The 57,671-nt window shown below is 67.4% G+C and carries 45 protein-coding genes and 1 pseudogene (2 of these 46 running past the window's edge); 22 read left to right on the top strand and 24 right to left on the bottom strand.

Annotated elements, in window-relative coordinates:
* Nucleotides 1-903 carry the 3' portion of a sensor histidine kinase gene (locus KHF85_RS19130; RefSeq protein ID WP_284567879.1) on the top strand. It extends 222 nt beyond the left edge of the window, so 903 of the gene's 1,125 nt are visible here — the last part of the coding sequence; its start codon lies beyond the left edge, outside the window; it ends in the stop codon at nt 901-903.
* Here KHF85_RS19130 and KHF85_RS19125 read toward each other — a convergent pair.
* A complete protein-coding gene (locus tag KHF85_RS19125) occupies nt 879-1,586 on the bottom strand; it encodes a response regulator transcription factor (RefSeq protein WP_284567878.1) in 708 nt (235 codons plus the stop codon). The two genes, KHF85_RS19130 and KHF85_RS19125, sit on opposite strands and share 25 nt — an antisense overlap.
* 119 nt (nt 1,587-1,705) lie before the next feature.
* Here KHF85_RS19125 and KHF85_RS19120 point away from each other — a divergent pair, with 119 nt between their 5' ends.
* The 3 genes and pseudogenes from KHF85_RS19120 to KHF85_RS19110 all read left to right on the top strand — a co-directional run bounded on the left by KHF85_RS19120 (nt 1,706) and on the right by KHF85_RS19110 (nt 6,675).
* Nucleotides 1,706-3,496 carry a glycoside hydrolase family 15 protein gene (locus KHF85_RS19120; RefSeq protein WP_284567877.1) on the top strand — a complete coding sequence of 597 codons (1,791 nt, stop codon included), beginning with the start codon at nt 1,706-1,708 and terminating at the stop codon, nt 3,494-3,496.
* Nucleotides 3,493-5,338: pseudogene (gene zwf / locus KHF85_RS19115) on the top strand (glucose-6-phosphate dehydrogenase). Before KHF85_RS19120 ends, zwf begins: the two are co-directional and overlap by 4 nt.
* 410 nt (nt 5,339-5,748) lie before the next feature.
* Complete coding sequence (locus tag KHF85_RS19110; protein ID WP_284566813.1) at nt 5,749-6,675, top strand: IS110 family RNA-guided transposase; 927 nt, start codon at nt 5,749-5,751, stop codon at nt 6,673-6,675.
* A 138-nt stretch (nt 6,676-6,813) separates the two neighbouring features.
* Here KHF85_RS19110 and KHF85_RS19105 read toward each other — a convergent pair whose 3' ends face one another.
* The 5 genes from KHF85_RS19105 to KHF85_RS19085 form a co-directional block, all read right to left on the bottom strand.
* Complete coding sequence (locus KHF85_RS19105) at nt 6,814-7,971, bottom strand: alpha/beta hydrolase family protein (RefSeq protein WP_284567876.1); 1,158 nt, start codon at nt 7,969-7,971, stop codon at nt 6,814-6,816.
* Nucleotides 7,972-8,346: 375 nt separating this feature from the next.
* The gene (locus tag KHF85_RS19100; RefSeq protein ID WP_284567875.1) at nt 8,347-9,660 is read right to left on the bottom strand and encodes an ABC transporter permease; all 1,314 of its coding nucleotides are present in this window, start codon (nt 9,658-9,660) and stop codon (nt 8,347-8,349) included.
* 46 nt (nt 9,661-9,706) lie between these two features.
* Nucleotides 9,707-10,864 carry an ABC transporter permease gene (locus KHF85_RS19095; RefSeq protein WP_284567874.1) on the bottom strand — a complete coding sequence of 386 codons (1,158 nt, stop codon included), beginning with the start codon at nt 10,862-10,864 and terminating at the stop codon, nt 9,707-9,709.
* Between the two features lie 61 nt (nt 10,865-10,925).
* The gene (locus KHF85_RS19090) at nt 10,926-11,618 is read right to left on the bottom strand and encodes an ABC transporter ATP-binding protein (protein WP_284567873.1); all 693 of its coding nucleotides are present in this window, start codon (nt 11,616-11,618) and stop codon (nt 10,926-10,928) included.
* An 872-nt stretch (nt 11,619-12,490) separates the two neighbouring features.
* Nucleotides 12,491-13,735, bottom strand: coding sequence for an efflux RND transporter periplasmic adaptor subunit (locus tag KHF85_RS19085; RefSeq protein ID WP_284567872.1), 1,245 nt, complete (start codon nt 13,733-13,735; stop codon nt 12,491-12,493).
* A gap of 251 nt (nt 13,736-13,986) precedes the next feature.
* Here KHF85_RS19085 and KHF85_RS19080 point away from each other — a divergent pair, with 251 nt between their 5' ends.
* The 4 genes from KHF85_RS19080 (at nt 13,987) to KHF85_RS19065 (ending at nt 17,677) form a co-directional block, all read left to right on the top strand.
* Nucleotides 13,987-14,889 carry an ABC transporter ATP-binding protein gene (locus KHF85_RS19080; RefSeq protein ID WP_284567871.1) on the top strand — a complete coding sequence of 301 codons (903 nt, stop codon included), beginning with the start codon at nt 13,987-13,989 and terminating at the stop codon, nt 14,887-14,889.
* Nucleotides 14,886-15,692: an ABC transporter permease gene (locus KHF85_RS19075; protein ID WP_284567870.1), complete on the top strand. Its 807-nt coding sequence runs from the start codon at nt 14,886-14,888 to the stop codon at nt 15,690-15,692. The genes KHF85_RS19080 and KHF85_RS19075 overlap by 4 nt, the downstream gene beginning before the upstream one ends.
* A 136-nt stretch (nt 15,693-15,828) precedes the next feature.
* Nucleotides 15,829-17,022 carry a sensor histidine kinase gene (locus tag KHF85_RS19070; RefSeq protein WP_284567869.1) on the top strand — a complete coding sequence of 398 codons (1,194 nt, stop codon included), beginning with the start codon at nt 15,829-15,831 and terminating at the stop codon, nt 17,020-17,022.
* A 52-nt stretch (nt 17,023-17,074) separates the two neighbouring features.
* Nucleotides 17,075-17,677 carry a response regulator transcription factor gene (locus KHF85_RS19065; protein ID WP_053834672.1) on the top strand — a complete coding sequence of 201 codons (603 nt, stop codon included), beginning with the start codon at nt 17,075-17,077 and terminating at the stop codon, nt 17,675-17,677.
* A 228-nt stretch (nt 17,678-17,905) separates the two neighbouring features.
* Here KHF85_RS19065 and KHF85_RS19060 read toward each other — a convergent pair whose 3' ends face one another.
* From KHF85_RS19060 to KHF85_RS19015, 10 genes are all read right to left on the bottom strand, one after another.
* Entirely contained in the window at nt 17,906-18,832 is a 927-nt protein-coding gene (locus tag KHF85_RS19060; protein ID WP_284566813.1) for an IS110 family RNA-guided transposase, read from the bottom strand.
* A 421-nt stretch (nt 18,833-19,253) separates the two neighbouring features.
* Nucleotides 19,254-19,838, bottom strand: coding sequence for a cytochrome b (locus tag KHF85_RS19055; RefSeq protein ID WP_284567868.1), 585 nt, complete (start codon nt 19,836-19,838; stop codon nt 19,254-19,256).
* Nucleotides 19,835-20,944, bottom strand: a complete 1,110-nt coding sequence (locus KHF85_RS19050; RefSeq protein WP_284567867.1) for a catalase family peroxidase — start codon at nt 20,942-20,944, stop codon at nt 19,835-19,837. Before KHF85_RS19050 ends, KHF85_RS19055 begins: the two co-directional genes overlap by 4 nt.
* 1,010 nt (nt 20,945-21,954) lie before the next feature.
* The gene (locus KHF85_RS19045) at nt 21,955-23,325 is read right to left on the bottom strand and encodes a leucyl aminopeptidase family protein (RefSeq protein WP_284567866.1); all 1,371 of its coding nucleotides are present in this window, start codon (nt 23,323-23,325) and stop codon (nt 21,955-21,957) included.
* A gap of 73 nt (nt 23,326-23,398) precedes the next feature.
* Nucleotides 23,399-24,115, bottom strand: coding sequence for an HAD family hydrolase (locus tag KHF85_RS19040; protein ID WP_284567865.1), 717 nt, complete (start codon nt 24,113-24,115; stop codon nt 23,399-23,401).
* A gap of 122 nt (nt 24,116-24,237) precedes the next feature.
* Nucleotides 24,238-25,359 carry an AI-2E family transporter gene (locus KHF85_RS19035; RefSeq protein WP_064538092.1) on the bottom strand — a complete coding sequence of 374 codons (1,122 nt, stop codon included), beginning with the start codon at nt 25,357-25,359 and terminating at the stop codon, nt 24,238-24,240.
* A gap of 147 nt (nt 25,360-25,506) precedes the next feature.
* On the bottom strand, nt 25,507-25,974 hold the full coding sequence (locus tag KHF85_RS19030) for a hypothetical protein (RefSeq protein WP_284567864.1): 468 nt from the start codon (nt 25,972-25,974) through the stop codon (nt 25,507-25,509).
* Entirely contained in the window at nt 25,971-26,459 is a 489-nt protein-coding gene (locus KHF85_RS19025) for a hypothetical protein (protein ID WP_009610004.1), read from the bottom strand. The genes KHF85_RS19030 and KHF85_RS19025 overlap by 4 nt, the downstream gene beginning before the upstream one ends.
* A 5-nt stretch (nt 26,460-26,464) precedes the next feature.
* Nucleotides 26,465-26,833 (bottom strand): hypothetical protein, encoded by a 369-nt coding sequence (locus KHF85_RS19020; RefSeq protein ID WP_003470737.1) that lies wholly within the window; start codon nt 26,831-26,833, stop codon nt 26,465-26,467.
* Between the two features lie 232 nt (nt 26,834-27,065).
* The gene (locus KHF85_RS19015) at nt 27,066-28,502 is read right to left on the bottom strand and encodes a Do family serine endopeptidase (RefSeq protein WP_284567863.1); all 1,437 of its coding nucleotides are present in this window, start codon (nt 28,500-28,502) and stop codon (nt 27,066-27,068) included.
* 474 nt (nt 28,503-28,976) lie between these two features.
* Here KHF85_RS19015 and KHF85_RS19010 point away from each other — a divergent pair, with 474 nt between their 5' ends.
* The 3 genes from KHF85_RS19010 to KHF85_RS19000 all read left to right on the top strand — a co-directional run bounded on the left by KHF85_RS19010 (nt 28,977) and on the right by KHF85_RS19000 (nt 32,932).
* Entirely contained in the window at nt 28,977-31,130 is a 2,154-nt protein-coding gene (locus KHF85_RS19010) for an adenosylcobalamin-dependent ribonucleoside-diphosphate reductase (RefSeq protein ID WP_284567862.1), read from the top strand.
* A 194-nt stretch (nt 31,131-31,324) separates the two neighbouring features.
* Complete coding sequence (locus KHF85_RS19005; protein WP_284567861.1) at nt 31,325-31,999, top strand: hypothetical protein; 675 nt, start codon at nt 31,325-31,327, stop codon at nt 31,997-31,999.
* A gap of 93 nt (nt 32,000-32,092) precedes the next feature.
* On the top strand, nt 32,093-32,932 hold the full coding sequence (locus KHF85_RS19000) for a TSCPD domain-containing protein (protein WP_284567860.1): 840 nt from the start codon (nt 32,093-32,095) through the stop codon (nt 32,930-32,932).
* A 167-nt stretch (nt 32,933-33,099) separates the two neighbouring features.
* On the opposite strand, the gene KHF85_RS18995 is transcribed toward KHF85_RS19000, so the two are convergent.
* A complete protein-coding gene (locus KHF85_RS18995; protein WP_284567859.1) occupies nt 33,100-34,617 on the bottom strand; it encodes an ATP-dependent nuclease in 1,518 nt (505 codons plus the stop codon).
* A gap of 428 nt (nt 34,618-35,045) precedes the next feature.
* On the opposite strand from KHF85_RS18995, the gene KHF85_RS18990 reads away from it, so the two are divergent.
* Entirely contained in the window at nt 35,046-35,432 is a 387-nt protein-coding gene (locus KHF85_RS18990; RefSeq protein WP_284567858.1) for a SymE family type I addiction module toxin, read from the top strand.
* A 299-nt stretch (nt 35,433-35,731) separates the two neighbouring features.
* On the opposite strand, the gene KHF85_RS18985 is transcribed toward KHF85_RS18990, so the two are convergent.
* Entirely contained in the window at nt 35,732-36,073 is a 342-nt protein-coding gene (locus KHF85_RS18985) for a hypothetical protein (protein ID WP_284567857.1), read from the bottom strand.
* 154 nt (nt 36,074-36,227) lie between these two features.
* Here KHF85_RS18985 and KHF85_RS18980 point away from each other — a divergent pair, with 154 nt between their 5' ends.
* Nucleotides 36,228-38,969 (top strand): AAA domain-containing protein, encoded by a 2,742-nt coding sequence (locus tag KHF85_RS18980; protein ID WP_284567856.1) that lies wholly within the window; start codon nt 36,228-36,230, stop codon nt 38,967-38,969.
* A gap of 359 nt (nt 38,970-39,328) precedes the next feature.
* On the top strand, nt 39,329-39,577 hold the full coding sequence (locus KHF85_RS18975; protein WP_284567855.1) for a hypothetical protein: 249 nt from the start codon (nt 39,329-39,331) through the stop codon (nt 39,575-39,577).
* Between the two features lie 93 nt (nt 39,578-39,670).
* Here KHF85_RS18975 and KHF85_RS18970 read toward each other — a convergent pair whose 3' ends face one another.
* Together KHF85_RS18970 and KHF85_RS18965 are read right to left on the bottom strand one after the other, a co-directional pair.
* Nucleotides 39,671-40,312 carry a hypothetical protein gene (locus tag KHF85_RS18970; RefSeq protein ID WP_284567854.1) on the bottom strand — a complete coding sequence of 214 codons (642 nt, stop codon included), beginning with the start codon at nt 40,310-40,312 and terminating at the stop codon, nt 39,671-39,673.
* A gap of 213 nt (nt 40,313-40,525) precedes the next feature.
* Complete coding sequence (locus KHF85_RS18965; RefSeq protein WP_009597007.1) at nt 40,526-41,482, bottom strand: IS30 family transposase; 957 nt, start codon at nt 41,480-41,482, stop codon at nt 40,526-40,528.
* A gap of 207 nt (nt 41,483-41,689) precedes the next feature.
* On the opposite strand from KHF85_RS18965, the gene KHF85_RS18960 reads away from it, so the two are divergent.
* The 3 genes from KHF85_RS18960 (at nt 41,690) to KHF85_RS18950 (ending at nt 43,797) form a co-directional block, all read left to right on the top strand.
* Nucleotides 41,690-42,256, top strand: a complete 567-nt coding sequence (locus KHF85_RS18960) for a CPBP family intramembrane glutamic endopeptidase (protein ID WP_284567853.1) — start codon at nt 41,690-41,692, stop codon at nt 42,254-42,256.
* 155 nt (nt 42,257-42,411) lie between these two features.
* Complete coding sequence (locus KHF85_RS18955) at nt 42,412-42,846, top strand: DUF6393 family protein (protein WP_284567852.1); 435 nt, start codon at nt 42,412-42,414, stop codon at nt 42,844-42,846.
* Between the two features lie 18 nt (nt 42,847-42,864).
* A complete protein-coding gene (locus KHF85_RS18950; RefSeq protein ID WP_284567851.1) occupies nt 42,865-43,797 on the top strand; it encodes an XVIPCD domain-containing protein in 933 nt (310 codons plus the stop codon).
* 159 nt (nt 43,798-43,956) lie between these two features.
* Here KHF85_RS18950 and KHF85_RS18945 read toward each other — a convergent pair whose 3' ends face one another.
* Nucleotides 43,957-44,631, bottom strand: coding sequence for a hypothetical protein (locus KHF85_RS18945; protein ID WP_284567850.1), 675 nt, complete (start codon nt 44,629-44,631; stop codon nt 43,957-43,959).
* Between the two features lie 145 nt (nt 44,632-44,776).
* On the bottom strand, nt 44,777-46,906 hold the full coding sequence (xopAA, locus tag KHF85_RS18940; protein WP_284569603.1) for a type III secretion system effector XopAA: 2,130 nt from the start codon (nt 46,904-46,906) through the stop codon (nt 44,777-44,779).
* A 917-nt stretch (nt 46,907-47,823) separates the two neighbouring features.
* On the opposite strand from xopAA, the gene xopK reads away from it, so the two are divergent.
* Together xopK and KHF85_RS18930 are read left to right on the top strand one after the other, a co-directional pair.
* On the top strand, nt 47,824-50,403 hold the full coding sequence (gene xopK / locus KHF85_RS18935; RefSeq protein WP_284567849.1) for a type III secretion system effector XopK: 2,580 nt from the start codon (nt 47,824-47,826) through the stop codon (nt 50,401-50,403).
* 950 nt (nt 50,404-51,353) lie between these two features.
* The gene (locus KHF85_RS18930) at nt 51,354-53,699 is read left to right on the top strand and encodes a S9 family peptidase (RefSeq protein WP_284567848.1); all 2,346 of its coding nucleotides are present in this window, start codon (nt 51,354-51,356) and stop codon (nt 53,697-53,699) included.
* 64 nt (nt 53,700-53,763) lie between these two features.
* Here the strand turns inward: KHF85_RS18930 and KHF85_RS18925 are convergent, their stop codons facing one another.
* A complete protein-coding gene (locus KHF85_RS18925; RefSeq protein WP_345782170.1) occupies nt 53,764-54,597 on the bottom strand; it encodes a lysophospholipid acyltransferase family protein in 834 nt (277 codons plus the stop codon).
* A 302-nt stretch (nt 54,598-54,899) separates the two neighbouring features.
* Here KHF85_RS18925 and KHF85_RS18920 point away from each other — a divergent pair, with 302 nt between their 5' ends.
* From KHF85_RS18920 to KHF85_RS18910, 3 genes are all read left to right on the top strand, one after another.
* The gene (locus tag KHF85_RS18920) at nt 54,900-55,292 is read left to right on the top strand and encodes a ribonuclease domain-containing protein (RefSeq protein WP_064540731.1); all 393 of its coding nucleotides are present in this window, start codon (nt 54,900-54,902) and stop codon (nt 55,290-55,292) included.
* 227 nt (nt 55,293-55,519) lie between these two features.
* Complete coding sequence (locus KHF85_RS18915; RefSeq protein WP_284567846.1) at nt 55,520-55,723, top strand: hypothetical protein; 204 nt, start codon at nt 55,520-55,522, stop codon at nt 55,721-55,723.
* Entirely contained in the window at nt 55,720-56,670 is a 951-nt protein-coding gene (locus tag KHF85_RS18910) for a TonB-dependent siderophore receptor (protein ID WP_284567845.1), read from the top strand. The genes KHF85_RS18915 and KHF85_RS18910 overlap by 4 nt, the downstream gene beginning before the upstream one ends.
* 296 nt (nt 56,671-56,966) lie before the next feature.
* On the opposite strand, the gene KHF85_RS18905 is transcribed toward KHF85_RS18910, so the two are convergent.
* Nucleotides 56,967-57,671 carry the 3' portion of an HDOD domain-containing protein gene (locus tag KHF85_RS18905; protein WP_064539554.1) on the bottom strand. Its footprint extends 114 nt past the window's final position, so only the last 705 of its 819 coding nucleotides appear in the window; its start codon lies off the right edge, out of view; the stop codon is at nt 56,967-56,969.

Raw genomic sequence — 57,671 nt, 5'->3', positions numbered from 1 at the left:
GCGTTCTACAACCTGCCTTCGGTGCTGTTCAGCTACCTGCTGGTGACGCTGCTGCTGGATCGCACCACCGAAGCGCTACGCGAGAGCCTGCGCGAATCCAATGCGCGCGGCCATCGCCTGCAGCAGGAAATGCTGGCGCGCGAGCGCGCCCAGGCGCAGCTGATCCATGCGCAGAAGCGCGAGATCGTCGAGCGCATGGCCGGCGGCCTGGCGCACGACTTCAACAACGTCCTGGCGGTGATCGTCGGCTTCTCCGCCACGCGCCACGACGACGCCGCCGACGGCGACGCCGCGCGCGTCGCGCAGCTGGAAGACAGCCTGGCGTCGGTGGAGGAATCGGCGCGGCGCGGCATGGCCATCATTCGCCGGCTGCTGCGCTTCAGCCGCCGCGATGGCGAACAGCCCGAGCGTTTCGACGCCGCGGCCGCCATCGAGGCGCTGCAGCCGATGCTGCGGCAACTGCTGGAAGCGCGCATCGTGCTGCGCTGCGCCTTGCCGGCGACACCGGCGCCGATCCACCTGGATCGCAGCCAGTTCGAACTGATGCTGCTCAACCTGGCCAGCAACAGCCGCGACGCCATCGCCGAGCGCGGGCATCTGGATATCGCCGTGCGCAGCGAAGCGGCGTGGACGATCATCGAGATCGCCGACGACGGCCAGGGCATGCCGGCGGACGTGATGGCGCGGGTGTTCGAGCCGTTCTACAGCACCAAGCCCGCCGACAGCGGCACCGGGCTCGGCCTGGCGGTGGTGCACGACCTGGTGGTGCGCGCCGGCGGCCGCATCCAGGTGCACAGCGAACCGGGCGTGGGCACCCGCTTCCGCATCGCCTTGCCGTGCGCGGACGCGGCGGCCGGCGTTGCGGGCGTGGCCGCCGCTCAGCCGGACGGATCGAAGATGTAGCCCTTGCCGTGCACCGCCGCCAGCGGCAGGGCGACGCCGCAGCGGCGCTGCGCCTTGCTGCGCAGCCGATGCACCATCGAGTCGAGGCGGTGCGCGTCGAAGTCGTACACGCGATCGGTCAGCGCCGCGATCAGCGCTTCGCGCGCGACCAGCAGGCCGGCGTGCTCGAGCAGGCGTTGGCACAGGCGGCGCTCGCTCGCGGTCAGCGCGGCGGCTGCACCGGTCGGGGCCAGCAGGCACCAGCCGTCTTCGCTGAGCTGCCAGCGTCCGCGTACCGGTTGCGCTGCCGCGCCGCCCAGGCGCCGGGTCAGGCTGTGCAGGGTTGCCGCCAGCAGGTCGATCTCCACCGGCTTGGCCAGATAGGCATCGGCACCGCCAGTGAGTCCGCGCACCCGGTCCTCGGTCTGGCCCAGGCTGGTCAGCATGACGATGCCGATGCCGGAATACCGTTGGCGCAAGTCGCGGGCCACGGTGAAGCCGTCGGTATCGGGCAGGCCGACGTCGAGCACCACGATGTCGGCGGGATCGGCCCGCAGTTGCGCCTGCAGTTCGGCGCCGCTGCCGCAGCCGTGGGGGTCGAAGCCGAAACGGCGCAGGCCGGGAATCAGGATGCGCTCGCGCAGCATCGGATCGTCTTCCAGGACCAGGACGCGCAGGGCGGCAGCAGCGGGATGGGCATTCATACGCCGGCGCAGTGTAGCCGGCGCCGACGCGTTTGCGCGTACCGGCGCCGGCCGGAGGCACTTACGGGAAGCAAACACCGGCGCTGGCAGACTCGCGGTTTGATCGGACGGCAGACGTGATGGCAGCACGCATCGAGGATTACGCCATGCTCGGCAACTGCCGCAGCGCGGCCCTGGTGGACCGGCACGGTTCGATCGACTGGCTGTGCCTGCCGCGCTTCGATTCCGACGCGCTGTTCGCCGCGCTGCTGGGCACTCCGGAACACGGCCGCTGGTCGATCGCCCCGGTCGGCGCGTTCACCAGTACCCGCCATTACCGCGACGGCAGCCTGGTGCTGGAGACCGAGTTCGAGACCGAGCACGGCGTCGTGGCGCTGCTGGACTTCATGGTCGCCAGCCGCGACGATGACGTGCACAACCATGTGGTGCGCATCGTGCGCGGGCTGCGCGGGCGCGTGCCGCTGCGCATGCAGCTGCAATTGCGCTTCAACTACGGCCGCACCATTCCCTGGGTATCGCAGATCGACGGCGGCCTGCAGGCGATCGCCGGGCCGGACCAGATCGCGCTGCGCAGCCCGCAGCCGATGCATGGCCACGGCTTCGCCACCGAAGCGGACTTCACCCTGGAGGCGGGCGAGAACACCTGGTTCGTGCTCAGCCATGGCGCCTCGCACCTGGAGCTGCCGCCATCGCTGGCGCCGGAACAGGCGCTGGCCCAGACCGAGGCGTTCTGGCATGGCTGGTCGCAGCGCTGCGTGCAGGCCGGCCCCTGGACCGAGGTGGTACGGCGCTCGCTGGTGGTGCTGAAGGGCCTGAGCTACCTGCCCACCGGCGCGATCGTCGCCGCGCCCACCACCTCGCTGCCGGAACGGCTCGGCGGCGAGCGCAACTGGGATTACCGTTTCTGCTGGCTGCGCGATGCGGTGTTCACTCTGACCGCGCTGCACGCCGCCGGCTATTCCGACGAGGCGGCCGCGTTCCACGGCTGGCTGCAGCGCACCGTGGCCGGCTCGCCGGACCAGTTGCAGGCGCTGTACGGCATCGGCGGCGAGCGGCGCATGTCCGAATGGGACGTGGACTGGCTGCCCGGCTACGAAGGCGCGCTGCCGGTGCGCGTGGGCAATGCCGCCGTCGGCCAGTTCCAGCTGGATGTGTACGGCGAGGTGATCGCCGCGTTCCATCGCGGCCACCACGAAGGCATGTCCAGCGCGGCGCATGGCCGCTCGCTGGCGCGGCAACTGCTCGAAGTGCTGGAGCAGCGCTGGCGCGAGCCGGACGAAGGTATCTGGGAGATCCGCGACCAGCGCCGCCATTTCGTGCATTCCAAGGTAATGACGTGGCTGGCGTTCGACTGCGGCGCGCGCGACGGGGTCACCGATGCCGACGCCGCGCAACGCGCGCACTGGCGCGCGCTGGCCGACGAAGTGCACGCGCAGGTGCTGCAACAGGGCGTGCACCGCGACGGCTATTTCGTGCAGAGCTACGGCAGCGAGCGGCTGGACGCGGCGACGCTGCTGATCCCGCTGGTCGGCTTCCTGCCGGCGGACGACCCGCGCGTGGCGGCCACCGCCGATGCGATCGCGCAGCGGTTGAGCATCGACGGCCTGATCGAGCGCTACCGCGCCGACGACGACAGCGGCGACGGCCTGCCTGCCGGCGAGGGCATCTTCATCGCCTGCAGCTTCTGGCTGGTGGAGAACTACGCGCTGCTCGGGCGCATGGCGCAGGCGCGCACGCTGTTCGAACGCCTGCTCGACCTGTGCAACGACGTCGGCCTGCTGGCCGAAGAATACGCTCCGCGCAGCGGCCGCATGCTCGGCAACTTTCCGCAGGGGTACTCGCACGTGGCGCTGATCCACGCCGCGTTGCGCCTGCATGGCTTACTCGGCAAACAGGAAACCCCTTCATGAGCGATGCGACACAAGCGACCCCGCCCTGCCTGATCGTGGTGTTCGGCGCGCGCGGCGACCTGACCCGGCGCCTGGTGCTGCCGGCGCTGTACAACCTGCGCCGCAGCGACGCGCTGCCCGAGCAATTCGCGGTGATCGGCGTGGACCACGGCGACATCAGCGAGAACAGCTGGCGGCGCATGCTCGGCAACGCGCTGCACGGGCTGATGGCCGACCGCGACGCCGAGTTCAAGGCCGACGGCCTGGACGAGGACGTGTGGACCTGGCTGCGCACCCGCCTGCACTACCTGCGCGGCGATTTCGCCGATGCGGCGACCTATCGCGCGCTGGGCGAGGTGATCGAAAAATACGACGCGCAGTACAAGACCTGCGGCAACGTGCTGTTCTACCTGGCCACCGCGGCGCGCTTCTTCGCCCCGGCGATCGAGCATCTGGGCGCGGCCGGGCTGGTCAAGCAAGGCGCCGGCGGCGGCTGGCGCCGGGTGATCGTGGAGAAGCCGTTCGGCCACGACCTGCAGAGCGCCAAGGAGCTCAACGCCATCGTCGGCCGGGTGCTCGACGAGGACCAGGTGTTCCGCATCGACCATTTCCTGGGCAAGGAAACGGTGCAGAACATCCTCGCCTTCCGCTTCGCCAACGGCCTGTTCGAGCCGGTGTGGAACCGCGACCGCATCGACCACGTGCAGATCACCGCCGCCGAGACCATCGGCGTGGAAGGGCGCGGCGGGTTCTACGATCCCACCGGCTGCCTGCGCGACATGGTGCCCAACCACCTGTTCCAGCTGCTGGCGATGATCGCGATGGAGCCGCCGGCGGCGTTCACCCCGGCCTCGATGCTGCGCCGGCGTGCCGAGGTGATCGAGGCGGTGCGGCCGCTGGCCGCGTCCGACGTGGTGCGCGGCCAGTACGCGGCCGGCGCGATCGGGCGCAATGCGGTGCCCGGCTACCGCGAGGAAGACACGGTGCCGGCCGATTCCAACACCGAGACCTATGTGGCGATGAAGCTGCAGGTCGATACCTGGCGCTGGGCCGGCGTGCCGTTCTACCTGCGCACCGGCAAGCGCCTGCGCGAACGCACCACCGAGATCGCGATCCGCTTCAAGCCGGCGCCGCTGGCGCCGCTGCGCAGCGCCGAGATCGGCGGCTACGGTCCCGACTGGCTGGTGCTGCATATCCAGCCCGACGAAGGCATCTCGCTGCAGTTCGACGTCAAGCGCCCGGGCGCGCGGGTCAGCCTGGCGCCGGTGCGCATGGACTTCCGCTACCGCGACTGGTTCCCGAAGGAATACTCGGTCGGCTACGAGCGCCTGCTGCAGGACTGCATGCATGGCGAGGCCGGCCTGTTCCAGGACGCGACGATGGTCGAAGCCGCCTGGCGCATCGTGCAGCCGATTCTGGATGCCTGGCAGGCCTCGGCCGACGAAGTGGCGCAATACCCGGCCGGCAGCGCCGGCCCGGCCGCCGCCGACGCACTGCTCGCGCTCAACGGCGGCCATAGCTGGCGCACCCTGACCGCCGGCCGCCGGCCGCCGGCCGCCGCCGCGGCGCCCAGCGGAAGGCGGCGCCGACGCCAAGGCCGCAGCGCCGGCGAAGCGTTCGGCGGCGGCCAAGCCTGCCGTGTCCAAGGCCAAGCCTGCCGCTTCCAAGGCCAAGGCCGCCGCCGCCGGCAAGTCCAGGCAGGCCGCTTCGCCGAGCAAAGCGGTCGCATCGGCGAAGAAGACAGCGGGCAGGAAGGCGGCCGCACCCAGCAAGGCCGCCACGTCGAGTCCCGCGAAAGCGAGCAAGCCGGTGGCGAAGAAGGCGCCGGCGACCGCGACCAGGCGCGCCGGGGCGAAGCGCTGACCGGCGATGCGCCGAGCGACGCGGGTGGCCTTTTAGGCCATCCGTCGCCATCAGTGCTGGCTGCAGTCGGGACTGAAGTCCCTCTCACAAAAGGCCCTGTAGCTCGACTGCGCTGCGGACGCCCGTGTGGGAGCGACTTCAGTCGCGACGAGCGCAGCGGCGGGCCTTTCCGGCTTCGGAAGGTGTCGCGGCTGAAGCCGCTTGTGTCTGGAGATTGCTCTACAGTTTGAGTGGAGAGCGATGTGCGGCACGCCGACAGGCCGTAGTGTTCAAGCACGTGTAGGAGCCAGGGCGGCCGCACATCGACCTCGTTGCCTAGCCCGAACAGTTGAACGAGCGTTCGCTCGAACTTCACAAGCGTGGGCAGCGACGAGGTGGCTCTCTCCTGTCCCCCAGTCTACCTAACGCTTATGCCTCTTTGGATCGGTATCGATGTGGCCAAGGACACCTTGGCCGTCCACGTGCTTCCCCTGGACCAGTTGCTGTCCTTTCCCAATACCGCCCAGGGCCACCAGCGCCTGTGCGACCACCTTGCCGGGCACTGCGTCGGCAACGCGCTGCTGGAGGCCACCGGCGGCTACGAACGGGCGGTGATGACGGCACTGGCCACGGCAGGGATCCCGGTGACCCGGATCAATCCGCGCCGGGCACGCGCTTTCGCCACGGCCTTGGGCACAACCGCCAAGACCGATCCGCTGGATGCGGCCTTGCTGGCGCGCATGGCTCACCTGGTGCAAGCGCCCGCGCCGGCTCCCGATCCCTTGCGTGAGCAACTGCGCATGCTGGTCCAGCGCCGCGAGCAACTGGTCCAGCAACGTGACGACGAGCGCCGTCGCTTGCATCAGGCGACCCTGGCCATGGTGCGCGCGTGCCTGATCGAGCAGATCGGCGACGTGCGCCGCCGTATCCAGCGGATGAACCAGGCGATCAAGCAGGTGCGGTGCCAGCTCGACGATGCGCTGGCGCACGCCCTGGGCACGGTCCCGGGCATCGGCGAGGTCACCACCGCCAGCCTGATGGCCTATCTGCCCGAACTGGGGACGCTGGATCGTCGCCAGATCGCGGCCCTGGTCGGCCTGGCTCCCTACAACGTGGACAGCGGGCAGCACTGTGGCAAACGCCGCATCCGCGGCGGGCGTGCCACGATCCGACGAGTGCTGTACATGGCCTGTTGGAGCGTTGTGCGCACTCAAGCCTCCTTCAAGGAGCGTTATCAACAGTTACGGGCACGCGGCAAGCCCGCCAAGGTCGCCATCACCGCATGCATGCGCGTGCTGCTTATCCGACTCAACGCCATGGCACGAGATCGCACACCATGGCGTGAGGTTATCGGATGAGAAGACAGTTGCTCCTACAGTGCACCCAACCGGCTATCTGCAGGCCGTTGTAGGAGCGGCTTCAGCCGCGACGGACACCTTCGGTAAGTTCCGCTCGCGGCTGAAGCCGCTCCCACACGGTGGCGTTGTGCGGTGCGCTCAGCTGCGGCTGGCGCTTGCGGCCGGGGTGCCGGTCAGCTGCTGCTCGGCATCCACGCGCGGCGCCAGCGGCGCCGGGCAGTGGCCGTCGTGGCGCTGTGCCGGCAGTTCGGCGAACCAGTCCTCCACGGTCGGCGCCAGCAGGTCCAGCCGCATCGGCAGGCTCAGGTGGTTCTCGCCGGGCATCTCCAGGTAGTGCGCGCGCGGCGCGTCCAGCGCCAGCAGGCGGCCGTGCGCGACCGGGATGTGCTGGTCGGCGCTGCCGTGCAGCAGCAGCAGGCAGGCCGGCGCGGTGCGCGCGGCGGCGGTCACGTCGACCTGGTCCAGGTTCAGCGCCAGGCGCTGGTTGGCGTTGGCGATGACCGCATCCAGGTTCTGCCCGCCGTAGCGCCAGCGCGCCAGGTCCATCGCCGCGCTGGCCACCATGCCCTGCGGACGGCTGGCGAGCATGTGCGGGATCATGTCGCGGATGCCGCGGCCGGCGTTGGCGAAGGATTCCATCGCGACCACGCCATCGACCTCGCCACCCAGCTTCTGCGCGGTGAACAGCGCGGTGGCGGCGCCGTAGGACACGCCGAACAGGTACAGCGGACCCTGCACCTCGCCGCGCGCGCGCAGCGCGCGGATCACCGCGACCACGTCGTCGGACTCGCGGGTGCCGTAGCCGGCCGGGCCGCCGCCGGAGCGGCCGTGGTTGCGCAGGTCGATGCTGATGCTGCGGTAGCCGGCCTGGGCCAGGTCCAGCGACCACGGCAGCAGCGAATCGCCGTCCATCATCCAGCCGTGCAGCAGGATCACCGTGCCGCGCGGGGCGGCGTGGCTTCCGGGCTGCGGCGCGGCCACGTCCATCGCGAAATCGGCGCGCTCGTGGCCGCTGGCGTCGCGGCCGGCGTGCTCGTAGCGGTAGCGCATGCGGTAATCGCCTGGATCGATCGCACGCCAGAAGATGGGGATGCCGGCTGGGGTGAGCACGTGCCCGCTGCGGTTGGGCAGCGTCGCCAGCAGGCCCTGGATGCGTTCCTCGTCCATCAGCGGCGACACGCCGCCCGGCGCGACCAGGCGGTCGCTGAGCGAGGTGGCAGAGCGCGCAACCAGACAGCCGACGGCCAGGCACAGGCTGGTGCAGAGGACGAGCAGCAGGCGGAGGCGCGACGGCATGGCGATAGGCGGTGGGTGAACGGCCGCGCAGGCTAGCGCCTTCGTCGGCGCGGCTCTACCGCAATTGGATGACAAAACGATGACGCGGTGCGGGTGCGCCGCGCGGAGGCGCGGTCGCCGGCCCGGTTTTCCTTGCGGCGCCTTGCGCTGCGGTGCATGCGCGGCGCCCGTGTGCGCCGCGCCGGGCCGATCTGGCGCTCGATTGGTGCTGCGTGGCGCAGCCTGGCGTTCAGGTAAGCGCAGCGCTCGCGGCTTGCGCTCCGCCGGGTGGGACCGGCAGGGCGGTACTTGCGCAAGCCAGCGGCTCTGCCCGACCTCGCGGTCGCCGAGCCGGCCGGGCAGGGATGGCGCCTGCCCGGGCACCGAGCCCAGCCGCTATAGCGCGCGCAGGGCGGTGGTGATCGGCAGCCGCGCCGCGCGCAGCGCCGGGAACAGCCCGCCGACCAGGCCGATGCCCAGCGCCCACTTCAGCCCGCTCCACAGCAGCGCCGGCGAGACCTTGAACTGGAACACCACCTGGCTGAAGTTGCTGCCCAGCGTGGACACGCTGTAGCCGTTGAACACGGTCCAGGCGATCAGACCGCCGAGCAGTCCGCCGAGCAGCGCCAGCAGCATCGTCTCCAGCATCACCGCGGTCACCACCGGCGTGCCGCGGAAGCCGAGCGCGCGCATCGTGGCGATCTCGCGGGCGCGGGTGGCCACCGCCGCGTACATGGTGTTGAGCGCGCCGAACACCGCGCCGACCGCCATGATCGCGCCGATCACGGTGCCGAGGATGCTGATCAGCTTGCTGAGGTTGCCGCCCTGCTTGGCGTAGTAGGCACGGGTGGTCTGCACGTCGAGCTTGAGCCGCGGGTCGGCGGCCATCGCCGCCTTGAACTGGGCATAGCCGTCCTTGCCGGCGGTGCGCACGCTGATCGACTGGTAGGCGCTGCGGTTGTAGGTGGAGGCCAGGGTCTGCCCATCGGCCCACAGCTCCGAGTCGTGCGCGTCGCCGGAGGCGAACACGCCGACCACGGTCCACCGCTCGCGGCCCAGGCTCAGGGTCTTGCCTACGTCCAGCCCGCGGAACTGCGCCTTGGCGTCCTGGCCGACCACCACCTCGCGCAGGCCGGCACCGAAGCGGCGCCCTTCGACGATCCTGAGCTTGTCGTGCACCGCCCAGCCGGCGTCGCCGATGCCGCGGAACTGCACGTTGGTGTCGGTGCCGTCGGCCTTGTTCTGCAGGTTGATCACCTGCGACAGCTCCGCCGAGACCAGCGGCTTGCCGTCGGCGCCCTTGGCCACGCCGGCCAGGCTGGCGATCAGCGGCACCTGGTCGCGGGTGATCACCGAGTTGATCTCGGCGCCGGAACCGCCACGCAGCACGATCGCGGTGCTGTCGTCGCCGGTGCTGTTGAGCGTGGCCTGGAAGCCTTCGCCCATCGCCAACATCGCCACCAGCACGCCGACCACGCCGGCGATGCCGACCACGATCACCGACGAGGCGCCCCAGCGCTGCGGCAGGCTGGCCACGCCGATGCGGGTGGCGGCCAGCGCCAGGCGGCCGCCGCGGGTCAGCAGCAGCCACAGCGCCACGCCCGCGACCAGCGCCAGCACGCCGTACCAGGGCAAGGCGATCCACAGCGCCAGCCCGATGCCGAGCAGCAGCAGCGAGAGCAGATTTCCCAACCAGAGTTTGAGTTTCATCAGGACGTCTTCCGAAAATGCGATAGGGAGCGATGCGGCGGCAGGCTCAGCGCCCGGCCAGCGCGTCCACGATCTTCAGGCGCTGCGCGCGCAATGCCGGCAGCAGCCCGACCACGATGCCGATGGCGACCATCAGCGCCAGCGCCACCCCCCAGGTCTGCGCCGGCACGCCGCGCATCGGTATCATGTTGCCGCTGGCCGCGGCCACGCCGGGGATGATCAGCGCCGCCAGGCCCATGCCGATCAAGCCGCCGAGCACGATCAGCAGCACCGACTCCACCATCACCAGGGTCAGCACGGTGCTGTCGCGGAAGCCGATCGTCTTCAGCACCGCCAGTTCCGGGATGCGCTCGCGCACTGCCTGGGCCATGGTGTTGCCGGTGAGCAGCAGCAGGGTGAAGAACACCGCGGCCATGATCGCGGTGACGATCAGGCCGACGTCGGCGAACTGTTTGGCGAAGGCCTGCGAGAACGTGGACTCGGTCTGGCTCTTGGTCTCATGGTCGGAGTTGAGCGACAGCGCATCGATCGCCTGCGCCACCCGCGAGGCCTGCTCGGCGCTGCCCAGCTGCACGGTGTACCAGCTGACCTGGTTCTTGATGTAGTCGTTGGACTCGTCGAAGTACTTCCAGTTCATCATCAACTGGTTCTCGGCCTGCGCGTTCCTGGCGTCCTTGACCTTGAAGATGGTGGTCAGGGTCAGCGGCCAGTCGTTGCTGCCGCCGCGCGGGAAGATGGTGGCCTGCAACGGAATGGTGTCGCCGATCTTCCAGCCATGCTTCTTGGCCAACGCTGCGCCCACGGCCGCGGCGGTGCGGGTTTCGCGGAACGCCTTGAGCTGCGCCGGCGGCACGTCGTATTCGCTGTACACGTCGAAGAAATTCGGCGCCACCGAGAAGTTGGGGAAGAAGTTCTTCCGGTCGCGGTAGATGCCGCCGAACCACATGGCATAGGTGACCTTCTTCACGCCCGGCACCGATTCGATCTGCGACTGCAGACTGACCGGCAGCGACTGGGCGATCGACAGCCGCGAGGCCACGATGAGGCGATTGGCACCCTCGACGCTGCCGCCGGAGTTGAACACCACGCGCACCGAGTCGAGCATGCCGAACAGCAGGAACGCGGCGACCACCGACAGTAGGGTCAGCAGGCTGCGGGTCTTGCTGCGGAACAGCTGCGCCCAGATCAACGAAAAATATTTCATGTTCGATCCTCCAGGGGACGGGATGCCGGGGCGCGGATGTCGCGCGGCGGCAGCGGCCGGTTCAATGCGCCACGAGCGGCGCGTCGGCCAGCTCGCCCTTGTCCAGGTGCACGGTGTGGCTGGCGTACTCGGCGGCCTTGGGGTCGTGGGTGACCATGATGATGGTCTTGCCGTGTTCGCGGTTGAGTTGCTGCAGCAACTGCAATATCTCCTCGGCGGCGGCGCGGTCCAGGTCGCCGGTGGGTTCGTCGCAGATCAGGAAGGTGGGGTCGGAGACGATGGCGCGGGCGATCGCCACGCGCTGCTGCTGGCCGCCGGACAGTTCGTTGGGACGGTGGCTGCGGCGGTCGGCCAGGTTGACCAGGGTCAGCGCGATCTCGGCGTTGCGCTTGCGCTGGGCGGCGTTGAGGTTGGTCAGCAGCAGCGGCAGTTCCACGTTCTTCTGTGCGGTGAGCATGGGCATGAGGTTGTAGAACTGGAACACGAAGCCGACGTGCTGGCTGCGCCAGGTGGACAGTTGCCCGCCGCTCATGCGGTCGATGCGTTCGCCTTCGATCTCGATCTCGCCGCCGCTGGGGGTATCCAGGCCGCCGATCAGGTTGAGCAGGGTGGTCTTGCCGGAGCCGGAGGGCCCCATCAGGGCGACGAAGTCGCCGCGTGCGATGTCCAGGTCGATGCCGTGCAGGACTTGTACGTTCTCGGGTCCGCGCTGGTAGGTTTTGGTGACGTTGCGCAGTTTGACGAGGGTGGACATGGTGGTGTTCCTGGCAGTGGACGGGTCGTGGATGTGCCGATTGCGGTGAGGCGGTTCGCGAATGCTTGTGTCGCTTGCAGTTGCAGTGCTGTTGCTGTTGCAGTGCTGTTGCTGTTGCTGTTGCTGTTGCTGTGCTTCTGCTCTTTAGTTTTTGCTCTGCCGGGTCCCTTACGCAGCGGCGAATAGGGCGGGAAAAACCCCGAAGGGGCGGCGCACAGGGATGTGCGCCGTTCGCGGCAGGTGCAGGGCTCGCCGGAAAAAGGCGAAGCACTGCTTCGCCCCGGCGGGCGGGCTGGCGCCGCGAGGCGACTGCCCCGGACTTGGCCGCGTAGCGGACAAGCCCCTTCCGCGAATCCCGTCCTATTCACGGACCCGGAGCGCGTAGCGCGGAGGGCGCGGAGTAGGGTGTGTTTCTTTTGGTTACTTTTCTTTGCACAAGCAAAGAAAAGTAACTCGCCGTAGGCGAAAGCTCTTGCTGTTCAGTGGTGGAGCCCTTGTAGGAGCGGCTTCAGCCGCGACACTTTCCTGACAGAACCAGTCGCGGCTGAAGCCGCTCCTACAAAAGCAAACGCTCAAGCAAAAAAGCAACAGCGGAGCAACAGCAAAGCAGTAACAACAGCAGAGCAACAGCTACAGCAATATCAAGAGCTGTGTGGCGGTTGGAGCGTGTGCAGCCAATGGCAGGCTTGATCCAGCACGAACAAAACCAAGCGATGCGGTGAAACGACTGTTGGAGCGGCACTCGCTACAGCAAGAACTGGACGGAAACAACGTGAACTCCCGCGTCTTTAGGGCAATGGAGCAAGGCGGTGACGACACGGACGGCATGCAGTGGTTCGCGCCAACGCGCGGTAACTCACATGCGGCCGCCGTTACTGCTCGGTCGCTTCCGCCAGTTTCACCTTGACCCCGTCGCGCAACGTCTCCGGCGGGTCCAGCACCACCGTGTCGCCCGCCGCCAGGCCCGATAGCACCTGGCGGTCGTCGCCCAGGGCGATGCCGGTCTTCAGCGTGCGCTGCTCGACGGTGTTGTCTTCCTTCAAGGCGAACGCCACGTCCTGCCCACCGCGCTTGACGATCGCCGCGCCCGGCGCGCGCACGCCCTGCGGCTTGTCTTGCGCCTGCGCCTGCGGCGCTTCCAGGAAGCTCACGCGAACGCCCATTTCCGGCACGATCCGCGGGTCCTTCTGCTTCAGCGCCACGCGTACCTTCACCGTGGCCTTGCCGCGGTCGGCCGAGGGGATGATCGCGATCACTTCGGCCGGGATCTTCCACTCCGGGTAGGCGTTGAGCACGGCTTCCACCGGCATGCCCGGCTTGACGCGTCCGATGAAGGCCTCGCCCACCTCGACCTCGATCTCCAGCGAGTCCATGTCCACCACCGTGCCGATGCCGGTGCGGGTGAAACCGCCGCCGGCCGACAGCGGCGACACGATCTCGCCCGGCTGCGCCGCCTTGGCGGTGACCACGCCAGCGAACGGCGCGCGCACGATGGTGTTGTCCACGTTGAGGTCGGAGATCGACAGCTGGTCGCCGGCCACCACCACGTTGCGCTGCGCGCTCTGCAGCTGCGCGCGCAAGGCGTCGCGCTGCGATAGCGCCTGGTCGTACTGCGAGCGCGACACCAGCTGCTGCGCGACCAGCGTCTGCAGCCGCTGCGCATCGGCCTCGGCCTGGCGCAGCTGCGCCTGCATGTTGGTCACCTGGCTGCGTGCCGCGTCCAGCTGCGAGGCCGACAGCTGCCGCTGCGCGCCGGCGTCGATCGGGTCCAGCGTCGCCATCACCTGGTTCTGCTCCACGCGCATGCCTTCCTCGATCAGCACTTCGCGCACCTTGCCGGTGATCTTCGCCGATACCGTGGCCATGCGCCGTGCCACCACGTAGCCGCTGGCGTCCAGCACCGAGGCGCTGCTGCTGCCGGCGGCGATCGCCGCCACCGGCGCGGTGGTCACTTCGATGGCCTTGCCGCGGCCGAACAGGACCCAGCCGCCGCCGCCCAGCGCGAGCAGCAGCACCAGCACCACGGCGATCCACAGCCCGCGCCGCGACGGCGGTTCGCTCGGCGGCGCCTTGCGGTCGATACGGAGTTCTTTGAGCAGTTCGGCGGAGGTACTCATCTTGTCCCTGGATGAATCGGTAAGCGCAGTGTGGATCGGCGAGGCGCGCGCTTCTCAGTTGTCGGAAGTCACTATTCTGCGTTGTGCTGCGGCAGCTGCGGCGCCATTCCCCATGGCGTGGAGCGCAGCATGCGGCAATCGCGCGGCCATCGCCAGTGACAGCTGTCACTGGCTGCGGCTGACGGGCCGCACTGGGATGCGCCGACGGCGCGGCGCAGCATGGCACCTCCCGCCACAACCGGTCCATGCCGATGCCCGCTCCCGACACTCTTCCGCTGGCGCAGCTGCGCGGCGTGCACAAGCGTTACGGCGCGGTGGTCGCGCTGGATGGCGTGGACCTGCAACTGCAGCGCGGCCAGTTGCTGGCGCTGCTCGGTGCCAATGGCGCCGGCAAGAGCACGGCGGTGGCGCTCATGCTGGGGCTGCAGGTGGCCGACGCCGGCAGCGCGCAGCTGTGCGGACAGGACCCGCGTGCGCTCGGCGCGCGGCGCCAGGCCGGGGTGATGCTGCAGTCCGCCGGCCTGCCGGACACGCTGCGCGTGGGCGAATTGCTCGATCAGGTGCGCGGCTACTACCGGCGGCCGCGCAGCGTCGCCGATTGCGTGGCGCTGGCCGGACTCGATGGCCTGCTGGCGCGCCGCTACGGCGGCTTGTCCGGCGGCCAGCAGCGGCGTGTGCAGTTCGCGATGGCGATCTGCGGGCGGCCGCAAGTGCTGTTCCTTGACGAACCCAGCACCGGTCTGGACATCGAGGCGCGGCAGGGCGTGTGGCGCGCGATCCAGGAACTGGTCGCGGACGGCTGCGCGGTGCTGCTGACCACGCATTATCTGGAGGAAGCCGAGGCGCTGGCCGACCGGGTCGCGGTGCTGCAACGCGGCACGCTGATCGCCGAGGGCAGCGTGGCGCAGCTGCGCGCGCGCTTCGAGCAGCGCACGATCCGCTGCCGCAGCGTGCTGGCTGCGGCGCAGGTGGCGAGCTGGCCGCAGGTGCGGCGCGCGGACAGGCGCGACGGCGTGCTGGAGATCGTCGCCGAACCGGCCGAGCCGGTGGTGGCGCAATTGCTCGCCGCCGATCCGCGGCTGGACGAACTGGAAGTCAGGCGCGCCGGTCTCGCCGACGCATTCCTCGCCATCACCCGTGCGGAGGCCGCATGAACACCCTGGACCCGCGTCGCCTCGATCCCGCCGCCACGCTCGCGCACGACCACGCCGCGCTGCTCCTGCGCGACCATGCCGCGCTGCTCCTGCGCGAAATCCGCTACGAACTGCTGCGCTGGCTGCGCACCCCGTCCTTCGCGCTGCCGACCCTGCTGTTCCCGCCGATGTTCTACCTGCTGTTCGGCGTGGTGCTCAACCGCGGCAACCCGGCCGCCGCGGTGTACCTGATGGCCAGCTACGGCGTGTTCGGGGTGATGGCGCCGGCACTGTTCGGCTTCGGCGTGGGCCTGGCGCTGGACCGCGAGCGTGGCCTGCTCACGCTCAAGCGCGCGTTGCCGGTGCCGCCGGGGGCGATGCTGCTGGCGCGCACCGTGCTGGCGATGCTGTTCGCCCTGGCGATCGGCGTGCTGCTGCAACTGCTCGGCAGCGTGTTGGGCGGGGTGCATCTGGCGCTGCCGCAGCGCGGCTTGCTGCTGCTGGTCGATGTGCTGGGTACGCTGCCGTTCTGTGCGATCGGCTTGTACGTCGGCGCGCGCGTCGGTGGAAGCGGCGCGCCGGCGCTGGTCAATTTGATCTACCTGTCGATGGCGTTCCTGTCGGGCCTGTGGATCCCGCTGCAGATGCTGCCGTCGCTGCTGACCACACTGGCGCCGCTGTGGCCGTCCTATCACCTGGGCCAACTCGCGTTGCGCGTGGTGGGCCAGGGCAACGGCAGCAGCAGCGCCGGCCATGTCGCCGCGCTGCTGGCGGTGAGCGTCGTGTTCTTTGCACTGGCGCATCGGCGCCTGCGCCGCGGCTGATGGGCGGCCTGTGCCGCGCCGGCGCGGCGACGCCGGCATCGCCCATTCCATCCAGGCTGCCGGTATCGCTGCGCGGCAGCGGCGCGTGCTCGCTATGCTATGCAACGCGGCTGTGCCACCGCGCCTGGAGTCTGCCGTGATCGCCTTGCTGCATGCCTCGCCCGACTCGCTGATCGCCCGCCGCCTGGGCTCGACCTCGGCCCCGCGCAGCGCGCACTGGTTCGTGTGGCTGTCGCTGATCTGGTCGATCTGGCTGTTCGTGACCCCGTTGTACGAGCCGCGCTACTTCAGCCAGTGGTTTTGGCCGACGATGGCCAGCTATGCGGTGTTCCTGGCGCTGTACGCCTGCGCCTACTACCGCCACCGCCGCTATCTGCGCTGGTGCGTGGCCGGCATGGCCGCGCTGGCGTTCGCGCTGCTGCCGTACAACCCCGGCGCGCAGTGCTACATCATCTATGCCTGCGCGTTCCTGGCGTTCTGCTTCCCGCCGCTGCGCGCGGTGGCGGGAATGCTGCTGTTGCTCGGCGCCTTCGCGCTGGCCTGGTGGGGGCGCGGCTGGTCGCCGCTGTACCTGATCAGCGCGGTGCTGGTGGGCCTGGCGGTGGGGCTGATGAACATCAGCTTCGAACGCCGCGCGCGCGCCGATGCGCAGCTGCGCCTGAGCCACGAAGAAGTGCGGCGGCTGGCCGGGGTCGCCGAGCGCGAGCGTATCGGCCGCGACCTGCACGACCTGCTCGGCCACACCCTGTCGCTGGTGGCCCTGAAGTCGGACCTGGCGGCGCGCCTGCTCGCGCGCGATCCGGCCGCGGCGCGGCAAGAGATGGAGGACGTCAGCCAGGTCGTGCGCGAGGCGCTGGGACAGGTGCGACGCGCGGTCAGCGGCATCCGCGCCGCGCAGCTGGCCGCGGAGATGGCCTCGGCCAAGCTGCTGCTGGAGTCCTCCGGGGTCACCTTCCGCTACCAGGTCGACGCGTTGCCGCAGTGCGCGCAGCTGGAGACCGTGTTCGCCATGGTGCTGCGCGAGGCCGCCACCAATATCCAGCGCCATGCCGAAGCCAGCCATGCGCAGCTGCGGCTGTGGTGCGAGCACGGCCAGGCCTGGCTGGAGATCGGCGACGATGGCCGCGGCAGCGCGATGCAGCCCGGCACCGGACTGGCCAGCATGCGCGAACGGCTGGAGGCGGTGGGCGGTGCGTTGCGGATCGAGTCCGAACGCGGCCAGGGCACGCGCCTGCTGGCGCCGGCGCCGTTGCCGCGTGTGCCGCAGCCAGTGCCGGCGCCCGAGACCGCGCCGGAACCGCGTGGCTGCCAGGATGCCGCACTGCGCTGAGCGCCGCTGCGGCCACGGCCCTACAATGCGCCGAAAAGGACCGGGGGGAGCCGTGATTCGACTAGTGCTGGCGGAAGACCAGGCGATGGTGCGCGGCGCGCTGAGCGCGCTGCTGGGCCTGGAAGCGGATATCGCCGTGGTCGCCAGCGCCGCCGACGGCGAGGCCGCGTGGCGCGCGCTGCAGGCGCACACGCCGGACCTGCTGGTCACCGACATCGAGATGCCCGGCCTCAGCGGCCTGGAACTGGCGCAGCGGCTGCAGCGCCAGCAATTGCCGATCCGCGTGGTCATCGTCACCACCTTCGCCCGTCCCGGCTTCCTGCGCCGCGCGCTGGACGCTGGCGTCGGCGGTTATCTGTTGAAGGACGCGCCACCCGAGCGCCTGGTCGATGCGATCCGCCAGGTGCACCGCGGCGGCCGCGCGATCGATCCGGAGCTGGCGCTGGAGGCCTGGTCCGAAGCCGATCCGCTCAACGACCGCGAGCGCCAGGTGCTGCGCCTGGCCGGCGAGGGCGCCTCGGCCGGCGACATCGCTGTGCAACTCGGGCTGTCGCACGGCACGGTGCGCAATTATCTGTCCGAAGCGATCGGCAAGCTCGGCGTCGGCAACCGCATCGAGGCGGCGCGGCTGGCGCGGCAGAAGGGCTGGCTGTAGCGCTGCCGAAAACGCGAATGCCGGTGGACGCTTGCCACCGGTATTCGGTTGAAGCCAGGCCCATCCCGCGTATCGCGCCGGACGGGAGGGCGGATCAGAACGACCAGATGAGACTCAGCGCGCCGCTGCGCGGTTCGCCCCAGGCCCCCGCGCTGCGGCGGCGGCGGCGCCGCCGCCCGCGTGCTGCGTCTGCGCGTGCCGCCCGCTCTTGTAGGAGCAACTGTCTTCTCATCCGATAACCTCACGCCATGGTGTGCGATCTCGTGCCATGGCGTTGAGTCGGATAAGCAGCACGCGCATGCATGCGGTGATGGCGACCTTGGCGGGCTTGCCGCGTGCCCGTAACTGTTGATAACGCTCCTTGAAGGAGGCTTGAGTGCGCACAACGCTCCAACAGGCCATGTACAGCACTCGTCGGATCGTGGCACGCCCGCCGCGGATGCGGCGTTTGCCGCAGTGCTGCCCGCTGTCCACGTTGTAGGGAGCCAGGCCGACCAGGGCCGCGATCTGGCGACGATCCAGCGTCCCCAGTTCGGGCAGATAGGCCATCAGGCTGGCGGTGGTGACCTCGCCGATGCCCGGGACCGTGCCCAGGGCGTGCGCCAGCGCATCGTCGAGCTGGCACCGCACCTGCTTGATCGCCTGGTTCATCCGCTGGATACGGCGGCGCACGTCGCCGATCTGCTCGATCAGGCACGCGCGCACCATGGCCAGGGTCGCCTGATGCAAGCGACGGCGCTCGTCGTCACGTTGCTGGACCAGTTGCTCGCGGCGCTGGACCAGCATGCGCAGTTGCTCACGCAAGGGATCGGGAGCCGGCGCGGGCGCTTGCACCAGGTGAGCCATGCGCGCCAGCAAGGCCGCATCCAGCGGATCGGTCTTGGCGGTTGTGCCCAAGGCCGTGGCGAAAGCGCGTGCCCGGCGCGGATTGATCCGGGTCACCGGGATCCCTGCCGTGGCCAGTGCCGTCATCACCGCCCGTTCGTAGCCGCCGGTGGCCTCCAGCAGCGCGTTGCCGACGCAGTGCCCGGCAAGGTGGTCGCACAGGCGCTGGTGGCCCTGGGCGGTATTGGGAAAGGACAGCAACTGGTCCAGGGGAAGCACGTGGACGGCCAAGGTGTCCTTGGCCACATCGATACCGATCCAAAGAGGCATAAGCGTTAGGTAGACTGGGGGACAGGAGAGAGCCACCTCGTCGCTGCCCACGCTTGTGAAGTTCGAGCGAACGCTCGTTCAACTGTTCGGGCTAGGCAACGAGGTCGATGTGCGGCCGCCCTGGCTCCTACACGTGCTTGAACACTACGGCCTGTCGGCGTGCCGCACATCGCTCTCCACTCAAACTGTAGAGCAATCTCCAGACACAAGCGGCTTCAGCCGCGACAGGAACCGAACTTCGCCAGGCAATCCGCCGGGGCCGAAGCCCGTCCTGCAGCTGCACGCGACCCGCATGCCGCCCGCCTTTTTGTGGGAGCGACTTCAGTCGCGACGGGCGTTACCGACCCTGCCCATCGCGACCGATGCCCCAAGTCCACCTAACCTCGTTCCGGTTGCCTGCACACAGCACAGAACACCCCCTTCAGCGCTGTTCTCGCGGCGTTGCCTGATCCACCACCACCGGCGCCGCACCACCCCGCGCCATGCTCGAAAACACCCCGTCGCGGCGCACCCAGGCATGGAACAGCGCCGCGCACAGATGCGCCAGCACCGTGGCGAACAGCGCATACGCCAGCCAGCCATGCGCGCTGCGCAGCCAGGCGTACAGCGCCGGGCTGTGCGGCGCGATCGGCGGCAACTGCGCGCCCGGCCACAACACGATCGGATAACCGCCGGCCGACAGCATCGACCAGCCCAGCAACGGCATCGCCAGCATCAACGCATACAGCAGCCAGTGCGAGGCCAGCGCCGCCGTCTTCTGCCACCACGGCAGGTCCGCCGGCAGCGGCGGCGGCCGCTGCCGCAGGCGGTTGCCCAGGCGCACGATCGCCAGCAGCAAGATGGCGATGCCCAACGGGCGGTGCAGATCGAGCAGCCACGGCCGCTGTGACACCGAGGCGACCATGCCCACGCCGACGAACAGCATGCTCAGGATCATCGCCGCCATCAGCCAGTGCAGCAGGCGCGCGGTCAGGTTGAAATGCCCGGAGGCGTTGGCGCGGCTCATTGCGCACCCCCATGCGCCTGGCCGGTCGCCTCTGGTGCCTGGCCGCGGCCGATCTCGCGCTCGCGGCGGTTGAACGACTGCGCATACACCGCCGAGCGCGCGGCCAGGATCGGATCGTCGGAGCCGGCGATGCCGCGCGGCAGGATCAGCGGGTCGTAGTTGAGGTCGCGGCACGGGCCGGTGGCCTGCGGCTCGGCGTGGTCGAGCACCAGGGTGCCGGCGACTACCTGTTTCCTGTCCTGCGGCCAGGGCTGCGAGGAATCGTTCACCGGGTCGCCGGGGGCGGCCACGGTCAGCACCAGGTCCCAGCGCAGCGGGCCGTGCGCCAGCCGCGCCTGCAGATCCTCACCGAGGAAGTCGGCATCGGCCTGCGCGCGCTGCGCCGCCGACAGTTCCTTGAACGCGGTCTGCGGCCGCATCGACCAGCGCACGAAGCGGCTGCTGCCGTCGGCGGCGATGAAGCGGAAGCTGTTGACCCCGTTGTACTGGGTGTTGGCCCAGCTGTCCGACCATGGCGCGGTCTTGGCCCACTCCTGGAATTTCTTCGCCTCCGGATAGCGTTGCGCGAACGCGGCCAGCTTCGCCGGGTCCGGCTTGCCGGTGGCCGGGTCTGGCTGCGCGGCCAGGGTCTGCGCCATGAAGCCCTCCGGCGTGGCCACCACGAAGAACGGAAAGCTGTTCATCGCCGTGCGCCACTGTTGGCCGTCGTCGCTGCGTAGCAGCAGCGCCATGCTGCGCACCCGCGCCGTGGCGTCGGCGCCGTGTGGATCGCCGCCGCCGATCGACATGCGCCCCAGCACCGGCACCGCGGCCTGGGTGAACACCCGGGCCGAGGACAGCGCGCTTGCCTTGCCGTTGCCTTCGAAATGGCCGCTCACGCACATGCCCTTGCTGTGCGCGCGGCGGAAGCCCGGGTGCGGCGGGCCGCCGGCCTCGATGGCATCGGTCATGCGCTGCGCGGTCAGCCGCTGCGGCCCGCCCAGCCAGCCCGCGCTCCAGGCGAAGGCGGCGGCGAGCAGGGCGCCGATCGCGGCGATGGCCGCCAGCGGCAGCCAGGGCCGCGGGCGCGGCGGTGGGGTGGGCGGCGTGGGATCGGGATGGGACATGGGGCGACTCCTGTGGCGGCGGCGATGGGGAGTGGGACATCCGGCGCCGCGTTCCATTCCCGACGCAGGCGCTTGTTGGAGACATGCGTGGAACTGCTTCGCTGCCGGCCGCGGTTCCTTGGCGGCCGGCAGGCTGCACAATCGCGTGGGTGTCGCCGCACAAACGGGCGGCTTGCCCAGGCCAGGGAATCATCCGCCTTGCCGTGCGTCCTATCTGTGATTGCCGCTTCCCCGAGCGCTGCCGCACGCGCCTGCCCACTCGACGACTCCTCCCTGCGTATGCTGATGCCCCGGCTGCAGCGCTTCGCCCAGTTGCTGAGCGGCCCGGACCTGCAGGCGCAGGGCTTCGCGCTGCGCGGGCAGGGCTGAGCCAGCAGAAAGGCGTCGGGACTGAAGTCCCTCCCACAGTGCACCCGGCGAGCTGGCCGCAAGTTGTCGTCCCTGTAGGAGCGGCTTCAGCCGCGACCGCGCTTTACTGATGGTGTCTGTCGCGGCTGAAGCCGCCTACAGGGCACAGTGCGAGCAAGTGGCAAGCTCCTTGTGGGAGCGACTTCAGTCGCGACGAGCGAAGCGGTGAAGGTGCCGCGACCGGGCAGTGTCGGGACTGAAGTCCCTCCGACAGTGCGCCCGGCGAGCTGGCCGCAAGTTGTTGTCCCTGTAGGAGCAACTTCAGCCGCGACCGCGCTTTGCTGATGGTGTCTGTCGCGGCTGAAGCCGCTCCTACAGTGCACACTGCGAGCAAGTGGTAGCTCCTTGTGGGAGCGCTTCAGTCGCGACGAGCGAAGCGGTGAAGGTACCGCGACCGCGCAGCGTCGGGACTGAAGTCCCTCCGACAGTGCACCCGGCGGGCGTCCCGCAAGTCCCTGTAGGAGCGGCTTCAGCCGCGACGAACGAAGTCAGGAAGCCTGGCGGTTTCGGTTGTCTGTCCGGGCTGAAGCCCCTGCTACAGGGAGCTTATGCCTTCCGCCACCCTCAGCCGCACCGCCTCCGCTACGCCACCCCGGCAAACCCTAGCCCGCGTAGCGCGCCTTCAGCATCGCGTAGGCCGAGCGCAGCGCCAGGGCCTCGCCGCCGGCGGGGCGGCCGGGGCGGTCGCTGTCGTTCCAGGCGTACACGTCCAGGTGCGCCCAGGCCTGCCGCGCCGGCACGAAGCGCTCCAAATACAGCGCCGCGGTCACCGCGCCGGCCATGCGCGAGCCGGCATTGGCCAGGTCGGCGATCGGGCTGGTCAGGTAGCGCAGGTACGGGCGCCACAGCGGCATGCGCCAGACCGGATCGCGGCTGCGTTCGCCGGCGTCGAGCCAGGCCTGCGCCAGCGCGTCGTCGTTCGCAAACAGCGCCGGCAGATCCGGCCCCAGCGCGACCCGCGCCGCGCCGGTCAGCGTGGCGAAATCCAGGATCGTGTCCGGCGCCTGCTCGCTGGCGTAGGCCAGCGCGTCGCACAGTACCAGCCGGCCTTCGGCGTCGGTGTTGTCGATCTCCACGCTGATGCCCTGACGGGTGGCGATGACGTCGCCGGGGCGGAACGCGTGCGGGCCGACCGCGTTCTCCACCGCCGCCAGCAGCACGGTCAGCCGCAGCGGCAGCCGCTGCGCCATCACCAGCCCGGCCAGCGCCAGCGCATGCGCCGCGCCGCCCATGTCCTTCTTCATGTGGCGCATGCCGTCGGCCGGCTTCAGGTCCAGGCCGCCGGTGTCGAAGCACACGCCCTTGCCGACCAGCGCCACGTGCGGGTGCGTGTCCTCTCCCCAGCGCAGCACGATCAGCCGCGGCGCGCGGTGCGAGGCGCGGCCGACCGCGTGGATCGCCGGGAAATTGCGACTCAGCAACTCCTCGCCGACGATGCTTTCGCACTGCGCGCCGTGCGCCTCGGCGATCGCGCGCGCAGCGGCTTCCAGCTGTTCCGGCCCCATGTCCTCGGCCGGCGTGTTGACCCAGTCGCGCACGCGCAGGCAAGCCTGCAGCTGGTCGCGCACTTCCGCGCTCGGCGTGGCCAGCAGCTGCGCCGGCAAGCGCGTGGGCTGCTTGTAGCGGGCAAAGCGGTAGCTGCCCAGGCCCCAGCCCAGGTGCAGGGCGGCCTGCTCCTGCTCGCTCAGCGCGCTGGCCAGTTGCCAACTGCTGCCGGCCGGCAGCGCCAGCGGTGCGTGCGCGTAGGCATAGGCATCGCCGCGGTCGCCGACGCCCAGCACCGCCGCGGCCACGCCGTCCGCGCCGGGCAGCAACAACGCCGTGCCGGGGGCGGCCACGAACTGTTGCGCATCCAGCCACGCCACCCAGGCAGGTGCCTGTGCGGCGCGCCATTCGGCCAGGCGTTCGCGGTCCAGCACATGCAGCGGCAGCGCGCGGGGGGCGGCATCGGTGAAGCCGGAAGGCAGGGACATCAGCGGGTCCTTGTGAGTCGGGCGCGGCCAGCGCGACGCGCGGCCAGGGCGAAGAGGCGGCAGCGGGAAGCGCTCATGCGCGCGCGCCGATGGCCGGCTGGGTGGCGTCCAGCCAGTCGGCCAGGCCGGTGAGGGTGGCGAAGTGCAGATCCGGCGGGGTGGGCGGATGCCAGGCCTGCGCGTCGCGGTTGATCCAGCAGCCGCGCAGCCCGGCCTGCATCGCGCCGACCACGTCCATCTCGATATGGTCGCCGACGTGCAGCACCTGCGCGCAGGGCAGGCCCAGGCGCGCGCAGGCGGCGTGGAAGATGCCCGGGTCCGGCTTGGCCGCGCCGTGTTCGCCCGCGCTGAGCTGGAACGCGAAATGCGAGGCCAGGCCGATCGTGGCCAGGTCGGCGTTGCCGTTGCTCAGCGCCACCACCGGCACCCGCGCGGCGATCCGCTGCAATGCCGGGATGCTGTCCGGATAGCACTCCACCTGGTTGCGCGCGGCGTAGAACACCGCGAACGCCGGCTCCACCAGCGCCTCGTCGGCGCCGCTGTCGCGCAGCGCGCGGCGCAGGGTCAGGCGCCGCATCTCGCTCATGTCGTGGACCAGGTGCGGATGCGCGGCGAACACCTCATCGCGCAGCTGCCGCATCGCCGCGATCGGAAAGCGCTCGGCGGTGCGCGGACTATGCTGCAGCAGCCAGTCGTGCAGCACCTGTTCGATGCGCGCGCCGATCGGCGCGAACGGCCACAGCGTGTCGTCCAGGTCCAGCGTGATCGCGCGAACGGGGAAGGAAGGCAAGGAAGTCACCTGGCGGATTTTACGCCAACCGGCGGCCGCGACTGCCGTGCAGCGTAGACACCCGTGCAGGCACCAGCGCCGCGCTCACCGCTTTTCCGAGTCCCCAGTCCCGAGTCCCGGCCTCATTCCAGCAACCTGGCCCAGCGCTGCATGCCTTCCACCCGCGCCAGCACCATCTTGATGCACACCAGCAGCGGCACCGCCAGCAGCAGCCCGATCATGCCCCACAGCCAGCCGAACAGCATCAGCGCCAGGATCAGCATCAGCGGCGAGATCGCCATGCGCCGGCCGAGCACGATCGGCGTCACCACCTGGCCTTCGAGCATGTGCAGCGCCAGGTACAGGATCGCCGGCAGCGCCGCACTCAGCGGATCGCGGAACTCGACGAAGCCCATCAGCAGCATCAGGATCGCGCCGATCAGCGGCCCCACGTACGGGGCGAAGTTCAGCAGCGCCACCACCGTGCCCCACAGCAGCGCTTCCTGCAGCGGAATCTTCAGCAGCACCAGGATGCCGGCCAAGATCAGCCCGACCAGGGTGTTGATGACGCTGATGGTCAGCACGTAGCGCGACACCTCGCGCTCGATCGAACGCAGGATGTCGGTGGTGAATTTCTGCTGCTGGCGATTGGGCAGCAGCGCGATCGCATGCCGCTGCAGGTTCTCGCCGAAGACCATGAAGAAGAACGTCAGCAACACCACCGCCAGCGCCGAGGCGGCCAGCCGCGGGGTGCGCACCAGCGCCTTGTACGGGTCGTCCAGCTGGGTGCGGATCACCTGCACGCGGCGGCCGTTGTCGCCGCCGGCGGCGCGCGCGAAATTCTCTGCCGCCTGATTGGCCTGCTGCATCGGCTTGGTCAGGTCGCGCACCTGGGTGGCGATGTGGCGCATCTGCCCGGGCGCCTGCTGCACCCATTCGGCGGCCGGCCCGGCCAGCTGCATGGCCAGCGTGGTCGCCACCGCCATGCCCGACAGCAGCACCAGCAGCGCGCCGAGGAAGCGCGGCACGTACAGTTGCCGCAGCCCGCGCAGGATCGGATTGCCGACCAGGGCGAAGAACGCGGCCAGCAGGATCGGCAGGATCACCTCCTGCGCCGCCCACAAGGTGTAGCCCACCGCCAGCGTCGCCAGCACCACCAGCGACATCGGCCCGCGCGGGCGCGGCGCCGGCGGTGGCGGCAGCGCGTCTTCGGGCGGTGGTGCCACGTCGCCGGCGTCGGCCACGGATTCGGAGAGAATGCTCATCGGACCTGCGTTGCGTACGGTGGCCCCGGCGCGGGTCCTGCGGACACGCACCGCTCGGCACAAAAAAGGGGAAGCGGAGTGTAGGCCGATCCTGGCCTGCGCGGTATGAAAGCCGCGTGGCGACCGCCGCGGGTCGCTACGCGGCGCTCAGCGTTCGGAGACGTCGGTGGCCGCTTCGGCCGCGCGCGGCGGCGCCTGCGGCGATACGGCGAACGGCGCATCGACCGGCGCGGTGGCCACGACGGGCGCAACGGGCGGCCGCGGTACGCCTGCGGCCGCGGGCGTTTCGACCGCCTCGGCCGCATCCTGCGCGGTATCCGCCGCGCGCTCGGTCTGGTCGGAGGCTTCCTTGACCTGGGTCGCGGTCAGCAGGCTGGAGACCGCGCTCAGCATCTGCAGCCAGCGCGCGCCGCCGATCTTGCCGATCGCCGCCGCCGGTTCCGCGCGTCCGGCCAGGAAGCCGGCGCCCAATCCCACCGCGACGATGCGCAGCGGCGTCCAGCCTTCGCGCCAGACCCGTTGCAGCGTGGTCCATTGCGTCTGCATCTGCTGCTGGCGGCCTTCCAGCACCGTTTCGGCGCGGGCGATGCGGTGCTGCAATTGACGGAGTTTCATCGGCCGGTCTCGGCTGCCGCGGCAGCGTGGCCGTCGGCGTTGTCATCGTCCTCGCCGCCGATCCCCAGCTTCGCCAACTGGCGGCGGGTGGCGTCGAGCTTGCTCATCTCGAAATGGCGCAGCGCCTGCCAGGCGCCCAGGGCGGTGACCACCAGGCTGAACGCAGCGGTCGCCGAGATCGACGCCAGCCACGACCAGCCCAGCCGCTGCAGCACCGCGATCAACGCGCCCATCAGCAGCATCCACGCCGAAGCGCCGAATGCCACCGAGACGGTCAACCACACCAGCGCGCGGGCCATCGCCGCGCGCGCCAGCGCCAGGTCCGCCACCAGCAGCTTGCGCAGCGCGCGGCCGGCTTCCAGCGTGGCGCTCAGGCCCTCGCGGCCGGCCGTGCCGAATTCGCGGAACGAGGTTTCCAGCGACGGCCGCTCGGCCGCCGCCGGGTCGGGCGCTGCGGCGCCGTCGCGGACCTGCTCGTCGCTCACGTGGCTTACTTGTCGCTGCTGCGCGCCAGCTTGGCGATGATCCAGCCGGTGGCGAAGGCCACGCCGAACGAGGCCAGCGGGCGCTCGCGGATCAGCTCGGCGGCGCTGTCGATCAGGTCGCGGCCCTTGTCCAGCAGCACATCGACCTGCTCCTTCGCCGCGGCACCGCCGAACTCGGCAGCGGCCAGGCCGGACAGCGCGCTGTCGGACAGCTCGGCCTTGACGTTGGCCTTGCCCAGCTTCAGCTCGTCGCCCGCCGCGCCGGCGGCGCCCTTGATCGCTTCGCCGGCGTAGCTGGCGGCCGACTTCAGGTGCGAACTGGCTTCGCTGAGGTTGTCCTTGAGGTTTTCGGTATTGGTGGGGCTGGCATTCATCGCGTATCTCCTGACGGTGGTGGGGGCATACCTGCGCGCGGCAGGCGGTTCGCGGATCGCGATCGAGACAAATAGCATCGACGCGGTGTAGAGCTTGTTACGTTGGCGCTGCGCGTGCGCCTGCTGGCCGAGCGGCATTCATTTGCTTCCTGTAGGAGCGGCTTCAGCCGCGACAGAACGACGCCGCAAGCCTGACCGGCCGCGCCATCCATCGGTGCCGCGCCACCCCACCTCACTGCATCAACAGATCCGCCTGCGCCCCGCCCCGCACCACGCGCAGCACCAACTGCGCCGGCTTGCGCGCGAAGTTGGCGCGGAAGCTGGCCAGATCGGCGAACTCGCCGGTGGAGGCGGCCATCACGATGTCGCCGTTGGCCAGGCCGTTGCGCGCCGCGCGGCTGCCGCGCGCCACGCTGCCGACCAGCACCCCATTGATGCCGGACTGGCGCAGCGATTCGGGCAGGTCGGTGAAGCTGGCCCCGCCCAGCCGCGGGTCCAGCGATTCGCCGCTCACCGCGCGCGGCTGCTCCTTCAGCGTGGCCTTGATCTGCAGCGGCTTGCCGTCGCGGCGCACGTCCAGCGTCACCGTGCTGCCCACCGGCTGCAGGCCTTCGTAGTTGTGTAGCGCCTCGGCGCTGTCCAGGCGCTCGCCGTTGGCGCCGACCACCACGTCGCCGGGCTGCAGCCCCGCGCCGGCCGCCGCCGAACCGGTCAGCACCCGCGTCACCAGCGCGCCGCGCGGCGCGTCCAGGCCCAGGCCCTGCGCCATCTGCGCGGTCAGGTTCTGGGTCTCGACGCCAAAGGTGCCGCGGATCATCACCCCGTTGTTCTTCAGCAACTGCTCGACCACCGCCCGCGCCAGGTTCGACGGGATCGCCAGGCCCAGGCCGATGTTGCCGGCCATGCTGCCCTGCGGGTTGAAGCTGGCGGTGTTGATGCCGACCAGCTCGCCATGCAGGTCCACCAGCGCGCCGCCGGAATTGCCCGGGTTGATCGAGGCGTCGGTCTGGATGAAGTTCTGATAGCCCAGGCCGCGGATGCCGTTGCGGCCCATCGCCGAGACGATGCCCGAGGTCACCGTCTGGGTGAAGCCGAACGGGTTGCCGATCGCCACCACGAAATCGCCCACGCGCAGCTTGCTGCTGTCGCCCAGGCGGATCTCGGTGAGCTTGTCGGCCTTGATCCGGATCAGCGCCACGTCGGTGTCCGCGTCCGAGCCCATGAACTCGGCCTTGAAGCTGCGCCCGTCGGCCAGGGTCACCTGCACGTCGTCGGCGTTCTCCACCACGTGGTGGTTGGTCAGCACGTAGCCGTTCTTGGCGTCGATGATCACGCCCGAGCCCAGCGACTCGTTGATCCGTTCCTGCGGGATGTCCGGGAACAGGCGGCGGAAGAACGGGTCGTTGAAGTACGGATTGCGCACCCGCACCACCTGCTTGGTGTTGATGCTGACCACCGCCGGCATGGTCTGCTGCAGCATCGGCGCCAGCGACGGCAGCGGCTGGCCGGCCGCCGAGGCCGGCAAGGCGGCGCTGCCGGCCACGGTCTGCGCCACCGGCGCGGGCGCCGCCTCGGCGCGGTTGTCCAGGTGCGCGTTGATCGCGGTGGCGGCGAAACCGCCGAAGGCAGCGGCGGCGGTCAGGGTCAGCAGCGTGGGCAGCGGTCGCATGGGGTCGGGTTTCCGGATGACGCGGCGGGAGACGCAAGGCAGATGGGCGCCGGGGCGCATAAATCAAGATGAACGCGCGGCGTTTAACCGCCAGTGAAAGCCCGGCGCCGGGCAAACCGACGGCGGCGTACGGAGGCGCCGAACCGCTCGGTTTCGGCGTTGACAGCGGGCCCGCCCAGGGTTAGCGTGGGCACTTCGTTTTGCCACTACATGTAGCGGTAAGACGTCAAAGCAACCCAACTACTGGGGTTTTCACTGGGGTCCAGACCCCAGGGGGCGCACGCAGTGACGCATGGCGTGAACGTGAGACGGGCGATCGCACGCCTTATGCATTCCCATTCGGCCGAAGGGCGGTGCCGCGCGCGCTGCCGCGGCTGTCTTCGTCGCGCAGCGCAAACCGCATACACATAAGACACACGGCGGACGGCCACCCCATCCGCCCCATCGGGATAGGTTCGAGGAGAACAGAAAAGAATGAGCACGGTGCGCCTGGAAGTCGTCCAGACCGAGTCCAAGCAGAACCCCATCCCGATGCAGCCGGCGTCGCAGGATATCTGGGACAAGAAGTACCGCCTGAAGACCAAGCAGGGCGAGCCGCTGGATGCCGACATCGACGGCACCTACCAGCGCGTGGCGCGCGCGCTGGCCGATGCCGAGGCCACCGAGGAAAAGCGCGCCTACTGGTTCGAGCGCTTCGCCTGGGCGCTGCGCCGCGGCGCGATCCCGGCCGGGCGCATCACCTCCAACGCCGGCGCGCTGGAACACAAGCCGGCCACCAGCACCATCAACTGCACCGTGTCGGGCACCGTCACCGACTCGATGGACGGCATCCTGGAGAAAGTCCACGAAGCCGGCCTGACCCTCAAGGCCGGCTGCGGCATCGGCTACGAATTCAGCACGCTGCGCCCGCGCGGCGCATTCGTGGCCGGCGCCGGCGCCTACACCTCCGGGCCGATGTCGTTCATGGATATCTTCGACAAGATGTGCTTCACCGTGTCCTCGGCCGGCGGCCGCCGCGGCGCGCAGATGGGCACCTTCGACGTGGCGCACCCGGACGTGAAGGACTTCATCCGCGCCAAGCGCGAGGACGGGCGCCTGCGCCAGTTCAACCTGTCGCTGCTGATCACCGACGGCTTCATGCAGGCGGTGGAGACCGACGCCGACTGGCCGCTGGTGTTCCCGGTGAACCGCAAGGAAGAGGCCGACATCGACCTGACCAGCGCCACCGACGTGGTCTGGCGCGACTGGCCCACCCACAGCAACTACATCGTGCGCGACGACGGCCTGGTCGCATGCAAGGTGTACGGGCAGATCCGCGCCCGCCACCTGTGGGACATGATCATGGTCTCCACCTACGACTACGCCGAGCCGGGCTTCATCCTGATCGACCGCGTCAACGAGATGAACAACAACTGGTGGTGCGAGAACATCCGCGCTACGAATCCTTGTGGCGAGCAACCACTTCCTCCGTACGGCGCCTGCCTGCTCGGCTCGATCAACCTCACCCACTTCGTGCGCGACCCGTTCACCGCGCAGGCGCGCTTCGATTGGGAGGAATACAAGGAAGTGGTGCGCGTGTTCACCCGCATGCTCGACAACGTGGTCGAGGTCAACGGCCTGCCGCTGCAGCAGCAGCGCGACGAGATCCTGCGCAAGCGCCGCCACGGCATGGGCTTCCTCGGCCTGGGCTCGACCATGACCATGCTGCAGATGAAGTACGGCAGCGCCGCCTCCTGCGCATTCACCGAAGCCATCGCCCGCGAAATGGCCGTGGCCGGCTGGGAAACCGCGCTGACCCTGGCCAAGGAAAAAGGCCCGGCGCCGATCATGCAGGAGAGCTTCGCCGTCACCGCCGCAATGCTGCGCCAGCGCCCGGAAATGGCCAAGGACGGCTGGCGCGTGGGCCAGCAGATCGAAGGCAGGCGGCTGCACGCCAAGTACAGCCGCTACATGCAGCGCATCGCCGACGTGGCACCGGAACTGGTGGACGCACTGGCCGAAGTGGGCGCGCGTTTCACCCACCACAGCTCCATCGCCCCCACCGGCACCATCTCGCTGAGCCTGGCCAACAACGCCTCCAACGGCATCGAACCCAGCTTCGCCCACCACTACAGCCGCAACGTGATCCGCGAAGGCAAGAAGTCCAAGGAGAAGGTGGACGTGTTCTCCTTCGAACTGCTGGCCTACCGCCACCTGGTCAACGCCAAGGCGATGCCGTACGCCGAGGCCGCCGACGCGCAGCTGCCGGACTACTTCATCTCTGCCGACGACATCCACCCCAAGGAACACGTGGACGTGCAGGCCGCCGCGCAGAAGTGGGTGGACAGCTCCATCTCCAAGACCGCCAACGTCCCCACCGACTACCCCTACGAGCAGTTCAAGGACATCTACCGCTACGCGCACCAGCAGGGCTTGAAGGGCTGCACCACGTTCCGCTTCAACCCGGCCGCCTTCCAGGGCGTGCTGGTCAAGGAAGCGGACCTGGAGAACACCACCTACCGCTTCGAACTGGAAGACGGCAGCGTGGTGGAAGTGAAGGGCAACGAGCAGATCGAATACGACGGTGAAATGCACAGCGCCGCCAACCTGTTCGACGCGCTGAAAGAAGGGTATTACGGCAAGTTCTGAAGGCGGCGTGTTGCGCCCTCCGCAGCGGCGGGGGGACAGGGCGGCGGCGGGAAAACAGGGAGCGCGGCACGCCGTGCTTCCCCAACGTTCGCCTACCGCCTGTCGTTTGTCGCCACATCCGGTTCCACGCTTTGCTTCAATCGGTATAGCATCGCCCGCGTACATAAACACTGACACCCTGAGGAGGGTTTTTTATGAGCAACGGTAATGGTGTGACGGCGACGCTGACGCAAGTCGCCGAAAACGTGAAAGAGACCGCCAGCAACATGGGCGACGCGATCGCCGCCACCGCCAGCGACGCCGTCGCCAGCGTCAAGCAGACCGCCGAGAACGTGCAAAAGCGCGTGCAGGACCAGGTCGCCAAGACCCGCAAGGCGGTCAAGAAGGCCGAGAAGGCCGTGACCAAGCGCGCAGAGAAGGCCGGCAAATCGGTGAAGAAGACCGTTGCCAACGCGCGCAAGAAGCTGGAAGCGGCCAAGGCCAGCGCCCAGTCCGAAGCCGCCGCGCTGAAGAAGGCCGTCAAGAAGACCGCCAAGAAGGCGGCAGCGAAGAAGGCCCCGGCCAAGAAAGCCGCCGCCAAGAAGACCGCGACCAAGAAAGCCGCAGTGAAGAAGGCGCCGGCCAAGAAGGCCGCACCGAAGAAGGCGGTCAAGAAGGTCGCCGCGAAGAAGGCCGTGGCCAAGAAGGCTGTGGCCGCCAAGAAGAGCGTCGGCGCCAGGAAGGCCGTCGCCAAGAAGGCGGTGAAGAAGGTCGCCAAGGCCGTCAAGAAGAGCACCGCCAAGGTCGCCAAGAAGACCGCTGCGGTGAAGAAGACCGCCGTGCGCAAGAGCGCCGGCAAGAAGGCCGCGGCCACCCGCGCCAGGAAGTAAGCCGTCCCACGCTGCACCCTCTCTCCCGTGCGCGGGAGAGGGGCAGGGCGAGGGACGCGCGCCCCAACACGACACGCACATCAGGAATGCATCATGGCCGTCAAGATCGACAAGAAAATCAAGGGCTACGCCGTCGTCACCGCCGAAGACAAGGCGCGCGAAGCGGCGCCACCGTTGCCCGCCGCGTCGATCGACCGCGCCACCGCCCAGGCCGACGTGCCGGTGGACAACATCATCCACATGCACGAGCGCATCGAGCGCCCGGACGTACTGATCGGCAGCACCTACAAGATCAAATCGCCGTTGGTGGAACACGCCATGTACGTGACCCTCAACGACATCGTGCTCAACGCCGGCACCGAGCACGAACTGCGCCGCCCGTTCGAGATCTTCGTCAACTCCAAGTCCATGGAACACTTCCAGTGGATCGTGGCGCTGACCCGCATCATGTCCGCCGTGTTCCGCAAGGGCGGCGACGTCACCTTCCTGGTCGACGAAATGAAGGCCGTATTCGACCCCAAGGGCGGCTACTTCAAGGCCGGCGGCGTGTACATGCCCTCGCTGGTGGCCGAACTGGGCTACATCGTCGAAGAGCACATGAAGTCCATCGGCCTGCTGCACGACCCGGAGATGAGCGACCACCAGCGCGCGCTGATCAACGAAAAGCGCAAGCAGTACGAAGACCGCTCAAAAAAAAACAGTGAAGTGAAGCCGGCTTCTCCTTCTCCTGCGGGAGAGGGTGCCCGCAGGGCGGAGGAGGGGACGGTGGTCGCGAACTCCACCGCCGACCACGAAGAAGACATCGCCGTCACCGGCGACGGCGCGAGCTTCCCGCCGTCGGCCACGATGTGCCACAAGTGCAACACCAAGGCCCTGGTGATCATGGACGGGTGTGCTACTTGTTTGAATTGTGGGTATTCTAAGTGTGGGTGAATGCAACGCTTCTTGGTAGGAGTGTTCCGTAACGATCTTCGAGCTGGGAAGGGCGCTAATTAAATAAGGTGCTGGCGCAGCCTCCCATAAACACTTGGATGTATCTTATGTTGTCAGAATTATTATGACATTGAGCAATGTCTGTTTTAGTAGTGTCGACCTAATGCTCAACTAAAGAGTTTGCCACTCAGTGCACGAGACGCTTGCGGTTCTGCCTTCAGCCATTCATGAACGAGATAGCCCATCAGCGACTCATGAGCCCGCTCCGAAGACCACGCCTTTTTTTGAGCGATTTGGCTGGCAATGTAGCGAACAGTTTCCTTGCACCTGTCGCGCATTGCTTTTCCTGTCAGCCCCTGATGCGCACGTGCCGAAGCTAGTGGAATCTGGAGATTTGCAGTTCCTGTGAAGGTCTGAATGCCCTGTCGATGCGTAGCAACGTCCGCTGCTAATAGCTCGCACAGTCCGACCTCCGGCGTCCAAGGAAGGAATTCAATCTGGGTCCTCTGACTTCTGTACAGCTCTTGAGGGACGGTCAAAACAGGCGCTTCTTGGCCAACAGCGACATGGGGCGGCAGACAAGCTTCCTGGGCATCGGCATCGAGCACAGCCATCCGTCGCGTCAGGGCAGGTACGAACGATTGGCTTCGGTCAAGGAATCTTAAAACTTCTTTGTAGCCCCCGATTACTGCCGTTTGAACTGTCGGCTGGCTTCGTTTTCCGCTATTCTGATCTAAGCTCAAGTGTTGTTTCCACAGTTCATCTATACACTGCTTGGCAGATATATCCTCGACAAAGATCAACCTATCCGGGGAATTCTCTTCGTCCAACACGAGGTGCTGTAGAGCATAGGTGGGATAAACGTTGCGATAGATGCTGACCTCGCCATCGTTATTTTCAAGATAGATAATATTCTTCCGGGCGACACTCTTGATTAGGCTTGATGAATGAGTCGAGACAAGCACGGTGCACGGCCCCAAATCTGAAAGCCTTTCGATCTGCTTGAATAGACGGATCTGAGCTGCTGGGTGTAACGCCATTTCAAACTCATCGACGATATAAAGTCCGCCATTTTTCATCGCAAGCAGCTTCTGGCCAAGGCGCATGACACAAAGCTCTCCAAGACTGAAGGCTTTTTCAGAGTACCAAGTCTTTTTCTTCTCGCCCGGAGTTCTATCGATCAAGTGTGCGACAAGGCCGCGACCACGAAGGTTGATCTTGTACAGGTTGTCAAACTTGTCGGTGTCGAACACCGCGTTCATGAATTCTCGAAGGCGTTGATCGGCGGGAATTTTCTTCAGGCCCTTCAACTCATCCTGAGTAGGCTCTACTCTCGACGCATTCGCCTTTAAAAATAGTACCTCACTGAACGCATGTCGGACGATTTGCGAATTCGATTTCGGTGTTGCGGACCACCGAATTTTGTTGTATCGATAAGATACGCTCCTTGTGTTGATTGTATAGGTGATCGTAGCATCTGCTATGCCATCAATGCCGGTCGACCCGGTCCCGCCTGGCAGACCCAGCTGAAAAGCATTTGGGGCGCCCATCCTATGAAGCACAGTCAATAGCGAAGTTTTGCCGCAACCGTTTGCTCCGGTTATAACAAACGCCCCTTTATTAGGAACATCAAAGGACAGGTTCTTGATTGACTTCAAGTTGGATATTTCCACATTCGCTGCCATGCCGCCCCCTTCCTGTGCGTTGTTATGTGAGATGTGTAGCATTCTCGATTGTATCGAATAAATTTCCGATAAGCGAGGCGAATTAGAGTGCCGGGGTCAGAGTGGAATTTCTATAGGTGCATAGCCTACATTTCTGTCTACAAAGCTCGTTGACGCCGACCTTGTCAAAGAGCAAGATTGAATCGCTGCGTTAAAATCGCGCAGCCGGGATTGGCGTCCCGTGTTCGAAGGCGCAACCAGCGCCCATCTTTCGATGTCCGGCGCTTTTTTGTTGGCCGCATCGACGGCGCGAATGCTTGCCGATTTACGGCGGGCGGTGCGCGGGAGCCTTCGGGCTCGCCGGAGCCTTTGACCGGTACGCCAATCGTGCACCGTCCGCCACCCCGATTGGCGTCGGGGAGTGGACTCCATTTTCAAAGGAGCTCCGTATGTCCCGCAAAGCAACCGCACCCAAAAGTACCCAAGCCCCACGCCGCACGCGCAAGCCAGTAGCGCCAGAGGCGGCGCACGCCACCACCTCACCGATGCTGGGACTCTCGCTCGGCGACATGGCGCGCACCACGCTGTTCCATCCGGTTCCGACGGAGGACGAACTGCCGCGCAAGCGCGCGTCGCGTCCGCGCCAACCCGGGCAGTGCACCATTGGCTCCACCTGCCACGACGTGATGGTGGACGGCCGCTGGCAGAGCCAGGAAATTCCCACCTTGCGCCTGAGCGGTCACTGGCTGGCAGCACTGGGATTCGTGCCGGGGAGCAAGCCGCAGATCGCTGTCGTCGATGGCGCGCTGGTGATCACGGCCGCGCCGCAAGAGTAGGCGCCGCGCAATCGCGCCGATCGACGTGTCCCGTCGATCGGCGCTGGTTGTCGATGCCGGCGCCCAGCGCTGCACCGGATCATCCGTCCCGGTCGCCATAGACGGTTTGGTCTACACCTGCTCAAGACTTTCACTTTATGCTGTGCTCACACCGCCACGTGGCAGCGCACGGTGATGGCACGTAGAACAGCCGAAGGCATGTTGCGTTCCGCCCTGCTGACGTTGGTTTCCCTCTCAGCGGCAACAGGATGTAGTGCCATGAACGATGCCAGCGTTCCGCCGTCCGATACGTTCGCAGATCAGCAATCCGCCGCCGAGTCCAAAGCTCCGTTGGCGCGCTGGATCACGCCCAACGCAGTCATGGCCGATGCTGTACAGACGCTTGGGACAGATGGTTTTACCGCAGGGCCGCCGCGCCTGCACCCTCCAGTAAACCGCTTTACCAAGCCGTCTCCCAGCGACAAGCGGACGGTTTTATCCGTGCGTTGCCAGCGGCGCAGGTCAACCTCATCGATCCCGCGCTCTTCAAGAATGCCAGAGTTGTGCAGCAAGAGGCCGCGCCCGAGATTGGCCGCTTCCAGGCGAAGCGCATGAGCGTGTTGGAGCCTGGCGAGATCGAACAGCAGTGGATATTCAAGCAAGCGCTAAAGAGCCGGCAGATGGTCAGCCGAACGAATCGTCTAACAACCCTGTAGGAAAGGATGGAAATATGATTCCAGCATCAGGGGAATAGCGGCATCTGCTCGTCGGCGTGAGATTTGGTTCGGATGGCGTTCTAGAACGAGTTAGGGACATATGGTTTCCATTCAAGTGGGTGGCAAGGACAAGACGGCAGAGATCAAAAGCTGGTCGATCTGGAGCGATAAGGACGAAGGACTGCAACTGAAGTGCTCCTACTTCAACGGGCAAAAAGCCCTGCATCCGCTCAGTGACTGCCGCATCTCTCCCGTTCGCGAGCTGGGTGGGATGTTCCTCACCAAGACCGGTAGCACAGTTGTCACGCCCATCGCCAAGGCGACAATCTACGGCGAACAGTACGCCGTCGTGCACTATCCGGATAACGACAAGCCCATCATTCACAGGATGGACCGTATCGGTTTTGCCACGCCGACGGCGATGAAGGACACGCCGGTCTTCCGGTATTTCGCTGCTGTGGCCAATGCCCGGCAGGATCATGCGGAGTCGGAGGGCGACCGCAAAATCGCCGCCAATATCGTGCACCAACTCGGCAAACTGCCCGCCAGTGCCGACACCGCCTTGCAGGCCTATTGCACGGGACGCAACGGCGCGCTGGCGCCGGGCCAGGGGCTGATCTATCCGTTCGGACTGAATGAGAGCCAGCTGGCGGCGGTCGAGCAAGCGTTCCGCGCGCAGGTCAGCGTGATCGAAGGCCCGCCCGGAACCGGCAAGACCCAGACCATCCTCAATATCCTCGCCAATATCCTGTTGCGTAGGCAGACGGTAGCAGTGCTATCCAACAACAATGCCGCTGTCGAAAACGTCTACGAGAAGCTGGAGAAATGTGGCCTCGGCTATCTGATCGCCAAACTCGGCAACCAGGGCAACCGCGAGGAGTTCTTCGCCGATCTGCCGTCTTGGCCATCCTGCGAACCCGAGTCCGCGCCGCCTCTGGAGGAGATCCAGGCTCTGCTGGCCCGCTTGAAGCAGCATCTGCACGATCACAACCGGGTGGCGCAATTGCAGGTGGAAATCGACGAGCTGACCATCGAGCGGCGTTACCTGCAGCAGTGGCAGGCAGACAGCGGTGTGCAGGCCGCCACCTCGCTGGACAAGTATGGACTGTCGCCGCGCAAGACCGCAGACCTGATGGCCTATCTGGCCCATCTGGGCGAGCAGCGCATCCGTCTTAAGGATCGCGTCGAGCTGTTGTTCAACTTCAGGATCTTCCGTACCAAGCCGTTTGCTCAGGGCGATGCGCGCCTGTCCGTGTTCCATGCGCTGCAGATGCACTACTACGACAAGGCGCTATGGGACAAGGAAGCGGAGCTGAAGGCGTGCCGCGATTCTCTGAAGCGTGGAGATTTTGATGCCTCGCTTGAGCAATTGAAAACAGCGTCGATGCGCCATCTAAAGCAGTACTTGCAGAATTTGCCCCGGCCATCGGAGAACTTCGATGCCAAGACGTATCGGGATCGACAACAATTCGATGCCTTTATGCAGCGCTTTCCGATCCTGGGCAGCGGCACCCACTCCATCGTCAACTCGATTGCGCCGGGTGCGATTCTCGACTACGTGATCATCGACGAGGCTTCGTTGCAGGACATCGTGCCGGGCATCCTGCCGCTGGGTTGCGCGAAGAATCTGATCGTGGTCGGCGACAACCGCCAGTTGGCGCACATCCCCGTGGTGCTGGGCCTGCCGGCCCCCGCCGAGGCCTACGACTGCGAGCGCTACAGCCTGCTCGATTCGTGTATCGGCGTGTTCAAGGAGGCGCTGCCCAGAACGCTGTTGAAAGAGCATTACCGCTGCCATCCCAGGATCATTCAGTTCTGCAACCAGCAGTTCTACGACAACGCCCTGGTGCCGATGACCGAGGACAGGGGGGAAGCGCCGTTGCGCCTGGTGGTGACCGCCAAGGGCAACCACGCCCGCCAGAACACCAACCTGCGCGAGCTGGATTCCCTGCTCAAGCTGCTCGACGACGCAGGCGAGCCCGTCGGGCTGGATGGCGACGGCCGTGGTTTCATCGCGCCGTTCCGCGCACAGGTCAACCTCTCCGGCACGTGCCTGCCCGCGGATTTCGTCAAGGACACCGTGCACAAGTTCCAGGGCCGGGAGTGCGACGAGATCGTCTTCTCCACGGTGCTGGACAAGAAACGCTACAACCAGGAGCGCAAACGCCTGGATTTCGTCGATGACCCGCGCATGATCAACGTGGCGGTGTCGCGGGCCAAGCACCGCTTCACCCTGGTGACGGGCGAGGAGGTATTCACCGGCAACAATGGTCACATCGCGGCTTTGATGCGCTACATCGCGTATTACGCGCGAGACGAGGATCTCGTGCGTGCGCCCGTGGTGTCGGCCTTCGACTTGCTGTACCGCGAGTACGACCAGTCGTTGGCCCGCTTGAATGCCCGTTTGCGGTCCGAGGATTCCCGCTACAGGTCCGAACAGATCGCAGCGCAACTGCTGCGCGAGGCGCTATCCGGACCAGAATGCGATGCGTTGATGTGGCACGACCAAGTCAAGCTGGCTCAGGTCGCATCACCGAGCAATCCGGATTTGACGCAACCCGAGCGGGCCTTCATGGCGCGTGCCAGTTGCGATTTCGTGCTCTATTTCAAGGTGGGCAAGATCCCCCTGGGAGTGATCGAAGTCGATGGTGGCTCCCATGACCGGCCCGATCAGTTGGCCCGGGACGCACTGAAGAACGGTATTCTTGCGAAAAGCGGCATTGCCATCCTGCGCCTGCGGACGGTCGAGAGTCGCATCGAAGAGAGAATCGCCGACTTTGTCGCCCAGTGGGCGAGCCCTGCGCTTGGCGCGCAAGGTGTTGGAGCGTCCCGTTCCGGATAGTTTCTTCGCGGATTTCGAGCAGCATCACACTTGGCCGTTAGAGCGTGTTATGCACTTTGTAGCGATGCGACTATGGCAGGCTGTGCTAGCGTGCCAGTCCCGTAGGCTATCTGAGGTCAGCGGACAATAAAGGACATCGATGCAAGCGCGCTAGGTCATCCGCTGGATGGGGCGGCGCTTGTCTTCGTCATGATTGCGTTGGGACTCCCACTATAGTCTCTTAGCCATGCTGGCGCCCGGCGCAGCTGAAAGCGGAGGCGCAGCCGGCAACAAAACCGCGGCAGTGATCTATGGTAAGAAGGCCGCGATCCAGGGGGGCGCGCTTCTTCGACGGCCTGGGCATTTTTCGGAATGCGGCGATGTCGGGAAATCTGTATGCGTATTACGGGCTGCCCGACGTCTGTGGCGCCGAGACGAAGGAAAAGAACGCGGTCGACAGTGCTGCCAATCTGCGGCTGGCCTACCTGCTGGAGGATGGAAAGGCACCGGCAGGCATGGCATTGCAGGCTCTGAGCGCGGCCGAACGCGTTGCTGCGGATGAGCGCGCGGCATCGATCTACCAGACATTCGCAAGGAGTCGGACGCCTTCGCCCAGGCCGCTGCAATGATGGTGTCGCAACTTGAGCCGGGCGGTGGGCGTCCACCCGGGCGGCGACGCGCGTCGCCGCCCTTGGTGGCGCTGCCGCCCGTATCAGCTCCATCTATTTCAACGGCGTAACGTCTTTGGGGCTGACGTTGATGGTGGTGCCGTTCGCATCCGGTATGTAGCGCACCTTCGCCCAATACTGCTTGCCGCAGGCATCGGCGCGCCATCGTTCGTCCCATGGCGCGTTCTTCGGGGGATGGCCGTCCGGCAACTGGGTTTCCAGCACATCGATACGGCAGTCCTTGGGCAAGAGACCCTGGGCGGTCAGGGCGCTGGCCACATAAGGAACGGTGTCTTTTTGCAGCAGCGGATTGGACTCCGATTCGCCGGGAAACAGCGGCAACACGTTCGGCTCGCCGTCATTGAAGATAGTAATGGCATTGTAGCGACGCTGCTGGCCGCAGGCCGTACCGGGTACGGTATCCACCCAGATGGCCTTGACGATCCGGCCCTGGTCGTCCAGCGTCGGCTCCAGGGCCACACGTGCGGTCGCCTTGTTCCAATCGGGCTGGATGCTGGCGCACTTGGCGCGCAGCGAGGATTCGTACTGCTGCATCACCGATTCCACGGCATGGCGATAGGCCGGGTACTGGCGCATCGCATCGATCGCGGTTGGCGTTTGTGCATGGGCAGATGCAGCGCCCAACGACACGCCGAGTACGAGCAACGCGGCTTTACAGGGGCGATAAATGGGCATGGAACATCTTCCTTGAAAATGGATCGACTGATGGTTCGGCGGCGACGGGGCCGGCCGAAATGTAGGAGTTGGAGCGGGCAGTGGAATTTAAGGGTGGGAGGAGAAATTCTACTCGGGTATGCCCCTTTTTTTCATCGATTGGCTGGGTATTCTGTACGAAGAAGCGTTCAGGGCCGTCATGTCATGTCAGCCACCTGGGATCAGAGGGCGGATTCAACTCCGATTCGCAACGCTGTTGAGGACCTCCTCGGAGAAGACTTCGAGGGGCGTTTTGAATCCGAGTATCTTGCGCGGACGATTGTAGAGTCGCTGTTCGATCCATCGCAGGTGCGCATCGGTGATGGTGCTGAAATCGATGTGTCGTGGCAAGTACTGGCGCGTCAATCCGTTGGCATTTTCGTTGCTGCCTCGCTGCCATGCGCAGTACGGATCTGCAAAATAGAAGTCGCTCTGCAAGCAGGCGGCAATGAGCCGATGATCGGCGAATTCCTTGCCGTTGTCGGCGGTGAGGGTGTGCACCGTGTGGCCTAGGCCGCCCAGGCGCTGGACGATGGCGTTGCGCACGTTCTCGGCGGTGCCGTCAGGCGAGTAAGCCAGCAGATGCAGGCGACTGCGGCGTTCGGTCATGCTGACCACCACGGCCTTTCCGTGTGAGGCCCGGAGGGTATCCAGCTCCCAGTCGCCGATGCGGCTTCGCTGCTCCACCACGCTGGGGCGCTGTGTCCAGCTGCGCCGATGTGTCAGCTGTCCGCGGCCATCGCGCACGCCCCGCCGACGGCGCTTGCGGCGGCGCTTGCGTAGATGCGTGAACAACTGGCCACCGCGCTTGTGGTCAGCGTAGATGTGCCGATAGATCCATTCGTGACTGGCCAGGCCGGTGCGACCGGCAATCTGTTCCGGGCTGAAGTCCTCGCTCAGCAGGACCTCGATCTGTGCGATGCGCTCAGCGTCGATGCGTGGACGCCGGCTGGCCTGCGTGCGCCGATGCTCGCTGATGCGCTGTGCGTGATCTGGCAGATAGTGCCGAGCGTGCTGATTGCGGCGCAGTTCGCGGCTGATCGTGCTGGGCGCGCGCTCCAACGCATCGGCGATGGCCCGCATCGACATCCCGGTTTCATATAACGCATGCAAACGGTATCGTTCGGCCTGGTCCAGGCGGCTGGATGACATGGGCAACTCCACTTGGCGGTGAAGTCGCTCAAGTCAGGTCGCCGGGCCACTTCACAACCGTTGGTGTTGCGAATCGGAGTTGAAGCCGCCGAGGAAAACAAAGGAGCATCAATGCAAGGACGCGAAAGATCATCCGCGGGATGGGGCGAGTTGTTGGTCGTTGTCGCGACCGCATTCGGGCTTCCCATCTACTGGAGTCTCTCTGCCGTGCCGGCGCCCACCGCCGAGGCGTCGTTTTCCGCAGCGAGTTTGTGGGGCATGGTCTTCTACGAGCTGCTGGTCCTGGCATTGCTCTTCCCGGTGCTGTGGTTCCGTGGATGGACGCCGCGCACCTTGGGGCTGCGGTGGCAGGGGCGCGACATCCGGCCCGCGATCGGCTTGCTGGTCGCGTGCATCTTGGCGTGCTATCCCGTGCAGTGGCTGGGCACGTACATGGCCGAGGAAGTGAATCCTTCCATGGATGCCATGGTCGCCGGGAAGCTGTCGCTGGCCGCGGTGGTGGCGGTCTCGCTGATCAATCCCATCTTCGAGGAGATGTTCGTCTGCGCCTACGTGATCCGCGCCTTACAGCCAAACCACAGTCCCGCATTCGCGGTGAACGTGAGCGTGGCGATCCGCGCCTCGTATCACCTGTACCAAGGACCCATCGGCGCGATTTCACTGGTCATCGTGGGGCTGGTACTCGGCTGGTGGTTCGTGCGGACCGGCCGGCTCTGGCCTGCCATCATCGCGCACGGGCTGATGGATCTGCTGGCGCTGATGGTCTACGCATAGCTTGTCTGATTGAGTGAAAGACATGGCGCTGCGTGCCCGCGTCGAAGCATCGGTTCTGATCGTGCGTCAGGCGAATTAGTCTACGGACATTCAAGCATTCGGCTCTATGCTCGCCGGGCATACCCATGTTGGATCGGCGGCAACCGGAGATCGCCATGCCACGCGTCATGCTGAACAGATCCGCTGCGTTGCTGGCGCTGGCCGCAGCCGCGATGCTACCGCTGGCGTCCTGCGCCAATGCGGGCACGAACAGCAGCACGACCCAGAACGATGTCATGACCTCAGGAGTTGGCCCCATGCTGGAAGAAATCTACGCATCCCGGAAGCCGGTGCGGTTCGAGCAGATCGATGTCAGCGACATCGTCGCCAAATACATTCCGCCGAGGGCCGAGAAATCGACGGTGCTGGAGACGTTCGGGAAATCCCCGACGTCCAGGATCGTGGAGAACACCCCCGACAAGATCGTGGTCAGGGACAACAAGGGGCAGGCCATGCTGGATCCGGATGCGCGCTCGATCGTGATGACGTTCTTCCTGGATGCCGATGGCAAGGTGACCAAGGTCGACGCCGTCCACATCAAAAACCAATAGGGACGATCGGAGCATCCCATGGACGAGAGGATCGAGGTCGGATATCGCAACATCGGATCGGCGCTGGGCAAGGAGTACCACCACAAGTTCCTGCTCTATACCGACAGGGACGGCAATCAGCGCACGATCAGCGGCTGGACCGGCGACGAGCAGCCCGGCTTGCCCTACGGAAGGATGCAGGTCGAGACGAACCTTCCCTACGACCGCACCAATCCCGATCATCCGGAGAATCCGAACACCACCGGACAAGCGCAATATCGCGAAGGCATCGCACAGGGAGCGGACCTGTCCAGGACGTGGGAGCGGATGGTCGCCAACGCCCAGGCCAAGGACGACAGGTATCCCTACGATCCCCAGGTGCAGAATTCCAACACGCTGGCCGACAGCGTGCTTCGCGATGTGGGCCTGCCCGAGCCGAAGAAGGATGGTTTCCTCGGCCACTGGGCGCCGGCATCGGGGCGCCAGCTCGACGAATCGGTCGTGCCGACGGTGCCGGGCCTGGGCACGTCGGGGCGCACGTTCAGCGCCGCCGGGGCACCCCTCGATGCGCAACGCGAGGCGCAGCTTCGCGACGATCCGCTGTTCAAGCAGGCCCTGGCCGGGCTCGACAAGCTCGGTCCGGAGGCGGGCGTCTATACCAACCAGCAGGACAAGGAACGCATCGCGGGCGCGCTGGCGGTCCAGGCCAGGCTAAGCACGCCGCCCTTGCCCGAGATCCAGGACGTGAGGCCCAGCCCGACCAACGGCAATGTGTTCGCGACCTGGAAGAACCCCGGCAACGATGCGGATGTGCTGCGCGCTCACGTCGACAGGAACGAGGCGATCAAGCAGCCCTTGGCAGAGAATCTCCAGAAGCTCGAAGCCGTCAATCCGCAACAGAGGCAGCCGCCTGCACAAGAGGCCGCGCGCGACATCGATCAGCCCAGCCATGGATCGTTGCGCATGCGGTGATGGCGGCATTGGCAGCAATCCTGTGCGCCTTGTGCAGCGATGGCGTTGTGGCCAATTCGAGGTGACGAGACTGGGTTCGTCCGGTCGGCAAAGATCTCGCGATGTGCAGCGAGATCGCGATGTGCAGAGATTCCCTGTCATGCAATCGTTCCGGGCCGCTCAGTCCGCCACCGGCATGACGATGAACTTCCCTGGCGCCGGGCGTTGGCGGTCGTCGATCCAGTGCGCGGTCACGTCGAACAGGTGCGCGGCATAGGTCTTCGCCACGCCGTCGGCGGTCTTGATGGACTCGATCAGGCCATGGTCGGCGTTCGGGAACACCACCACGGCGAGGTCCGACCGGCGTTGCTGGAGTTGCCGAAGAATGGCCTGGGTGGCGGCGTTCGGCGCCTGGCGGTCGCTGCCTGCAAGCAGCCACAGTTGGCGCGGCGTGATCGCTTCGATCACGGGGCGCGGTTCGTCGTCGAAGCTCAGGCCCTGCGCGAGGGCGGCGCCGTTGGCCTGGAGTTCGGCGCTCGAGAATTTCAGAAACAGGCCGGTGTACGAGCCGGGCTGGATGGCCTTGAGCCACGCTGTCTCGGCATGCCGGGCCTTGAAGGCGTCCAGCTCGGCGAAACCGTCGCGCATGGTGGAGCGCACGATGCGTTCGCTGATGGCGGGCGGCTGCACCTGGTCGGCAAGGGCAGCAAGGCGGGCAGCGTGGTGTTGCCGCCGATCGCCCGCTCCGCATTGGACCGGTACCTGGTACTGCCCGGCTTCATGCGGCACACGCACGCGACCCGCGCGCGCGAGTGCGGTGCGGACCTGACCGCTGTGCGCGACAAACTGCGTCACGCTTGGCTGTCGGCCACGTCCGTCTACCTGCACACCGACCAGCAAAAGCGGCCCCGGCAGCTCGGGGCGGCTTTTGCGACCAAGGAGCGAAAGCTGGTCGCACCCTGGCCGTCAGAAAAAAGCGGATTTGGGCTTGCAACCCCGCTCAGGCATCCCGCCCGCCGCCATGCGCCTGCAGGGCCGCGTGTTCCGATTGAGGCGCCAGCTGCACGGGCAGCTCCGTCGGTGCGTCGGACCAGCGGTCGTCCCCAACCGCGGTTCCCTCGGATCCGCCTTCCCATGCGTCGCGCGCGTCGTGCCACTCCTCGCCGATCTGCGCGAGCGTGTCGACCAGGGCGCGTTCGGCGGACGCCCGCTGTGAGGGGCTGAAGTACAGCGGCTCGCGCGGCACATCCGCCATCTCGGCCTCGGCCTCGGCGACGGCCTGCACATCCGCTGCAGCCGGCGAGCGGCGGCCGGCGGCCAGCTCGAAGCCCAGGGCCATCGCGCTCCGGCCGAGGCGGATCGCTTGCCGTTGGCCCCAGCCGAGCGCTCCGCCCGTGGCCATGAGGCCCTTGGACAGGACGTCGCCGGCCACCCGGCCGAAGAGCATGTAGGCCGCCGTGTAGCCGACGGTCCCGGCGATGAAGCCCGAGGGGTTGCCCTTGGGGTCGTCCATGTAGCCGTTCATCAGCGCGGCTGCGGAGAAGGGCAGGCCGATCGTCATGCCGCCGACCGTGTCGCTCACGCTGTCGTTCATCCCGGTGAGCGAAACGTGCGGGCTCAGCGCTTCACAGAGCAGGAACGTCGACGAGACGACCGCATCGGCGATGAAGTCAGGCAGGGCCAGCCCGTCGTTGCGCATCAGGGCGATGTTCGACCCGAGGACGGCGAAGGCGACAGTCGCCAGCGCGAGCTTTCCCTTCAGTTCGGGGTTGTTCGCGAACGAGGCGTCCAGGGCCCGGTGCACCGCATCCAGGGGGCCCGAGCCATGGCTTGCGGCGACCGGGCGCTCCTGCCCCGTCCCGGTCGCCACGAGCCGCTCAAGGCCGGTCACGATTCTGGACATGTCCTGCTTGAAGAAGGTGAGCTGCCGGTCCATATGCGGCGTGATCCGCCGGTCCTGCTGGAACTCGCCCACGAAGTCGTTGACCTTGCCCAGACCCGCGCGCAGGTCGCCCACGATCCCCTCGATGGCTTGCTTGAAGCCGCCGGGAAGATCGTGCCTGCGGTTGAAGGCGCTGTTGAAGCGCAGCCGCGTGGAGTCCATCAGGTCCTGCCCCAGCCGCAGGCCGAACATCATCGTACCTTGCGTCACCGCCGCGCCGGCGACGAAGCCGGCGTTGCGCTGCAGCGGCTCGGCCTTGGCGTAGAAGGTGGGGATGGCATAGATCAGCGAGATGAAGAAGACCAGGCTGTGCCGGTTGATGGCGTGCTTCCTGAACAGCTTCGCGTCCGTCGTCGGGCGTCGCATGAGCGAGATCAGCTGTATCGCTGTGTAGGCGTAGGAGGCGATGTTGAACGCAGCGTAGGTCCCCGTCTTCTGCGTGAACAGCGTGGCCAGCGGCAAGGGGTAGAGCAGCAGCGTCAGCGCGCCCTGGAACATCCGCTTCGCGGCGCTCGCGTCGTGCTGCAAGGTGTCGATGTCGGTCTCGAAGCTGGCCATGACCGGCTCAAGGTAGCGCCGGGCCTCGGCCAGGAACTTGGCCTCCTCCGGCGTCGCCGCTTGCTTGTCCAGGTGTGATCGCAGTTCATCGACCTTCTCGCTCATGGCGGCCAGCAGCGTCTTCGGCTCGGGGCATCCGGGCTCGGTGACCAGTTCGTTGCGCAGCTTGTCCACGAACTCGACGTCATCGAACTGCTGGACTTCCTGGACGATCGACAGGTTGTCCAGGAAGGCGGCGACCCGCGACGCGCAATCGCGCAAGAGCAGCCCGCTCTCGACGTCCTTCGTATCGCCGGGATTGGGCAGGCGCGGCGGCTGCGCCCCGGAACCAGCCGCTTGCGGGGGCAAGTCCCGCACGTCTTCGTCGTCCCCGATGTGCACGATGGTCGGCGCGACTTCGGGCGATGACGGCCGCCGGGCAGAGATCGGCAACAGGTCTGCGAGGTGCGTCGTGGCGTTCGAAGCCTGTCTCGGGCGCGCGAGCGCTCGCGTGGCGTCCGTGGGCGACCGGGTGCCGCTGCCGGGTCCCGCTTCGATCTCGATGCCGCGGTCGCCGGATGACGATCCGTCGCCGGGAACCGGGTCGTGCGGATGCGCGGAAGAGTGAGGGCTTGCAGTTTTGATTTTCATGGTGGAGTCCTTGAGGAGGAAGGCGTCGAGCGCGCTTGCGCGCGAACCGGCGTCCCGTGTCCGGCGATGGTTCAGCACGAAGCCGGCGTCCGCCGCACCGGCGCCGCGGACGTAGTGCGGCGCGCGTACGAGACAGGCCCGGGACATCGCCGGCGCCCGGGCCGCGGCAGAGGCCGTCGGCATGGCGGCACTGGCCAGCGTCGTGGGCCAGACAGTCCGGGATGGCGAAGGGCGCAAGTCTCCACAGCGTCGGCACACCGAGCGTAGACGATCGCGAAGTGCTCGCCGCCGATCCGAAAGCGCCGCTGCGGATACGCACGGGCGATCGACCTCAAGCCGGTTGAGCGTGCCCTTGACCAGGTCGCCTTTCCAATGCCTGGGGACCAGTTGTGTCCCCACGTCCTTCGGACATCGCTCAGCGCCGACGCGCTGCGCCTCAGTCGGCGACCAATCGAAGGCGGGTTCCTCGGCCGCGCTCGATCTGACGCACGGAGTGCTCCCTCTGCGCCTAGAGACTGTCCTGCGTTCCCATTGCGGCCGACTACACACGGCAAGGCGTTGTACTTGCAAGTTGCACTTGCCGCTTTCTTCGCTTGATCCGCCATCGGAGAAGGCTGCGGCTGGCGTCAGGCCCAGCCTTTCGTGAGGTATCTGTTCTTTATCGGATTTTGGCTTGATCCATACCATAATCTGTCGGTCGACGCGCGTGATCGCTGTAAAGTCGATAAATTTCTGAAAATTTATCCGGTTATTCAGGATATTCGGCCGCGGTCTTGAAATTGATTTACATGGAATGAATCCTCACCCCGAACGCAGGCGCGTCATTTCGCTTCGGAACCGGGACATTCGCAGACCGATGGCGTACCCGGTGCCGGGAGCGGCAGCATTGTTGCGTCGCAACATGTTGGGTTTCTGGTATGCGTATACAGCAAAAAAATAGGTCTGCCGTGCAGCTCGCTCCCGCGCTCCGGGACACGCCCGTCGCACCGAAAGGCGCGCAAGTCGCCGATGGCTGGCCGTTTGGGCTTGCGGCGCTGAAGAAGAAGAAACCAGCGCCGGCGCGGCTGGACGCCGGCCATGCGTCCAGGTGGCAATGCGGGGAGGACATCGTCGCCGACGTCCAGGAGGCTGAGGCGGCCTACGACGTCTTCGTGGTCGCCAAATATCTTGCCGATCCCTTGCACGGCACGGCCGACAATACGGCCGAGCTGATCGACGACGTGCCCGTGTCAGGCGAGTCCGAGCCTCACCCGAAAACCGAGCAGCCCGTCCCTCACGAACACGCGCACGCCGACCACGCACCAGCGCCGGCACACGACCATGCTCGGCCCGCTGCCGATGCCGGGCTCCACCAGGAGCCACCCCCGATCGAAGCGCAGACGCACGAGGGCATCCTGCACACGCTGGCCGAACACGGCGCACCGGATGGCACCTTCGAGCTGGCGCTGAATTTGAGCATCAGCGGTGCGATGCTGCCGCTGTCGGGCCTGGCGATCTACGCCGCCTACAAGGAAACACGCGAGGTCTCCGAACAGCGCAGCGCGTTGCGACAGCGCAGCCAGCAGCTGCAATCGGAGCGGGCCTTGCTGCAACCGGCACTGGCGAGCGGCACGCTTGCCAGTGCGGCAGGCCCCCAGATCCATGCCCTGAACGATGCGATCCAAACGGTCGCCTATCACCAAGAACGCAACAACCGCGATGGCCACATTGCGCTGACCTCCATGGCGTCGGCCAGCGTGATCTGCGCGAAGGCGACGGAGGGGCTCGCATTTCAGGGCGGGCTGGCGATCGGCGCCAAGAGCACGACGACCACTGGCTTGATCGGCCACAGCGCGGTGGCCGCAGGCGCGGCTTCCGCGGCCAGTATTTCCAGCACCTTCGTGCTCGCGCCGTTGGCCAGCGTTGCGGCCGCCGGGCTGGGCGGCGCGTTCCTGCATCAGTCGCGCAAGGAGAAAACGCGCGTCGTTGCGGATGTGGCGCGTGTCGAACGCTTTCTGCAACAACTGGAACCCAGCGACCTCAGCCCCGACGCGCAACGCTACCAGCACTTCTTGAGCGCCAAGCTGGAGCAGCGCAGCGGCTTTGCCGGCAGCTTCAACGCCTGGAACAAGGGGTTTGTGGCCGGCGGCGCCACCTACACCGCCAGCACGCTCGCCAAAACCGGGCTCAGCGCTGCGGTGTTGTTCGGCGGCGTCGCCGTGACCGGGCCGGTGGGCACCGGATTGATCGTCGGCGCCGGCCTGCTGGGCGCGGCCACGATGGGGGTCGGCGCACATCAATTCCTGCTGGCGCATGGCAGGCAGAAACGCTATCGCAATTACGAGACAGTGGACACGCCGGGTGCGGACCGGGCATTGCTGGCCGTGGCCGATCTGCTGCCTGCCGCAGAGACCGCGGCGGCAGTCACGCAAGATCCCGCCACGCTGCGCAGTGCACTGCCCGCCGGTGATCCCGATCGGGGCAAGGCAGCGGAGACGGGAGTGGAGGGCAGCACCGGCGACGCACGCAAACAGTACCGCACGGTGTCCGCTTCCATCGACGCATCCACGGCAACCGCGCACGCGGCCGGGGCGGATCAGGCATTGGTTGCTGTGGCCGATGCGCCGCCTGCGGCCGAGGCCATGCCGGCCGTGCCGCAGCATGGATTCGAACTGCGCAGCGCGTTGCATGCCTGTGCCGACGGCCAGGAAAAAGCGCGGGAAACGTTGCTGCAGCGCTGTGCCGACGATCGGAAGCAGCGGTACCGTGCGGTGCCGCGTTCCACCGACGCGCATACCGCATTCGCTCAGCCGGCGCACAAGGCCTCGCTCAGGCAACGGGCCAAGGCCGCGCTTTTTGCGGGTGCGACCTACGGGCGCGCCGTGTTGAGCGGCAAGCACCGCCAGGCCGGCGAGAAGGCCGCGCGCAGCTATGCCAAGCACGCCGACACCTTGACCGAAACCGCACTGGCGCAGTGGTTGCAAACCCCGGACTCGGTCAAGCCGCAGATCGCCTACATGCAATGTTGCCTGGAGTTACAGAAGAAGTACCTTCAAACCAAACTGAGCGCGCGGGTGACGCTGCCGCCGCCGGATGCCGGCACCGATCCGGCTGGTGACGCACAGCGCGAACGCACGCCCGCGCAGCAGGCGCAAACGCGCCTGGCGACGCAATTGCGTGAAGCGCAGGAGCGCGACGAATTCCAACTGCGTACCGTGAACCTGATGCTCGAAGAGCTGGGCATGGCGGAGACAGAGCAGGCAAGTCCGGATGCAATACAGCGTGCGCGTGCGGAAAACAGGTTGCCGGGGCTGCAACAGCGTCTGGTCGGCGCGCTGACCGCGAACGAAATCGCGCCGCAGCCGGGTGCCGCGGGCTTTGCGCATTTCTGCATGAAGCAGGCCCGGCAGCACACGACCGATTTGCGTGGCACCTTGCTGTCCATCGAAATGCAGGCGGCCCGCATCCGCGAAAACGCGGCGGCTGGCGCTGCAGCGCCGCCCGCGCCCGCCGCCTGAGCCGCTGACGCGTGCAGGCGCAGTGCCCGCTGCGATCGAGGGCGGGCATTGCCCGGGTCGGGGGCGGCGATTGTAGGCGTAGCCGGTCTGCACGTCCCAGCGGTGCATGCCGAGCCGGGCGGAGAGGTCCACGCCTTCCGAGCGCTGTCGGCCGATGGCGGCGAGCGCGCTGGGGTTGTCGCGATCGGAGGCCGCCACGTTCTGCCGCTGCAGCGGAACAGCGCGCCCGTCGCGAGCAGCCGCCCGTTGCAGAAGGAGGACTTCGCGCCGACTTCGTACTGCACGCCGGTTTCCGGCTGCAGGGGGGTGCCGCAGCGATGGAGGTGCCGTGAGCGAAACGCGTCGGGACTGCAGTCCCTCCCACAGTGCACCCAGCCAACCTGCCTCAAGCTTCCTGTAGGAGCGGCTTCAGCCGCGACGAACGGAGTCCGGAACCGCACCTGCTGTGGCGGGTGCCGGGACTGAAGTCCGTCCTACAGTGCATCCAGCCAACCTGCGCAGCCGAACCGACCGAGGATTTCCCAGGTCGCCTTGTTCAGTGTTTCGATGTCGTTGCCGACGCCGACCGGCACCGCGATGGTCACGGCGTGCGGGGACCGGAACGACGAGACTGCCCTTGCGCTTTTCATGTACGTTCTCCATGAACGGAACGGTTGGGATGGACCTGCGCGGACGCCGCCGGTGTCCCCGGGCGCGCGGCATAGCAGGCAAGCAAGTGCGCCGGTGTCCTGTGCGGGTCGGAAGACGCCGCGCCGGTCGCGGTTGCCTGCCAATCACAACGCAGTGAGTGCCGCGCAGCGGCCACGACCCGGACCGCCACGGGCAGCGGGAGTGCGCCCCTACGACTTCCGGCAGTGGAGCGCCGGCTGGGCCGGGCGTAGCATCGGCGGATGAGGCGCAAGGATCGCTTCTCCCTCGCCTGCACCTGTCCGCTCCGGAACCCCCACACCATGCCTTCCCCGTTTCTTGCCCCACGCTCGCTCGGCGCCGTCCTGCTTGCCATGCTCCTGCCGGCCGCCGCCGCCGCCGCCGCCGCGCAGGCGCCGGCCGTCACCACCGCCGACTATGCGCGGGCCGAGCGCGCGCTCGGCCACCTGACGCAACCGCTGTTGGACCATGCGGTCGAGCGCGTGGACTGGCTCGACGCCACCCATTTCGCCTATGTCGACCACGATGCCAACGGCGACCACTTCATGCGGATGGACGCGGTCAGCGGCCAGCGCGCGCCGCTGTTCGACCAGACTGCGCTGGCCGCGGCGCTCAACAGCTTGCTGGCGCTCAGCGAGCGGCCGCTGGCCGCGGCCGACCTGCCGATCAAGTCGCTGCGCCTGGCCGCCGATGGCCGTTACCGTTTCAGCGTGCGCGACATCCAGGTGTTCTGCGACGCCGACGCGCATTGCAGCAAGGTCTACGCCAAGGACAAGCCCGAGCCGGGCGTCTTGTCGCCGGACAAGAAGACCGAGGCGTTCGTCCGCGACTGGAACCTGTGGTTGCGCGACCTGGCCTCCGGCAAGGAAACCCAGCTCACCACCGATGGCGTGCAGGACTTCGGCTACGCCACCGACAACGCCGGCTGGAAACATAGCGACAAGGCGATCCTGGAATGGTCCCCGGACGCGCGCAGGATCGCCACGTTCCAGCAGGACCAGCGCAAGAGCGGCGACATGTACCTGGTCAGGAGCAAGGTCGGGCATCCGGAGCTGCTGCAGTGGAAGTACCCGATGCCCGGCGACAAGGAGGTGACCATGATCGAACGGGTGATCGTGGACGTGCCCACGCGCAAGGTGGTGCGGCTGCAGATGCCGCCGGACCAGCACCGCTCGACCCTGTGCGACGACGTCAGCTGCGGCGAGGACGGCGGCTGGGACGATGTGAAGTGGGCGCCGGACAGCAAGACCCTGGCGTTCGTCTCCACCTCGCGCTACCACAAGGACGCCTGGTTCCGCATCGCCGACGCGGCCACCGGCGCGGTCCGCACCGCGTTCCGCGAAACCGCCAAGACCTATTACGAAAGCGGCCAGGTCGCGGCGAACTGGGCCTATCTGCCGGCGCGCAACGAAGCGGTGTGGTTTTCCGAACGCAGCAACTGGGGCCAGCTGTACCTGTACGACCTGGCCACCGGCAAGCCCAAGCGCGCCATCACCACCGGCGAGGGCAACGTCACCGAATTGCTGAAGATCGATGCCCAGACCCGCACCGCCTGGTTCCGCGCGGTCGGCCGCAGCCGCGGGCTGGATCCGTACGACCAGCAGCTGTGGAAGGTGAGCCTGGACGGCGGCGCGCCGCAGCTGCTGACGCCGGAGCCGGCCGACCACAGCACCGCCCTGTCGCCGGACGGCCAGCGCTTCGTCGACAGCTACTCCACCACCACCCAGCCGCCGGTGACGCTGCTGCGCCAGGCCGGCGACGGTCGCACCCTCGCCACCGTGGCCAAGGCCGATATCGGCCGCCTGCAGGCCGCCGGCTGGGTCCCGCCGGTGCCGATCACGGTGCGTGCGCGCGACGGCAAGACCGTGCTGTACGGGGTGATGTTCAAGCCTTCGCAGTTCGACCCGGCCAAAAAATACCCGATCATCGACTACCTCTATCCCGGCCCGCAGACCGGCTCGGTGCGCGGGCGCAGTTTCCTGCCCAGCCATGGCGACAACCAGGCGCTGGCCGAACTGGGCTTCATCGTCGTGGCCATCGACGGCATGGGCACGCCGTGGCGCTCCAAGGCCTTCCACGACACCTGGTACGCCGACATGGGCGACAACACCTTGCCCGACCAGGTGGCCGGGTTGAAGGAGCTGGGGCAGCGCTACCCGTGGATCGACCTGCAGCGCGTGGGCATCTGGGGCCACTCCGGCGGCGGCAACGCCTCCACCGACGCGATGCTGCGCTACCCGGACTTCTTCAAGGTGGCCTGGTCGGAGAGCGGCAACCACGACAACCGCAACTACGAGGACGACTGGGGCGAGAAGTACCAGGGCCGGCTCAGCGTGGACAAGGAGGGCAAGGGCAGCTACGACAACCAGGCCAATCCGCTGCTCGCCGCCAACCTCAAGGGCCGGCTGATGCTGGTGCACGGCAGCCTGGACGACAACGTCCCGCCCTACGAATCGCTGTTGATGGCCGACGCGCTGATCAAGGCCAACAAGACCTTCGACATGCTGGTGCTGCCCAACGCCAAGCATGCCTATGGCGAGGCCGACACTCCCTACGTGACCCGCCGCCGCTGGGACTACTTCGTGCAATACCTGCTCGGCGCGACGCCGCCGGACAACTACCGGATGCAGCCGCTGCCGAAGCATTGATCCGCCGGCGCGGCGCGCGCCCTGCGCGGCAGCGCCGCGCGCGCCGGCCCGGCCGCGCGGTGGCCTAGGCCGGTGGGCCGTCGCTGCGGGGTGCAGGCAGCGCCGATGCCACGATCGCGTGCAGCCGCTGCGCCATGACCTTGCGGTCGGCGCCGTGGTCGAGGGCGATCGGCGCGTGGAAGGTCACCCGCACCACGGCGCCGGACATGCCCAGAAAGCGCAGGACGTGGGCACCGGCCTGCATCGTGCCGTAGAACGCGTAGGCGTCGCGCTCGCCGCCCTGCGCCAGGGGCCGGCCATCGACGGACAGCAGCTGCAGGGTGAACGGTTGCAGCGTCCATGGCCGGGCGTTGCCGGCGCCGCCCAGGAACAGCGAGAACAGGCTCGACTTGAACGCAGCGACGCGCTCGCCGGAGGAGGTGGTGCCTTCGGCGAACAGCACCACGTCGTGGTCGGGGCGGATCTGCGCGGCGACGGCCGCTGCCACGTTGGCCGCGTCGATCCGCCGGCGGCTGATGAACAGGGTTTGCGCCAGTGCGCCGAGGCGGCGCATCCCCGGCCAGCGCTCCATGTCGTTCTTGGCGATGAAGCGCGCGCGCAGCAGGCTGCCCAGCACCACGATGTCGAAATGCGAGAGGTGGTTGCCGACGAACAGGGTGCCGCCGCCGCTGCGCGGCACGCCGACGCGCTCGACGCGGATGCCCATCAGCGTACGCAGGCAGGCGAACCACAGCCGCGGCAGCACGAAGGCGCCGCGGCCGCGGGTGCAGCGCATCAGCAGCCATTGCAGCGGCAGCAACGGCACGCTGATCAGGACCAAGGCGGCGAGCTTGGCGCTCACGCGCAGGGTGGCGAGAACAGTGCCCGCTGCGAGGCGGGACGAGGCGGCGTGGTTCATGGATGACGAAGGGGCGGCGGGGGGGCGGTCGTGTGCGCAGCGCAACGGGCGCCGGCGAGGGGATGCCGCCGGCGCCGCCGATGGTAGCCGACGCTGCCGCGTCCGGCATCTGCGGGCAAGGCCGCGGCGGGATGCCCGCACCTGCAACGGTGCCTGGCGCCATCCGCGCATGCGGCGGCGGCAGCGATAGATCAGGTATTGCCGGATGGGCAACGCAGAGGTTGCTTCGCATAGTCCCAGACGCGGCCTGTGCGCGGTGCGCATCGGCGGCAATCCCTCCATCCATCCTCAAGGAGTCATCCATGTATCCCTCGATCAGAGTCGCGCTGCTTGCCGTCCTCGTCCTGTCGGCCGCGCAGGCGCAGGCGCAGAAAGCCCCGCCGGGCTGCGGCGCACTGCCCACCTATGTGCGCGAAGCCATGCGCGATGTGTCCGCTTGCATCACCATGCCCAATCCGATCGTCGCCTGCGGTGCCGGCGCCGTCGATGTGCAGGTCTTCGGCAACGGCGAGCGGCGCCTGCCCCAGGCCGGCCGCGGCCAGACCTACTACGAGGGCAAGGCGCGGCGCGATCCCGGTGGCGCGGCCGGCACCTATCGGTTGGTGTACCTGGTCACCGACGGCGCCAAGAAGTCGGTCATCGACAAGCGCTACTACTCCGCCGACCACTACCTCAGCTTCTGCGCGATTCCCTGAGCGCTCGCGTGCAGCGTGTCCGCTACGGGCGGGCACGCTGCGCCTGTGGCGTCGTCGGTGGGTCGCAGGCAGGGCGTGCAGCGCGCGCGGCGCACTCGTCGCGGCGGCGGCGCTCGGGTAGACGTTGCCGACTTGACGACGCGCAAGCCGTGTTCCAGCGCCAGCCCCAGTCGTGAGAATCCGCACAGGCCGCCTGCCTGTGTCTCACTGCATCCGGTGGGTTTTCCATGTCCGCTTTCCATCTTCGCGCCGCCGCCGTGCGTTTGAGCGCGCTGTCGGCAGGCTTGTGCATTGCGCTGTCGGCCGCGGCACAGCCTGACGCCGCCCCCGATCCGACCACGCTCGATGCGATCAACGTCAAGGCCGAGCGCGCGCGTACACGGCCGAACAGACCGCGGCGGCGACGCGCCTGTCGCTGGCCGAGCTGTTGACGCTGGTCGTCGGCGCCCGCTACAGCCGCTGGAAGAACGACACCGACGACCTGTACGGCGGCGTGTTCCGCCACGACCACCGCAAGACCGTGCCCTACGCCGGGCTGAGCTACGCGATTACCCCGGTGTATTCGGCGTTCGTCGGCTATCCCGAGATCTTCGACCCGCAGGAAAACCGCCGCCGCGATGGCAGCTTCCTCGATCCGGTACTCGGCAGCAGCCGCGAGATCGGCCTCAAGGGCCGCCATCTCGACGGTCGCCTCAACACCGCGCTGGTGCTGTTCGACACCCGCCAGGACCACGTGGCCGAGGCCGACGTCGGCAAGACCCTGCCCGACGGCCTGACCCAGGCCTACGTGGCGGTGGACGGCACGCGCTCGCGCGGCGTCGAATTGGAGGTGTCGGGCGAGCTGAGCGAAGACTGGAGCGCGTCGTTCGGCTGGTCGCATTTCGAACTGGAAGGCCCGGACGGCGCCGACCTGCGCACCGCGCGACCGCGCACCTTGGTGCGCGTGTTCAGGACCTACCGGCTGCCCGGCCCCTGGAACCGGCTCAGCGTGGGCGGCGGCGTCAACGGGCAGTTCGCCAGCGATGCCGCGGTGGATGGCCCCAACGGCCCGCAGCGCGTGGACCAGGCCTCGGTGACCCTGCTCGGCGCGATGGCGCGCTACGCGTTCAATGCGCAGGCGGCGCTGCAGCTCAACGCCAACAACCTGCTGGACCGCAAGTATTTCGTGCTCGACGAATACAGCAACCTGTACTACGCCGCCGGACGCAATGCGACGCTGAGCTTCCGCTCCGGTTCTGAGCGGCCCCGCGCTGCGCCGTCGGCGCGGCGCGGCATGCCGCGGCAGCAGCGGTTGCGTGAATGCGGGAGCGCGCCGGCGACGTGCCTGCATTGCGTGCGTGATGGCGCGGGCGCGCGCGGTGACGCACAGCGCGCGTGACAACCTGGAGCAGTGGCCGGGCGGCATGACCGGGGCGCAGGCGCGCGCCAGGAGCGCGCGCGCCATCAAAACATGTAGGAGCAACTGTCTTCAGCCGCGACAAGCGCAGTGGCAGGCCTTCCGGTTTCGGAAGTTGTTGCGGCTGAAGCTCCTACAGTGCACTCAGCAGGCGATCCGCAGGCCATGTAGGAGCGGCTTCAGCCGCGACCGAGTCTACGGGGAGAACCTGTCGCGGCTGAAGCCGCTCCTACAGTGGGGCCGATCGCCTGCGTTGCCGAAGGTGCGGGTGGGAGCGCTTAGCGCAGCATCTCGGTGAAGGCGCGGTCGGCCTCGATCACGTCCGGCAGCGCGGCGAACAGCGCGTCCAGGTCCACGTCGTCCAGCAGCGGGCCGCCGACCGCCTGCCGCGCTTCCGGGGTGGCGCCGCCATGGCGCTCCAGCGCATCGGCGACCAGCGACGCCTGCGCCACCACGCGCGGCATCGGCTGGCCGTCCGGCGCCTGCAGCGGGCGTGCCTGGAAGGCGATCGCGGTCTGGATCACCTGCGGCAGCTGCCAGCGCCGCGCCAGTTCGGCGCCCACTTCCGGGTAGCCGAAGCCCAGTTGCACGGTCTCGTCGGCGGCGCGGCCGCTGGAGGACGCGCCCGGATGCAGCTGCGCCGCATAGTCCGGCGCGCCGGTCTGGATCAGCAGCTCGCCGATGTTGTGCATCATCCCGCAGGTGAACGCGGTTTCCGGATCCAGGCCCTTCTGCCGGGCCAGCAACCGGCAGATGCCGGCGACCTCGAAGCTGTGCAGCCAGAACGCGCGCAGGTCGAAATGCGCCGGCGCATGGAACGCGTCGGTCATCGACGAGGCCAGCACCAGGGTGCGCAAGGTGTTGAAGCCCAGGCGCAGCGCCGCGTCCTCGACGCTGGTCGAATCGCGTGCGCCGCGAAACCGCGTCGAGTTGGCCAGGCGCAGCACCTTGGCCGCGATCACCGGGTCGCGCTCGATGCTGCG

The sequence above is a fragment of the Xanthomonas graminis pv. graminis genome, from assembly GCF_030168915.1.
Taxonomy (GTDB): domain Bacteria; phylum Pseudomonadota; class Gammaproteobacteria; order Xanthomonadales; family Xanthomonadaceae; genus Xanthomonas_A; species Xanthomonas_A translucens.
Note: the sequence above shows the minus strand (reverse complement) of the source record. Positions and strands in the feature narration are given on the sequence as shown.

What these genes read in the sequence shown, in the direction of transcription:
- KHF85_RS19125 (WP_284567878.1), bottom strand. Translation starts at nt 1,586, where the DNA reads ATGAATGCCCATCCCGCTGCTGCCGCCCTGCGCGTCCTGGTCCTGGAA.
- KHF85_RS19120 (WP_284567877.1), top strand. Translation starts at nt 1,706, where the DNA reads ATGGCAGCACGCATCGAGGATTACGCCATGCTCGGCAACTGCCGCAGC.
- KHF85_RS19110 (WP_284566813.1), top strand. Translation starts at nt 5,749, where the DNA reads ATGCCTCTTTGGATCGGTATCGATGTGGCCAAGGACACCTTGGCCGTC.
- KHF85_RS19105 (WP_284567876.1), bottom strand. Translation starts at nt 7,971, where the DNA reads ATGCCGTCGCGCCTCCGCCTGCTGCTCGTCCTCTGCACCAGCCTGTGC.
- KHF85_RS19100 (WP_284567875.1), bottom strand. Translation starts at nt 9,660, where the DNA reads ATGAAACTCAAACTCTGGTTGGGAAATCTGCTCTCGCTGCTGCTGCTC.
- KHF85_RS19095 (WP_284567874.1), bottom strand. Translation starts at nt 10,864, where the DNA reads ATGAAATATTTTTCGTTGATCTGGGCGCAGCTGTTCCGCAGCAAGACC.
- KHF85_RS19090 (WP_284567873.1), bottom strand. Translation starts at nt 11,618, where the DNA reads ATGTCCACCCTCGTCAAACTGCGCAACGTCACCAAAACCTACCAGCGC.
- KHF85_RS19085 (WP_284567872.1), bottom strand. Translation starts at nt 13,735, where the DNA reads ATGAGTACCTCCGCCGAACTGCTCAAAGAACTCCGTATCGACCGCAAG.
- KHF85_RS19080 (WP_284567871.1), top strand. Translation starts at nt 13,987, where the DNA reads ATGCCCGCTCCCGACACTCTTCCGCTGGCGCAGCTGCGCGGCGTGCAC.
- KHF85_RS19075 (WP_284567870.1), top strand. Translation starts at nt 14,886, where the DNA reads ATGAACACCCTGGACCCGCGTCGCCTCGATCCCGCCGCCACGCTCGCG.
- KHF85_RS19060 (WP_284566813.1), bottom strand. Translation starts at nt 18,832, where the DNA reads ATGCCTCTTTGGATCGGTATCGATGTGGCCAAGGACACCTTGGCCGTC.
- KHF85_RS19055 (WP_284567868.1), bottom strand. Translation starts at nt 19,838, where the DNA reads ATGAGCCGCGCCAACGCCTCCGGGCATTTCAACCTGACCGCGCGCCTG.
- KHF85_RS19050 (WP_284567867.1), bottom strand. Translation starts at nt 20,944, where the DNA reads ATGTCCCATCCCGATCCCACGCCGCCCACCCCACCGCCGCGCCCGCGG.
- KHF85_RS19045 (WP_284567866.1), bottom strand. Translation starts at nt 23,325, where the DNA reads ATGTCCCTGCCTTCCGGCTTCACCGATGCCGCCCCCCGCGCGCTGCCG.
- KHF85_RS19035 (WP_064538092.1), bottom strand. Translation starts at nt 25,359, where the DNA reads ATGAGCATTCTCTCCGAATCCGTGGCCGACGCCGGCGACGTGGCACCA.
- KHF85_RS19030 (WP_284567864.1), bottom strand. Translation starts at nt 25,974, where the DNA reads ATGAAACTCCGTCAATTGCAGCACCGCATCGCCCGCGCCGAAACGGTG.
- KHF85_RS19020 (WP_003470737.1), bottom strand. Translation starts at nt 26,833, where the DNA reads ATGAATGCCAGCCCCACCAATACCGAAAACCTCAAGGACAACCTCAGC.
- KHF85_RS19015 (WP_284567863.1), bottom strand. Translation starts at nt 28,502, where the DNA reads ATGCGACCGCTGCCCACGCTGCTGACCCTGACCGCCGCCGCTGCCTTC.
- KHF85_RS19010 (WP_284567862.1), top strand. Translation starts at nt 28,977, where the DNA reads ATGAGCACGGTGCGCCTGGAAGTCGTCCAGACCGAGTCCAAGCAGAAC.
- KHF85_RS19005 (WP_284567861.1), top strand. Translation starts at nt 31,325, where the DNA reads ATGAGCAACGGTAATGGTGTGACGGCGACGCTGACGCAAGTCGCCGAA.
- KHF85_RS19000 (WP_284567860.1), top strand. Translation starts at nt 32,093, where the DNA reads ATGGCCGTCAAGATCGACAAGAAAATCAAGGGCTACGCCGTCGTCACC.
- KHF85_RS18995 (WP_284567859.1), bottom strand. Translation starts at nt 34,617, where the DNA reads ATGGCAGCGAATGTGGAAATATCCAACTTGAAGTCAATCAAGAACCTG.
- KHF85_RS18990 (WP_284567858.1), top strand. Translation starts at nt 35,046, where the DNA reads ATGTCCCGCAAAGCAACCGCACCCAAAAGTACCCAAGCCCCACGCCGC.
- KHF85_RS18980 (WP_284567856.1), top strand. Translation starts at nt 36,228, where the DNA reads ATGGTTTCCATTCAAGTGGGTGGCAAGGACAAGACGGCAGAGATCAAA.
- KHF85_RS18975 (WP_284567855.1), top strand. Translation starts at nt 39,329, where the DNA reads ATGTCGGGAAATCTGTATGCGTATTACGGGCTGCCCGACGTCTGTGGC.
- KHF85_RS18970 (WP_284567854.1), bottom strand. Translation starts at nt 40,312, where the DNA reads ATGCCCATTTATCGCCCCTGTAAAGCCGCGTTGCTCGTACTCGGCGTG.
- KHF85_RS18965 (WP_009597007.1), bottom strand. Translation starts at nt 41,482, where the DNA reads ATGTCATCCAGCCGCCTGGACCAGGCCGAACGATACCGTTTGCATGCG.
- KHF85_RS18955 (WP_284567852.1), top strand. Translation starts at nt 42,412, where the DNA reads ATGCCACGCGTCATGCTGAACAGATCCGCTGCGTTGCTGGCGCTGGCC.
- KHF85_RS18950 (WP_284567851.1), top strand. Translation starts at nt 42,865, where the DNA reads ATGGACGAGAGGATCGAGGTCGGATATCGCAACATCGGATCGGCGCTG.
- xopAA (WP_284569603.1), bottom strand. Translation starts at nt 46,906, where the DNA reads ATGAAAATCAAAACTGCAAGCCCTCACTCTTCCGCGCATCCGCACGAC.
- xopK (WP_284567849.1), top strand. Translation starts at nt 47,824, where the DNA reads ATGCGTATACAGCAAAAAAATAGGTCTGCCGTGCAGCTCGCTCCCGCG.
- KHF85_RS18930 (WP_284567848.1), top strand. Translation starts at nt 51,354, where the DNA reads ATGCCTTCCCCGTTTCTTGCCCCACGCTCGCTCGGCGCCGTCCTGCTT.
- KHF85_RS18925 (WP_345782170.1), bottom strand. Translation starts at nt 54,597, where the DNA reads ATGAACCACGCCGCCTCGTCCCGCCTCGCAGCGGGCACTGTTCTCGCC.
- KHF85_RS18920 (WP_064540731.1), top strand. Translation starts at nt 54,900, where the DNA reads ATGTATCCCTCGATCAGAGTCGCGCTGCTTGCCGTCCTCGTCCTGTCG.
- KHF85_RS18915 (WP_284567846.1), top strand. Translation starts at nt 55,520, where the DNA reads ATGTCCGCTTTCCATCTTCGCGCCGCCGCCGTGCGTTTGAGCGCGCTG.